At 59.6% G+C, this 57,671-nt stretch carries 46 protein-coding genes and 3 tRNA genes (2 of these 49 cut by a window edge); 9 read left to right on the top strand and 40 right to left on the bottom strand.

Features of this window, described 5'->3' with window-relative positions; all coding sequences use genetic code 11:
* Positions 1-876, top strand: partial view of a type III PLP-dependent enzyme gene (locus ABFB52_RS05230; protein ID WP_007953693.1) — the 3' portion only. The gene continues 288 nt to the left of window position 1, outside the view; 876 of the gene's 1,164 nt are visible here — the last part of the coding sequence; its start codon lies off the left edge, out of view; the stop codon is at positions 874-876.
* 60 nt (positions 877-936) lie between these two features.
* On the opposite strand, the gene ABFB52_RS05225 is transcribed toward ABFB52_RS05230, so the two are convergent.
* Both ABFB52_RS05225 and ABFB52_RS05220 read right to left on the bottom strand, forming a co-directional pair.
* Entirely contained in the window at positions 937-1,695 is a 759-nt protein-coding gene (locus ABFB52_RS05225) for a tetratricopeptide repeat protein (protein WP_256578380.1), read from the bottom strand.
* On the bottom strand, positions 1,696-2,376 hold the full coding sequence (locus tag ABFB52_RS05220; protein WP_085746897.1) for a Fe2+-dependent dioxygenase: 681 nt from the start codon (positions 2,374-2,376) through the stop codon (positions 1,696-1,698).
* A 207-nt stretch (positions 2,377-2,583) separates the two neighbouring features.
* Between ABFB52_RS05220 and ABFB52_RS05215 the strand changes: the two genes are divergently transcribed.
* Together ABFB52_RS05215 and ABFB52_RS05210 are read left to right on the top strand one after the other, a co-directional pair.
* A complete protein-coding gene (locus tag ABFB52_RS05215; RefSeq protein WP_129972360.1) occupies positions 2,584-4,905 on the top strand; it encodes a TonB-dependent siderophore receptor in 2,322 nt (773 codons plus the stop codon).
* Between the two features lie 132 nt (positions 4,906-5,037).
* Positions 5,038-7,566, top strand: coding sequence for a sulfite reductase flavoprotein subunit alpha (locus ABFB52_RS05210; RefSeq protein WP_085746895.1), 2,529 nt, complete (start codon positions 5,038-5,040; stop codon positions 7,564-7,566).
* Between the two features lie 58 nt (positions 7,567-7,624).
* Here ABFB52_RS05210 and ABFB52_RS05205 read toward each other — a convergent pair whose 3' ends face one another.
* The 8 genes from ABFB52_RS05205 to ptsP form a co-directional block, all read right to left on the bottom strand.
* Positions 7,625-9,166 (bottom strand): alkaline phosphatase D family protein, encoded by a 1,542-nt coding sequence (locus ABFB52_RS05205; RefSeq protein ID WP_129972361.1) that lies wholly within the window; start codon positions 9,164-9,166, stop codon positions 7,625-7,627.
* A 223-nt stretch (positions 9,167-9,389) separates the two neighbouring features.
* Entirely contained in the window at positions 9,390-10,061 is a 672-nt protein-coding gene (locus ABFB52_RS05200) for a uracil-DNA glycosylase (protein ID WP_129972362.1), read from the bottom strand.
* Positions 10,058-11,272: a nucleoside triphosphate pyrophosphohydrolase family protein gene (locus ABFB52_RS05195; protein WP_129972363.1), complete on the bottom strand. Its 1,215-nt coding sequence runs from the start codon at positions 11,270-11,272 to the stop codon at positions 10,058-10,060. The genes ABFB52_RS05200 and ABFB52_RS05195 overlap by 4 nt, the downstream gene beginning before the upstream one ends.
* Before the next feature lie 751 nt (positions 11,273-12,023).
* The gene (locus tag ABFB52_RS05190) at positions 12,024-12,470 is read right to left on the bottom strand and encodes a hypothetical protein (RefSeq protein ID WP_129972364.1); all 447 of its coding nucleotides are present in this window, start codon (positions 12,468-12,470) and stop codon (positions 12,024-12,026) included.
* Positions 12,471-12,614: 144 nt separating this feature from the next.
* The gene (locus ABFB52_RS05185) at positions 12,615-12,860 is read right to left on the bottom strand and encodes a hypothetical protein (RefSeq protein ID WP_129972365.1); all 246 of its coding nucleotides are present in this window, start codon (positions 12,858-12,860) and stop codon (positions 12,615-12,617) included.
* A 526-nt stretch (positions 12,861-13,386) separates the two neighbouring features.
* Positions 13,387-15,120, bottom strand: a complete 1,734-nt coding sequence (locus ABFB52_RS05180; RefSeq protein ID WP_129972366.1) for a PTS fructose-like transporter subunit IIB — start codon at positions 15,118-15,120, stop codon at positions 13,387-13,389.
* 11 nt (positions 15,121-15,131) lie between these two features.
* Positions 15,132-16,073 carry a 1-phosphofructokinase gene (gene pfkB / locus ABFB52_RS05175; RefSeq protein ID WP_129972367.1) on the bottom strand — a complete coding sequence of 314 codons (942 nt, stop codon included), beginning with the start codon at positions 16,071-16,073 and terminating at the stop codon, positions 15,132-15,134.
* On the bottom strand, positions 16,073-18,934 hold the full coding sequence (gene ptsP / locus ABFB52_RS05170; RefSeq protein ID WP_102687352.1) for a phosphoenolpyruvate--protein phosphotransferase: 2,862 nt from the start codon (positions 18,932-18,934) through the stop codon (positions 16,073-16,075). The genes pfkB and ptsP overlap by 1 nt, the downstream gene beginning before the upstream one ends.
* Before the next feature lie 306 nt (positions 18,935-19,240).
* On the opposite strand from ptsP, the gene cra reads away from it, so the two are divergent.
* Positions 19,241-20,236 (top strand): catabolite repressor/activator, encoded by a 996-nt coding sequence (cra, locus tag ABFB52_RS05165; protein WP_085746890.1) that lies wholly within the window; start codon positions 19,241-19,243, stop codon positions 20,234-20,236.
* 3 nt (positions 20,237-20,239) lie between these two features.
* On the top strand, positions 20,240-21,016 hold the full coding sequence (locus tag ABFB52_RS05160; protein WP_129972368.1) for a TatD family hydrolase: 777 nt from the start codon (positions 20,240-20,242) through the stop codon (positions 21,014-21,016).
* Positions 21,017-21,033: 17 nt separating this feature from the next.
* On the opposite strand, the gene ABFB52_RS05155 is transcribed toward ABFB52_RS05160, so the two are convergent.
* From ABFB52_RS05155 to ABFB52_RS05140, 4 genes are all read right to left on the bottom strand, one after another.
* Entirely contained in the window at positions 21,034-23,064 is a 2,031-nt protein-coding gene (locus ABFB52_RS05155; protein ID WP_129972369.1) for a methyl-accepting chemotaxis protein, read from the bottom strand.
* 157 nt (positions 23,065-23,221) lie between these two features.
* Positions 23,222-24,055: a regulatory signaling modulator protein AmpE gene (gene ampE / locus ABFB52_RS05150; RefSeq protein ID WP_085746887.1), complete on the bottom strand. Its 834-nt coding sequence runs from the start codon at positions 24,053-24,055 to the stop codon at positions 23,222-23,224.
* Complete coding sequence (ampD, locus tag ABFB52_RS05145) at positions 24,052-24,612, bottom strand: 1,6-anhydro-N-acetylmuramyl-L-alanine amidase AmpD (protein WP_011332414.1); 561 nt, start codon at positions 24,610-24,612, stop codon at positions 24,052-24,054. Before ampD ends, ampE begins: the two co-directional genes overlap by 4 nt.
* A 64-nt stretch (positions 24,613-24,676) precedes the next feature.
* Complete coding sequence (locus tag ABFB52_RS05140; protein ID WP_129972370.1) at positions 24,677-26,866, bottom strand: DUF1631 domain-containing protein; 2,190 nt, start codon at positions 26,864-26,866, stop codon at positions 24,677-24,679.
* A gap of 255 nt (positions 26,867-27,121) precedes the next feature.
* Here ABFB52_RS05140 and nadC point away from each other — a divergent pair, with 255 nt between their 5' ends.
* Complete coding sequence (gene nadC / locus ABFB52_RS05135; RefSeq protein WP_007953729.1) at positions 27,122-27,970, top strand: carboxylating nicotinate-nucleotide diphosphorylase; 849 nt, start codon at positions 27,122-27,124, stop codon at positions 27,968-27,970.
* Between the two features lie 88 nt (positions 27,971-28,058).
* On the opposite strand, the gene ABFB52_RS05130 is transcribed toward nadC, so the two are convergent.
* From ABFB52_RS05130 to rlmE, 17 genes are all read right to left on the bottom strand, one after another.
* Positions 28,059-28,358, bottom strand: coding sequence for a DUF6388 family protein (locus ABFB52_RS05130; protein ID WP_039769697.1), 300 nt, complete (start codon positions 28,356-28,358; stop codon positions 28,059-28,061).
* A 234-nt stretch (positions 28,359-28,592) separates the two neighbouring features.
* A tRNA-Thr gene (locus tag ABFB52_RS05125) sits at positions 28,593-28,668 on the bottom strand.
* Positions 28,669-28,798: 130 nt separating this feature from the next.
* A complete protein-coding gene (gene pnp, locus ABFB52_RS05120; protein WP_011332410.1) occupies positions 28,799-30,904 on the bottom strand; it encodes a polyribonucleotide nucleotidyltransferase in 2,106 nt (701 codons plus the stop codon).
* Positions 30,905-31,098: 194 nt separating this feature from the next.
* Positions 31,099-31,368, bottom strand: coding sequence for a 30S ribosomal protein S15 (rpsO, locus tag ABFB52_RS05115; RefSeq protein WP_011332409.1), 270 nt, complete (start codon positions 31,366-31,368; stop codon positions 31,099-31,101).
* 141 nt (positions 31,369-31,509) lie between these two features.
* A complete protein-coding gene (gene truB / locus ABFB52_RS05110) occupies positions 31,510-32,427 on the bottom strand; it encodes a tRNA pseudouridine(55) synthase TruB (protein ID WP_129972371.1) in 918 nt (305 codons plus the stop codon).
* 4 nt (positions 32,428-32,431) lie between these two features.
* Entirely contained in the window at positions 32,432-32,833 is a 402-nt protein-coding gene (gene rbfA / locus ABFB52_RS05105; RefSeq protein WP_007953741.1) for a 30S ribosome-binding factor RbfA, read from the bottom strand.
* Between the two features lie 159 nt (positions 32,834-32,992).
* Positions 32,993-35,509 (bottom strand): translation initiation factor IF-2, encoded by a 2,517-nt coding sequence (gene infB / locus ABFB52_RS05100; protein ID WP_007953742.1) that lies wholly within the window; start codon positions 35,507-35,509, stop codon positions 32,993-32,995.
* Between the two features lie 27 nt (positions 35,510-35,536).
* Positions 35,537-37,018, bottom strand: coding sequence for a transcription termination factor NusA (gene nusA, locus ABFB52_RS05095; RefSeq protein WP_003221546.1), 1,482 nt, complete (start codon positions 37,016-37,018; stop codon positions 35,537-35,539).
* Between the two features lie 47 nt (positions 37,019-37,065).
* Positions 37,066-37,524, bottom strand: a complete 459-nt coding sequence (gene rimP / locus ABFB52_RS05090) for a ribosome maturation factor RimP (RefSeq protein WP_039769696.1) — start codon at positions 37,522-37,524, stop codon at positions 37,066-37,068.
* 138 nt (positions 37,525-37,662) lie between these two features.
* A tRNA-Met gene (locus ABFB52_RS05085) sits at positions 37,663-37,739 on the bottom strand.
* A 97-nt stretch (positions 37,740-37,836) separates the two neighbouring features.
* Positions 37,837-37,922, bottom strand: a tRNA-Leu gene (locus ABFB52_RS05080).
* 22 nt (positions 37,923-37,944) lie between these two features.
* Entirely contained in the window at positions 37,945-38,328 is a 384-nt protein-coding gene (gene secG / locus ABFB52_RS05075) for a preprotein translocase subunit SecG (protein WP_011332406.1), read from the bottom strand.
* 4 nt (positions 38,329-38,332) lie between these two features.
* Positions 38,333-39,088 (bottom strand): triose-phosphate isomerase, encoded by a 756-nt coding sequence (tpiA, locus tag ABFB52_RS05070; RefSeq protein WP_007953744.1) that lies wholly within the window; start codon positions 39,086-39,088, stop codon positions 38,333-38,335.
* 65 nt (positions 39,089-39,153) lie between these two features.
* Positions 39,154-40,491, bottom strand: a complete 1,338-nt coding sequence (gene glmM / locus ABFB52_RS05065; protein WP_085746884.1) for a phosphoglucosamine mutase — start codon at positions 40,489-40,491, stop codon at positions 39,154-39,156.
* Between the two features lie 16 nt (positions 40,492-40,507).
* A complete protein-coding gene (gene folP / locus ABFB52_RS05060) occupies positions 40,508-41,359 on the bottom strand; it encodes a dihydropteroate synthase (RefSeq protein ID WP_085746883.1) in 852 nt (283 codons plus the stop codon).
* An 8-nt stretch (positions 41,360-41,367) separates the two neighbouring features.
* On the bottom strand, positions 41,368-43,275 hold the full coding sequence (ftsH, locus tag ABFB52_RS05055; protein WP_129972372.1) for an ATP-dependent zinc metalloprotease FtsH: 1,908 nt from the start codon (positions 43,273-43,275) through the stop codon (positions 41,368-41,370).
* 202 nt (positions 43,276-43,477) lie between these two features.
* Positions 43,478-44,107 carry a 23S rRNA (uridine(2552)-2'-O)-methyltransferase RlmE gene (gene rlmE, locus ABFB52_RS05050; protein ID WP_007953751.1) on the bottom strand — a complete coding sequence of 210 codons (630 nt, stop codon included), beginning with the start codon at positions 44,105-44,107 and terminating at the stop codon, positions 43,478-43,480.
* Positions 44,108-44,208: 101 nt separating this feature from the next.
* Between rlmE and ABFB52_RS05045 the strand changes: the two genes are divergently transcribed.
* The gene (locus ABFB52_RS05045; RefSeq protein WP_007953753.1) at positions 44,209-44,517 is read left to right on the top strand and encodes a YhbY family RNA-binding protein; all 309 of its coding nucleotides are present in this window, start codon (positions 44,209-44,211) and stop codon (positions 44,515-44,517) included.
* A 9-nt stretch (positions 44,518-44,526) separates the two neighbouring features.
* Here ABFB52_RS05045 and ABFB52_RS05040 read toward each other — a convergent pair whose 3' ends face one another.
* The 8 genes from ABFB52_RS05040 to grpE form a co-directional block, all read right to left on the bottom strand.
* On the bottom strand, positions 44,527-44,931 hold the full coding sequence (locus tag ABFB52_RS05040) for an MFS transporter (RefSeq protein ID WP_085746882.1): 405 nt from the start codon (positions 44,929-44,931) through the stop codon (positions 44,527-44,529).
* 28 nt (positions 44,932-44,959) lie between these two features.
* Positions 44,960-45,436 (bottom strand): transcription elongation factor GreA, encoded by a 477-nt coding sequence (gene greA / locus ABFB52_RS05035; RefSeq protein ID WP_007953757.1) that lies wholly within the window; start codon positions 45,434-45,436, stop codon positions 44,960-44,962.
* The gene (gene carB, locus ABFB52_RS05030) at positions 45,433-48,654 is read right to left on the bottom strand and encodes a carbamoyl-phosphate synthase large subunit (RefSeq protein WP_039769162.1); all 3,222 of its coding nucleotides are present in this window, start codon (positions 48,652-48,654) and stop codon (positions 45,433-45,435) included. Before carB ends, greA begins: the two co-directional genes overlap by 4 nt.
* Before the next feature lie 126 nt (positions 48,655-48,780).
* Positions 48,781-49,917 (bottom strand): glutamine-hydrolyzing carbamoyl-phosphate synthase small subunit, encoded by a 1,137-nt coding sequence (gene carA / locus ABFB52_RS05025; RefSeq protein WP_007953761.1) that lies wholly within the window; start codon positions 49,915-49,917, stop codon positions 48,781-48,783.
* Between the two features lie 256 nt (positions 49,918-50,173).
* Positions 50,174-50,980, bottom strand: a complete 807-nt coding sequence (dapB, locus tag ABFB52_RS05020) for a 4-hydroxy-tetrahydrodipicolinate reductase (protein ID WP_085746881.1) — start codon at positions 50,978-50,980, stop codon at positions 50,174-50,176.
* Between the two features lie 9 nt (positions 50,981-50,989).
* The gene (gene dnaJ, locus ABFB52_RS05015; protein ID WP_007953765.1) at positions 50,990-52,114 is read right to left on the bottom strand and encodes a molecular chaperone DnaJ; all 1,125 of its coding nucleotides are present in this window, start codon (positions 52,112-52,114) and stop codon (positions 50,990-50,992) included.
* A 297-nt stretch (positions 52,115-52,411) separates the two neighbouring features.
* The gene (gene dnaK / locus ABFB52_RS05010) at positions 52,412-54,328 is read right to left on the bottom strand and encodes a molecular chaperone DnaK (RefSeq protein WP_129972373.1); all 1,917 of its coding nucleotides are present in this window, start codon (positions 54,326-54,328) and stop codon (positions 52,412-52,414) included.
* Positions 54,329-54,430: 102 nt separating this feature from the next.
* Complete coding sequence (grpE, locus tag ABFB52_RS05005; protein WP_085746879.1) at positions 54,431-55,000, bottom strand: nucleotide exchange factor GrpE; 570 nt, start codon at positions 54,998-55,000, stop codon at positions 54,431-54,433.
* A gap of 239 nt (positions 55,001-55,239) precedes the next feature.
* Here grpE and recN point away from each other — a divergent pair, with 239 nt between their 5' ends.
* Positions 55,240-56,913: a DNA repair protein RecN gene (gene recN, locus ABFB52_RS05000; protein WP_085608031.1), complete on the top strand. Its 1,674-nt coding sequence runs from the start codon at positions 55,240-55,242 to the stop codon at positions 56,911-56,913.
* A 75-nt stretch (positions 56,914-56,988) separates the two neighbouring features.
* Here recN and fur read toward each other — a convergent pair whose 3' ends face one another.
* The gene (fur, locus tag ABFB52_RS04995; protein WP_039769149.1) at positions 56,989-57,393 is read right to left on the bottom strand and encodes a ferric iron uptake transcriptional regulator; all 405 of its coding nucleotides are present in this window, start codon (positions 57,391-57,393) and stop codon (positions 56,989-56,991) included.
* A 97-nt stretch (positions 57,394-57,490) separates the two neighbouring features.
* Here fur and ABFB52_RS04990 point away from each other — a divergent pair, with 97 nt between their 5' ends.
* On the top strand, positions 57,491-57,671 hold the 5' portion of the coding sequence (locus ABFB52_RS04990) for an outer membrane protein assembly factor BamE (protein ID WP_085746878.1). 347 nt of this gene lie beyond the right edge of the window; the window shows 181 of its 528 coding nt (coding positions 1-181); the start codon lies at positions 57,491-57,493; its stop codon lies off the right edge, out of view.

Below are 57,671 nucleotides of genomic sequence, written 5' to 3'. Positions count from 1 at the left end.
AGCTACGGCAACACCATCAAGAAATCCAAGGACATTCGCTACTTCTATGAGAAGGGCGTGCGTCTGTTCGCCACCGACTCGGAAGCCGACCTGCGCAACATCGCCAAGGCCGCACCGGGCGCCAAAGTTTACGTGCGCATCCTGACCGAAGGCTCGACCACGGCCGACTGGCCACTGTCGCGCAAGTTCGGCTGCCAGACCGACATGGCCATGGATCTGCTGATCCTCGCCCGCGACCTGGGTCTGGTGCCATACGGCATCTCGTTCCACGTCGGTTCGCAACAGCGTGACATCAGCGTCTGGGACGCGGCGATCGCCAAGGTCAAAGTGATCTTCGAGCGCCTGAAAGAAGAAGACGGCATCCACCTGAAGCTGATCAACATGGGCGGTGGCTTCCCGGCCAACTACATCACCCGCACCAACAGCCTGGAAACCTACGCCGAAGAAATCATCCGCTTCCTGAAGGAAGACTTCGGTGATGACCTGCCGGAAATCATCCTGGAGCCAGGTCGTTCGCTGATTGCCAACGCCGGCATCCTGGTCAGTGAAGTGGTGCTGGTCGCGCGTAAATCCCGCACCGCCGTCGAGCGTTGGGTTTATACCGATGTGGGCAAATTCTCCGGCCTGATCGAAACCATGGACGAAGCAATCAAGTTCCCGATCTGGACCGAGAAGAAAGGCGAGATGGAAGAAGTCGTGATCGCCGGCCCGACCTGCGACAGCGCCGACATCATGTACGAAAACTACAAGTACGGCCTGCCGCTGAACCTGGCGATCGGTGATCGCCTGTACTGGCTGTCGACCGGTGCGTACACCACCAGTTACAGCGCGGTAGAGTTCAACGGCTTCCCGCCGCTGAAATCGTTCTACGTGTAAGCGATGCTGGCGTAATGCAAAAAGCCCATGACGTGTCATGGGCTTTTTTATGGATGCGATTCAGGCGTTCTGTAACTCGGTGCAACGGTGAGCGTAGGCCTGCGCAAGCGCCTGGATTCGCGGATCGGTTGCGCTCGCCAGCGTCTGGCTGGCCACGCGCAGGAAATTCAGGTTGCCGCCAGTCAGCGCTTTCTCCAGCCAGATGAGCGCATCATCGATCCGCCCCTCATCTGCCAGCACCGCTGCATAGCTGAATTGCCCGCGAAAGTCCCCGCCCTCGGCCGAACGTCGATACCAGTCACGAGCCGCTGCGGGATCCGCCGCACACACCTGCCCTTCCTCCAGATAACGCCCGAGCAGGTTCATCGACTTGGCATGCCCGACCTCGGCCGCGCTTTGATACAGCGCGATGGCCTGAAGATGATCGACCGCAACACCGCGCCCGGTTGCCAGCAGGTTGGCCAGGTTATACATCGCCCAATCCAGCCCGGCATCCGCTGCAACGCGATATTGCTGGGCGGCAATCGCTGCGTCGGCCACACAACCCCATCCGTGCTCATGGCAGCGACCGAGCATGTTGCGCGCCATCAGATGACCTTGCCCGGCGGCAATCTCAAACCAGCGCAAGGCCAGCGGCTGGTCCTGAGCGATCCCGTGACCATCGAGCAGGATCTGCCCGAGCAGCGCCTGCGCTTCCAGCACGCCCTCACCCGCCGCCAGCAGAATTGCCTGCGCTGCGCGGGCAGGACTCTCTTCGAGCATGGCGGTGAGGCGTTCGCCGTCGAGGACTTCTTCGCGACGTAACCGAAAATCCGCCACTTACACCTCGACCCAGCGACGCAGCAGGTTGTGGTAAGTGCCGGTGAGGCGGATCAGCGAAGGGTGATCGGGCATGTCCTGGGTCAGTTGCTGGATCGCCCCGTCCATCTCGAACAGCAAGGCTCGCTGGCTGTCTTCGCGCACCAGACTTTGGGTCCAGAAGAACGAGGCATAACGCGCGCCGCGAGTGACTGCGTTGACCTTGTGCAGGCTGGTGCCGGGATACAAGACCATGTCGCCGGCGGGAAGCTTCACTCGCTGGGTGCCGAAGGTGTCCTGGATCTCCAGCTCGCCGCCGTCGTAATCCTCTGGCTCGCTGAAGAACAGCGTGGCCGACAGATCGGTGCGCACGCGCTCGATGCTGCCCTTGGGCTGACGCACCGCGTTGTCGATGTGGAAATCGAAACTGCCGCCCGCCGAGTAGCAGTTGAGTAACGGCGGGAATACTTTGTGCGGCAGCGCGGCCGACATGAACAGCGGGTTTTTCCACAGGCGTTCAAGCATCGCGGCGCCGATTTCCTTGGCCAGCGGATGGCCTTCCGGCAGTTGCAGATTGTGCTTGGCCTTGGCCGATTGATAGCCGGCGGTGATCTTGCCATCGGCCCAGTCGGCCTGTTCCAGCGCCTCGCGAATACGCTGCACTTCGTCTTTCGCGAACAGCCCGGGGATGTGCAGCAGCATGGCAATGTCACCTGATGGCAAAGAGGCGGCAATGGTATTGATTCTTATTGACTGTGTAAAACCCGCTAGACGAATGAACTGGTAAAAACCGTAAGGTTAAATTGTAAAGAATGTAAATTTGTCGCGAATAGTAATGTTTCGCAATTGATACGAATACCTGTTTACCCTATATTCCGCCGCCTCAAATCCTTGGGGAGGGGAATAAAAATGGCACGTCAACCAGCACAAGTACCGGTCAGTTCACCACGTCTTCTCGCTTCCGCCATCGGCGTGGCGATCACCGCCGGCTCCGCAGGCCACATGGTGTTCGCCGCCGAAAAAACCGACAGCAAAGCCACCGGCAATGCCATCGCCCTGGACGCCACCGCCATCACCGGCGAAGCCCAGGACTCGACGTCCTACCAGGTCGAGAAAGCCTCCTCGCCCAAGTACACCGCGCCGCTGGTTGATACCCCGCGCTCGGTCACCGTTATCCCGCAACAAGTCCTGAAAGACACCGGCGCCCTGAACATGCAGGACGCGCTGCGCACCGTGCCGGGCATCACCTTCGGTGCCGGTGAAGGCGGTAACCCGCAGGGCGACCGTCCGTTCATCCGCGGTTTCGACGCCCAGGGCGACACCTACCTCGACGGCGTGCGCGACACCGGTTCCCAGAGCCGCGAAATCTTCGCCGTGGAAAACATCGAAGTCAGCAAGGGCCCGAACTCCGCCATCGGCGGTCGCGGCGCGGCGGGCGGCAGCATCAACCTGGTGAGCAAGAAAGCGCACCTGGGCAACTCGTTCGACGGTGGTTTCACCTGGGGCTCCGACCAGACCCAACGCTACACGATGGATGGCAACTACCAGTTCAGCGACACCGCTGCCGGCCGTCTGAACCTGATGAGCCACGAGAGCAACGTCGCCGGTCGCGACAAAGTCGACTACGACCGTTGGGGCATCGCGCCGTCCCTTGCCTTCGGCCTGGGCACCGACACCCGCGTCAACCTCGACTACTACCATCTCGAAAGCAACGACACCCCGGACTCGGGCATCCCTTACACGATTCCGGCCGGTGGCTCGGCGGCGCGCACCAAGTCCAACCCGGACAAGCCGTACGCCGGCGGCGATCACAGCAACTTCTACGGTCTGGATCGCGACTTCCGCAAGGGCCGCACCGACACCGCGACCTTCGCCATCGAGCATGACCTGAGCGACTCGCTGACGATCAAGAACACCCTGCGTCACGGCACCAGCATGCAGGATTACATCCTGACCCAGCCCGACGACAGCAAAGGCAACGTGAACAACGGCAGCGTCTGGCGTCGCGCGAACACTCGCGTGAGCAACACCGAGACCACCACCAACCAGACCGACCTGTTCGGCAACTTCTACCTCGCCGGCTTCAAGAACAGCTTCTCCACCGGTGTCGAATACACCCGTGAGGAAAGCAGCAAATCCTCGTACAACGTCAACACCGACACCACGCCGCGCACCTCGGCCGTGACCACCAACTGCAACCCGGGCCTGATCGGTGCTGCCAGCGGCTACAATTGCACCTCGCTGTCGAACCCGAACCCGAACGATCCGTGGAACGGCGCAATCTCGCGCAACTACGCCGGCACCGACACCCAGTCCGATACCTACGCGCTGTATGCGTTCGACACCCTGGAGCTGTCCGAGCAATGGCTGGTGAACATGGGCCTGCGTTACGACCACTTCGAAACCGGCTACAAGACCTACACCGCCGCCGGCAACACCACCTCCAAAGGTTCTGACACCAGCGAGTTCGTCACCGGTCAGCTCGGCATCGTCTACAAGCCGGCAGAGAACGGCAGCATCTACGCGTCCTACGCCACCTCGGCCACTCCGCCGGGCAACACCCTGGGTGAAGGTCAGGAAGGCAACCCGCTGGGCGGCACGCCGGATCGCAACGGCAACCTGCTCAAGAGCGACATGGAGCCGGAAACCACCAAGAACTACGAAATCGGTACCAAGTGGGATCTGCTGAACGATCGCCTGTCGCTGACCGCCGACATCTTCCGCACCGAGAAAGAAAACGCGCGTGTCCAGGTGGATACCACCTCGTACGAAAACGCCGGCAAGACCCGCGTTCAAGGTATCGAGCTGTCCGCCAGCGGCAAGATCACCGACAAGTGGCAAGTGTTCGCCGGTTACGCCTACATGGACAGCGAACAGATTGACGGTGGCGACCTGCCGGCCAACAAGGCCAACAACGGTAACGAGCTGCCTAACACGCCGAAAAACAGCGCCAGCCTGTGGACCACTTACCAGGTCACGCCGAAGCTGACTATCGGTGGCGGTGCGTTCTACGTGGATGAGGTGTTCGGCAGCGTGGCCAACACCACCATGGTCGATTCCTACGTTCGCTACGACGCGATGGCTGCGTACAAGCTGAGCAAGAACGTCGACCTGCAACTGAACGTGCAGAACCTGACCAACGAAACCTACTACGACAAGGCCTTCTCGACTCACTTCGCCAACCAGGCGGCGGGCCGTACGGCATTGCTGAGCACCAACTTCCACTTCTGATCGAAGAGGGAAGTACCGGGCCCCGTTCATTCATTTGAGCGGGGCTTTTGTGCGTAATAAAGAACGTTTCTCGATAGGCCACGGCATAATGCACGCCGTGAACACAATTTCCGAACGGACAAGGCAAGCGACGTGTTGAAGAAAACCCTGTTCCAGTTGCACTGGTTTTTTGGCATCACTGCCGGGCTGGTGCTGGCCCTGATGGGCATCACCGGTGCTGCCTATTCGTTTCAGGACGAAATCCTCAAAGCCCTCAACCCTTCCGTGTTGCAGGTCGAGAAGCAGGTCGCTGGCGTCCTGCCGCCCGCCGACCTGGTGGCGCAGATCGAAGCGGCCTCGGGCAAGAAAGTCTCGATGCTCTCGGTCGAGACCGAAAGCGGCAGCGCCGGCCGCGTCTGGTTCACCCCGCCCAAAGGCGAGCGCCGGGGCGAGATGCGCTACTTCGATCCCTACACCGCCGAGTTCAAGGGCGACGCCACCGGCCAGGACTTCTTCGGCCTGATGCTGCGACTGCACCGGTTCCTCGCCATGGGCGATACCGGCCGCAACATCACCGGCGCCTGCACCCTGATGCTGCTGTTCTTCTGCCTGTCTGGCCTGTACCTGCGCTGGCCGCGCCAGTGGAACAGCTGGCGCGTGTGGCTGACCCTCGACTGGAAGAAAAAGGGCCGCAGCTTCAACTGGGATCTGCACTCGGTGTTCGGCACCTGGTGCATGCTGGTTTACCTGCTGCTGGCGCTGACCGGACTGTCCTGGTCCTATGAGTGGTACAACAAGGGCCTGACCAAATTGCTCTCCGATGCGCCGCAAAACGAGCGCGTGCGCGGCGGTCGTGGCCCGGCCCCCGAAGGCCCGGCGCCGACTGCCGATTACGCCGCGATGTGGGTCAGCATCTACAGTTCCGCAGGTCCGGGCCTCGCCTCCTACAACATCCGCATGCCGCCGGTGGCCGGCCAACCGGCGACCGTGTTCTATCTGCTCGACAGCTCGCCCCATGACCGCGCGCTGAACCAGATCACCCTCGACCCGGCCACCGGCGTGGTCAAGCGCGTCGACCGCTACGCCGACAAAAGCTTCAAGGCGCAATTGCTGACCAGCATTTACGCGCTGCATGTCGGCAGCTATTTCGGATTGGTCGGACGGATCATCGTCACAGTCGCGGCGGTGTTGATGCCACTGTTCTTCATCACCGGCTGGTTGCTGTATCTGGATCGCCGCCGCAAGAAAAAGCAGATCAAGGATGCCCGCAAAGGTCTCGACCAACCGGCCGGCGATACACCGGCGTGGCTGATCGGTTTCGCCAGCCAGAGCGGTTTTGCCGAGCAACTGGCGTGGCAGACCGCCGGCCAGTTACAGGCGGCCGGATTGCCGGTGAAGGTGCAGCCGCTGGCGAATGTCAGCGAGCAGGATCTGCGCGAATCGAACAACGCGCTGTTCGTGGTCAGCACCTTCGGCGACGGCGAAGCGCCGGACAGCGCTCGCGGTTTCGAGCGCGAAGTGCTGAAGAACGCCTCGACCCTCGACAGCCTCAATTACGCGGTGCTCGGCCTCGGCGACCGTCAGTATCAGCACTTCTGCGGTTTCGCCCGACGCCTGCATCAATGGCTGGGCGAACACGGCGGCAAGACCCTGTTCGCCCCGGTGGAAGTCGACAGCGGCGATCCTTACGCCCTGCGTCACTGGCAGACCCAGCTCGGCCTGATCACCGGGCAAGCACCGGTCGATACCTGGCAGGCACCGAGCTACGAGAACTGGACGCTGGTGCGCCGCGACCTGATGAACCCGGACAGCAGCGGATCCCCCGTCTTCCTGCTCGGCCTGACCGCGCCGACCTCCCGCAGCTGGCTGGCCGGCGATCTGGTGGAAGTACTGCCACGCAACTGCCCGTGGGCGATCGAGCATTTCCTCGACGGCCTCGGCATCCGTGGTGAAACCAGCGTCAAGGTCAACGGCCTGGAAGAGTCGCTGGAGGTCGCCCTCGCCACCCGCCAGCTGCCCGAGCACCGCGCGCATCTGGTGGGCCTGCACGCTCAGGCGCTGGTCGATGCGATGGTGCCGCTGGCGATGCGCGAGTACTCGATCGCCTCGATTGCCGCCGACGGCGTGCTGGAGCTGATCGTGCGTCAGGAACAACACGCCGACGGCAGCCTCGGCATCGGTTCCGGCTGGCTGACCGAGCATGCTCCGGTCGGCGGCAGCATCAGCCTGCGGGTCCGCCGCAACAGCGGTTTCCATCTGCCGAACGCTCCGGTGCCAATGATCCTGCTGGGCAACGGCACTGGCCTCGCCGGGCTGCGCAGCTTGCTCAAGGCGCGGATCGCCGACAATCAGCAGCGTCATTGGCTGCTGTTTGGCGAGCGCAATCGCGAGCACGATTTCCTCTGCCGTGCGGAGCTGGAAGAGTGGTTGATCAATGGCGATCTGGAACGCCTGGATCTGGCGTTCTCGCGGGATCAGGCCGAGAAGATTTACGTGCAGGATCGTCTGCGCGAATCGGCCGGCGAGTTGAAGAAATGGCTGGCGGACGGTGCAGTGATCTACATCTGCGGCAGCCTTCAAGGCATGGCGTCGGGCGTGGATCAGGTGCTCAATGAAGTGCTGGGCGCCGCTGAAGTCGAACGCCTGATCGAACAGGGTCGCTATCGCCGCGACGTTTACTGATTCACCTTGGGTCACTGTGGGAGCAACCTTGCTCCCACAGTGACCCAAGGTGCTGCATTCAGACCGGCTGCAGCTTCTGCTCGAACACCGCAACACCCTCCAGATCCCGCAACACCACGCTCATCTCCCCGCTCTGGCCGTCAATGTTCACCTCACCGAAAAACTGAAACCCGGCAAACGGCGAGGCGTTCTGTACCGCCGGCGCCTTCTCGAATACCACTTGCGGGCCAAAGGTCTTGTCCAGCGGATTGGGTCCGAAACTGCCGGCGTTCAACGGTCCTGCGACAAACTCCCAGAACGGTTCGAAATCCTGGAACGCCGCGCGATCCGGGTGATAGTGATGCGCCGCGCAGTAATGCACGTCCGCCGTCAGGAACACGAAATTGCGCACCTGCTGCGCGCGCAAAAAGCCCAGCAGTTCGGCGATTTCCAGCTCACGTCCCTGCGCCGGACCTGGGTCGCCGTTGGCCACCGCTTCCCAGCGCGCAACACCGGGACTGACCTCGCCATCCGGCACGCCAAGACCAATCGGCATGTCGGCGGCGATGACCTTCCACTGGGCTTTCGACGCCTTCAGTCCGTGCTTGAGCCAGTTCAATTGCTCGCGCCCGAGGAACGGTTTTTCCGCCCCGAGATTGTCATCGTTGGCCCCGCGATAACTGCGCATGTCGAGCACGAACACATCGAGCATCGGCCCGTAGCTCAGCTTGCGATAGATGCGCCCGCCGCCATCGGCAGCCTGCAAACGCATCGGCGAATATTCGAGCCAGGCCTGGCGCGCACGGCCGACCAGGGTATGGATATTTTTTTCCTGATAACGTTCGTCGAGCTGTTTGCCCGGCGACCAGTTGTTGACCACTTCATGGTCGTCCCACTGCCAGATCTGCGGCACTTCGGCATTGAAGCGGCGGACGTTTTCGTCCATCAGGTTGTAGCGGTAATTGCCGCGATAATCGTCGAGGGTCTGGGCGACCTTGCTCTTGGCTTCCGTGGTGAGGTTGCGCCAGATCCGGCCACCCTCCGTGGTCAGTTGCGCCGGCACCGGGCCGTCGGCATAGATGGTGTCGCCGCTGTGGATAAAGAAGTCCGGCAGGCGCATGCGCATGGCTTCATAGATGCGCATGCCGCCGATATCGGGGTTGATGCCGAAGCCCTGGCCGACGGTGTCGCCGCTCCACACGAAGCGGATATTGCGCCGCGCGGTCGGTGCACTGCGCAAGTGACCGAGCCACGGTTCGCTGGCGACGCCGGTGCGGGCGTCCTTGAAATACACGCGGTAGAAAATCGCCTGATCGGCGGGTAACCCGGTGAGTTCGACGCGAGCGGTGAAATCGCTGCGCGCATCGGCCAGTGCCGAGACGACCCGGCGCGGATGGCGGAACTGGCTGCGGGTGTCCCACTCCACCACCATCTGCGCGGGGCGGTCGGCGCGGCTCCAGATCATCGCCCGGTCGCCCTGCAAGTCGCCGGATTGCACGCCGTCAGTGAGTTGCGGTCGATCCTTGACCGACGCGATCACGGCCGGCGCCAGCCCCGGCATCAGCAGTCCGGCACCGACGGCTTGCATCACGCGCCGGCGACCGGAATTGAAATCGCTCATGGTGTTCTCCCTGAAAAAGGAAAACTTAAGCACGTTCACATGACCCGGAAATGACACCTAAAGACGGTGAGAGCCAGCCTTGAATTGGAGAATTAAGAAAATCGCAGACGAGATAAATGTGAACCTTCATCGGTTCATCGGTTCATCGATATCGCCCTTACGCGTGCATTCGCGTTACAACTCGGCGCGTCGCTTCTGTTCTAAAAGAAATTTCAGATTATCTTCAGAACAGTGAGCCTTGGCGCTTTGGATTGAGCTCGTCTAATGGGATGTCGTAGAGAGCGCTCATTCCATTACGAAAGTCCTTGATTCCACCGTAACTAGGATGACGGATCGCGACCACCTCGACGCCAAACCGGCTGGCGTAGTTGAACGCATCCTGCCCAATCGCGACCACTCGACGAACCTTCAGCCACTTGATAAGCGTCTCGTTGAGAATATCTACTTGTTGGAGTTCCCGGGCTGTGAACTTACGATTAGTAAACGGATTTCCAGGCTCATGCGGATGAAATGGAAATACATTCCATAGCAAAGGAGGAAGCTCAACCGCACGCAACACCGACCAGATTTCAGAAGCTGTACGTTCCGCCAGCGCTGGACCAATAGTGGCTTGTTTGAAACTTGAGCCGGGATATCGCTGAGTCATCTCAGAAAGATGATACTCATCGGTAAGCGCCAAACCTGTCCGACGACCGCCACGGTAACCTAGGTCCCGCCCCATCCAAATCGTGTCTACGCCAATCTCGGCTGCCACTTTGAGATAGCCACGCAGGTTGCGTCGGCGCGCGGAGACGGCATCCGAGCGGTCGTGGACAGGGCATTTGTCAGCGTAAGGGTTGAATACATTATCGAGTTTCAACTCAGACAAGGCATTCACGAAGGCTGTAGGGGTCATTGCTGCTCGTTCTTTACAGGGGGTTCAAAACGCATAGTGTGTGCATGCACGTCGACAATCACCTTACCGCCGCGGTGCGTTTGCAACTCTCGGAAGATCTGAAAACCGGTCAGTATGGCTTTTTCCCACTGCCACAGTTTGCATCTCTCAACCTCGTAGCCCTCGACCATGCTCTTAATCTGTTTCAAAACCCCATAATCAAGGGCTCCAGGCTTGGCACCAACATAGAAGTTATGGCCTTTGGCGTGGTTGAAAATCCACGTCGCAATGCCTTCCTCGATGATCATCGCACGAGCTCCGTCCTCGTTCTCATCCTTCTTCGCATCGTATTTGCGCTTACGTTTGAGGAGAGCACGGAGCACAGGAGACCATCCAAGGAAGGCAACGTACGCTAAGTGGAACACATCGTGAAAACGATAGTCATCTGGTTCATTGCTGTTATCCGTCAGACGGTCACCGATGAAAACTCCTCGTAGGCTCTGGACGACATACCCGTTGTCCGGGGTTCCACGCTCAATAAACTCCATTGCCAGGTCGGACGGAAACTGCTCGTGCTCCGGTGCATCACTATCAAAAGCTGCGGAATAGACAGTGTCATCTTCTGGCCATCGGCTATGGATTTTTTCTAGATTCGCGCGGGCGATATCTTCCAACCTCAGATTGAAGCTTGCACATGCGATCGAAAGCTCTGCGAGGTGCATGCCCAGATTGTCACATCGACTGAGCGGAGGCATGGTCATGTAGTTTTCATAACTCATCTCAGCCATTAAGCCGGCGTGGTTGGCCAAGTTTCCCAGTTGCACGGATCGGTTGATAGATCCGGGGCTCCGGCGAATCTCCATCAAACTGTCGATGTGGCGGAATGTGACAGGGATGACGGGGTCTTGCTCATTTTCACCGTAGCGAGAGCGCAAAATTGCAATGCAGCGCTCCCCAATCTGATTATGTTCTACGTCCACCAATGCCGCGATATTTATAAGATACCAAAGAGCATCTCCTAGTTCTTCAGCTGCCAACTCAGTAACTGTCGTTGCTAGATTGTCACGCCGTACTTTTTTCACTGCTGAGAGTAAGCCGCCAACCTCACCAAAATAGCCAAACTTTAGTTGTTGGAAGCCTTCAGCGTCTTTATCGAACTGGTTTGTCCCTGAGGCTTTCAGCCTATACTCAGAGATACATAGAGGCACAAGCTGCGGCATAGGCTTAGTCATGTAAAATCCCTTTCTTATCATTCCCGCGACGATAAAATCTCTTTAACTCAGCTGAAATATTGAGAATCTCATAGTCGACCCTCAGCAACTGAATTCAAGCCGAATTGATACTAATCTGGCGCAATAGCCTGCCAGTTCTCGATTCAACGCCATGAGGCCGGTCGGTTCTGGTATCCACGTGTAGGAAGTGACTCGAACCAAGCAACCACTTCTGCCCGGAAGTTTTCCGAATACTTGCTCCGGCAGCCCCGGGGCGGTGGGTAAAGATCTTGTCCCTCAAAGTTACGTAGGTATGCGGGTATGGCTGCCGAATTGCCTCCCCAATACACGAAATCGTCTCCTACAAGGACATTATCTGAACTGGTATCCCTTTCAAGATTAGCTCTGTTAGTTCGGCCGTCTACGTGACTGTGATGGGAGTCTTCCTGCACCCATGCACCGTCGACAATGTGATAAATATTGTCTCCGTAAGCCATGCTGTTGCTAGAGTAGTGATCCGGCTGCTTTATCCTGAATCTCTCGTCATCCCAATATTGCTGAAACGAAAGCTTCTCGGAGACTCTCATAGCAAAAATCAATTTTTCCGGACGTTTAAGGCCAACACTTCCACAGCCGACGACAATATCGCCCACCCGGGCCGCTTTCCTGATTTGCGGCTTGCAAGTTCCCAACGTACAAACGCCGTGAAATGGATTTGGCGCGAAACCATAATCCCGTACGAGCCTATATGAGAATACTCTTGGAACTCGACTCATTGGCATTCAATCCGTTTGATAACACGCTTAGGGGGCGAACTACCATCAATGCGCTCCCAGACGTCTTGCCCCTGGATGACGTCTTTCAATTTTGGACTGTCTACCCTGAGCACGGAACTGGCAAGGTCATCAAATATTTGAGGTAGGGATTCAACATTCTCCGCAACAGCGACAATTCTTTTACCTGACGCCCCAGCGTGCCCTACCGCGCCGGTCAAGCATTCATGGTCTTCTTCAGGAATCAGGAATATGCAGATGACAGCATTGTCGATGCAGTTTTTGATTTCTTCAGGTACAGCTCCTGCTTGCGCCGCTTCTACGGTTTCCTGGTCAGCTTCCGCGATGCAAACGTCAAAACCTTCTTCTGCAAGGTGGGCAGACACCGAGGTTGCCTCGGCGTCCATACCAGATGTGAACACGATGCACGCTTTTTTATTGCTCATGGTTTGAAATCTCCTTTAACTGCCTGTTATCGGTTTTTATTTAAGATTCAGACTGAGCGCGAATAGGGTCGCTGACGATTCGATCAGTCCATGATCAGAAATTGAGATGTCGGAATGTCGATGAATTCGCAGTTTCGACGTGCTTCATTCTTCATCACTTTCGCTAAAGCTGTTCGTATGGTTATCGAAGCCAACGGTGCCCCCCCCATTCAAAGAGAGGGAGAGGTGCAGAAAGCCACGAAGCTTATCAATCGACTTAGGGACCTTTTGATTAGTGCTTAGGCCCATCGGCCAAGCGTCGTCTACTTCGGAAGGAAGCAATACGAATTGCTCGGGTGGGAGAAGGGCATCGTGGGGATTGCCCGATTGAGAATACGATTTAGCTTCCATGCGGTCCTCCGGCCAAAGTTTTTGCGCAAAGGGACTACCGCATTAGAAATGTCCATTTGCCACTATCATCATGGAATATCTATCCCGAGTTGCACAACCCCCGCTGATCGCTAAGGACATGTTCATCTATGGAATTCATTTTGATCGATCCCATCGACGCGACAAGCTGTTGCGGCAGCGGAGCATTTTGCTTGGCCGTTTGCGAATTACGCCCAAAGTGCGCCGGGCATAATGCTCAATTAGATGGAGTCGTAAGCACCTAAAGCATTGAAATCTAAGGTAGCTTAGATATTTATCGCGCTGAATTTTGGGCGCAAGGCATGATTCACGTGGGTAAATCTGACTAGCGCACGTCTGTAACGGCCTGGAGGGAAGCAGTCACACTCGCGATAACTTAATTCTCCAGCGACAGTTTCATTACTAAAAACCAGCCTGCTGGCGATAGCGATGGATTGGGCGACATTGATGTCACAGACAGATTGCTATCGCTAGTAGGGCTAGCTCCTAGATGGGTTGGCGGTGGCTGCTAAGCTTTGGCAGGTTCCATTGCGAGCTCGACAGCCTCGGGGCGTTTGACCGTCGCATAGACGATGGCGGTTAGCAGACTGCCCGCGACAATCGCCAGCAGGTACAACAGCGCATGGTTGATCGCGTTCGGAATCGCCAGCACGAACAGCCCACCGTGAGGCGCCATCAGCTTGCAGCCGAAATACATCGACAGCGCACCGGTCAACGCACCGCCGGCAATGCTTGCCGGGATCACCCGCAACGGGTCTTTCGCCGCAAACGGAATCGCCCCTTCAGAGATGAAGCACAACCCGAGCACCAGCGCCGCTTTACCGGCTTCGCGTTCAGTCTGGGCGAACTTGCGTCGGGCGATAAAAGTGGCGATGCCGAGACCAATCGGCGGCACCATGCCGGCGGCCATGGTCGCGGCCATCGGTGCATAACTCTGCGAGGCCAGCAGCCCCACCGAGAATGCATAGGCAGCCTTGTTGATCGGCCCGCCGAGGTCGACGCACATCATGCCGCCCAGCAGCACACCGAGCAGAATCGCGTTGGTGGTGCCCATGCTGTCGAGGAAATGCGTGAGCGCCGCGAGCATCCCGGCCACCGGTTTGCCGACCACGTAAATCATCACCAGCCCGGTGAACAGACTGGCGAACAACGGGATGATCAGAATCGGTTTCAGCGCTTCAAGGCTTTGCGGCAGCGCCACATAGCGACTGATTGCTTTGGCGGCATAGCCTGCGATAAAACCGGCGACGATCCCGCCAATGAAGCCGGCGCCCAGGGTACTCGCCAGCAAACCGCCGATCATGCCCGGCGCGAGTCCGGGACGGTCGGCAATCGACCAGGCGATGTAACCGGCCAGCAAAGGCACCATCAACTTGAACGCGGTCTCGCCACCGATCTGCATCAGCGCCGCCGCCAGCGTGCCTTCTTCCTTGAACGCGGTGATGCCGAACACGAACGACAAGGCGATCATCAGACCGCCCGCCACTACCATCGGCAGCATGAACGACACACCGGTCAGCAGGTGTTTGTAGACGCCGCTTTTCTCTTGTTTGGCCGGGGCCTTGCCGTCGCCGGCAGCGCTTTCCACGACACCTTCGGCCAGGGCTTTTTTCAGCGTGGCTTCGGACTGTTTCAACGCAATCCCGGTGCCGCAGCGGTAGATTTTCTTGCCGGCGAAACGCTCGGTGGCGACTTCAATGTCAGCCGCCAGCAGCACCACGTCAGCCTCGGCAATCGCGGCTGCGCTCAGCGGATTGCGCGCGCCGACCGAGCCCTGGGTTTCGACTTGCAGGTCGTAGCCCAGACGCTTGGCAGCCTGCTGCAAGGCTTCGGCGGCCATGAAGGTGTGGGCGACGCCGGTCGGGCACGCAGTGACAGCGACCAGACGTGGTGCTTGAGCACTGGCAACCACGGGCGGCGTTTCGGCAGCGACGTAAATTTCGGCCTCGACCGCGCCACGCCGCAGCACGTCTTCCACATCCTGCAGGGCTTGCGCCGGCGCGATCCGAAAGACTTTCTTGCCGATGAACCGGGTCATGTCCACAGTTCCCGTGGCCACCAGCAACACCCACTCGGCGGCCTCGATGGTGGCCGCCGACAACTCGCGTTCCGGGTGCGCCGCATCCACCACTTCGACGCTGGTGCTCCAGCCCTGACGCTGGGCCGCGGCATCCAGCAGCCGGGCGCACAGCACACTGGTGACCATGCCGTTCGGGCAGGCCGTGACAATGGCTAACTTCATGACAAACCCTCTTATTGTTCTGTCAGGGGGCGCACGCGCACGCCCTGTTCGAGCTGCGCCAGTTGCGCGGCATCGTGAATACCGAAACCGATCTGGGTCACCGCCTGCGCCGCAATCGCGGTGGCCGTGCGCAGGGTTTGCTCCGGCGTGTCGGAGCTGAGCAGACCGTGGAGCATGCCGGCCAGCAACGAATCGCCGGCACCGACCGTGCTGGCGACGCTGACTTTCGGCGGCGTCGCATGCAGCGCCGAGCCGACGCTGAACCAGTTCACACCGTCGGCGCCGTGGGAAATCACCACATGCTCGATGCCCTGGGCGTGCAACCGATTGGCCGCTTCAGCCTGAGACGCGTGGGACACCACTTCACAACCCAGCGCATCGGCCAGTTCTTCGGTGTTCGGCTTGATCAGCCACGGACCGGCCTTGAGCGCCGCACGCAAGGCATCGCCGCTGGTGTCCAGGGCGACTTTCAGGCCCAACGCCTTCAAACGCTCGACCAACTCGCGCAGCCACTGTGCAGTCACGCCGCGCGGCAAACTGCCGGCCACCACCACCGCGTCATGCCCCGGCGCGATCTGCACCAGACGCTCCAGCAACGCCTGTTGCGCCACCACGCCCACAACCGGGCCCGGGCCATTGATGTCGGTGATGCGTCCGTCCTGTTCCGCCACCTTGATGTTGCTGCGGGTCTCGCCGGGCACCCGGATAAACGCATCGGTGAAACCGCGTTTGGCGAACAGGGTTTCGAAGGCTTGCAGATTGTCTTCGCCGAGAAAGCCGCTGACCGTCAGTTCATGACCGAGGTCGGCCAGCACTTGTGCGACGTTGACGCCCTTGCCGGCGGCGTGGGTATGCATCTCGTCGCTGCGATTGACCTGACCGGCCTCCAGACGTGGCAACTGCACCGTAAGGTCCAGCGCCGGGTTGAGGGTCAGGGTGAGAATCTTGGCCATTACAGGGCCTCCACTAATGCGCGCACTTCGTTGGCGCTGCCCACGGCCAGGGCTTGTTGAGCAAGGGTTTGCGATTGCGTCAGGCTGAGTTCGCGGATGCGCGCCTTGACCTCGGCGATGCTGCGCCCGGAGACGCTCAGTTCATCCACACCGAGGCCGACCAGCACCGGCACCGCCAGCGGATCCGCCGCCAGCTCGCCGCACACACCGACCCATTTGCCATGGGCATGGGCCGCGCGCACGGTGATGTCGATCAGTTGCAGCACCGCCGGGTGCAGACCGTCAGCCTGGGCGGACAGGGTCGGATGACCGCGGTCGATCGCCAGCGTGTACTGGGTCAGGTCGTTGGTGCCGACGCTGAAGAAGTCCACCTCTTTGGCCAGCACCGGCGCCAGCAACGCGGCAGACGGCACCTCGATCATGATCCCCAGTTGCAGGTCGGCAACCGGTATTTCCAGACGCAAGCGTTCGGTCATGTCGCGGGCCTGACGCCACTCTTCGACGCTGCCGACCATAGGGAACATGATCCGCAACGGACGGTTGTCCGCAGAACGCAGCAAGGCGCGCAACTGCGCTTCCATGATCTGCGGACGCTGCAAGGTCAGGCGAATGCCGCGTACGCCGAGGAACGGGTTTTCTTCCTTGGCGATCGGCCAATACGGCAGCGGTTTGTCGCCGCCGACATCGAGGGTGCGCACCACCAGCGGCCGACCGGCGAGGCCGTCGAGGACGCGGCGGTATTCGGCTTCCTGAGTCGCCTCGTCCGGCGCTTGCGGGTGGGCCATGAAAATCAGTTCGGTGCGCAGCAGGCCGATGCCTTCGGCGCCCTGCTCCACCGCGCTGATCACACCGGCGCTCTCACCGATGTTGGCAAACACTTCCACGGCGTGGCCGTCGGTGGTGTGCGCCGGTTGATGACGTTGTTCGGCGGCGGCTTTCAGGCGTTGTTCGCGGGTGTCGCGTTCTTCGCTGGCGCGTTGCAGGGTCGCGGCATCCGCGTCCACATGCAGGCGACCGCGCTGGCCGTCGAGCAGCAGCGGCGTGCCCGGTTTCAGCAGCAATACCGCAGCGCCCGCGCCGACCAGCGCCGGAATCCCCAACGCGCGAGCCACGATGGCACTGTGCGCGGTGGCGCCGCCACGGGCGGTGAGAATCCCCGCGACCCGCGCCGGATCCAGACGCGCTACGTCGGACGGGCCGACTTCGTCCATCACCAGAATGTACGGTTGCTCTGGCTCGGCGGGCGTCTGCACGCCACACAGTTGCGCCAGCACCCGGCGACCGATGTCACGCAGATCGGCGGCACGTTCAGCGAGCAACGCGTCCTGCAACGCTTCCTGTTGTTTCGCGGCGGCCTCGATCACGGCCATCCAGGCTGCTTCGGCGCTTTCGCCCTGCTTGAGGCGAGTGTCGACTTCGTCGGTGAGTTCCGGGTCGTCGAGCATTTCCTGGTGGGTGATGAAAATCTCGCGGATTGCCTTGGCCTTGCTGCGTTCGATCAGGCCCTGAATGTCCTGACGCACGTCGGCCAGCGCTTGCTTGAGACGCTCGCGCTCGATGGCAGCGGACTCGCCGCGCAACGGGTAATCGATGGTTTGCTGGACCTGAATGTGCGCCGGGCCGATGGCGATGCCGGGGGCGGCAGGGATCGCTTGCAGCAGACTGCCGGAGGCCGGGGCAGTCAGCACTTCTGCAATGTCCGTAATCACTTCACGCTGTTGACTGACTGCGGGCAACGGTTCGACTTCTTCGCCGAGGCCTTCTTCGATGGCGGCCAGCAACGCCGGCAATGCGTCAGCGGCGATGCTCGGTTCGGCGATAATTTCCAGCACCTGCCCGCGACGGGCGCCGAGGCTCAGCAGTTTGCTCAGGCTTTTCACCGATACCGCGCTGTCCTGACCGTCGACGATGCGCACACGGATTTCGCCGTCAAAACTCTTCGCCAGTTGCGCGAGGATCTTCGCCGGCCGCGCGTGCAGACCATGGGCGTTGGCCAATGCGATACGCGCACTCGGCCAGTCGGCCGGCAACTCACCGCCGAGCACCTCGAGGACTTTGCGGCTGCTGGTGGCGCGGCCCAGTTCATGGCCGCGACCTTCGATCAGCAACGCGCACAACCGCTCAAGCAACGCCTGATGCGCTTCACCCAGACTGGCCAGACAGAACAGACCGCTGAGCGGCTGGCCGAGGTAGCGCATCGGTTTGTCCGGCGTGACGAACGCCAGCCCCGGACGCTTCACGGTCTGTTCGCTGTGCAGCCACCACAGGCCATCGCCCAGCGGCAGCGCTTCAACTTGCTGCAACACCCCTGCGAAACCGTTGCTCACGCAATCGGCCTGGCGCAGCAGACGTGCCCCGCGCCAGACCAATTCTTCGAAATCGTCGGCGGAAACCCCGAGGCCAATCATCTGCGCATCCAGCGCCAGCTCTTGCGGCGCGCCTTGCAGCAGTTTCAGCAGCGCTTCGGGCGAACTCGCGCGGCGCAGGGCCTGACCCAGATCGGTCTCGCCGAGGGCGCGGGTCAGCAGTTGCAGCAGGCGCAGGTGTTCGTCGGATTTGGCGGCGATGCCGATGGCCAGATAAACGATCTGGCCATCGCCCCAGTCCACGCCGTCGGGAAACTGCATCAGGCGCACGCCGGTGGCGAACACCTGATCGCGGGTTTCGGGCGTGCCGTGGGGGATCGCAATGCCTTGGCCGAGGAAGGTCGAACCCTGAGCCTCCCGGGCCTGCAGGCCGGCGAGGTATCCGTCGGCGACCAGACCATCGGCGACCAGATGACTGGCCAGCAATTGCAAAGCGGCGGGTTTATCCACAGCCGACTGGCCCATGGATATCTGCTCTACAGTGAGCTCGAGCATGCGATCTCCTTTTTGGCGCGGTGGTGCGCCAGGTATTGTTTTGAATGGTTGCAGCTTAGGCGCTGTAGGCCATCCTTTTCAGGAGGCAGTTTTGGCGGTTTCACGGCAGAACCGGCCAAAGGCGTCTAAAACGTAGAAAATACGCTTGCTGAAACGTTTAATCTAGATTGATCGGCACGTTACTCGATAATGTCCCATCCTTGAAGTCCAACTTGTCGGATGCGCTGCGACAATGGTCGCCTGCCTGAATCGGGTAGGATTGGCGAAAATGTCGCGGCAAGCTCGAAAAAACAAGGAAATCCCGGGTTGAAACTCAGTGATATCGCGCGGTTGGCCGGAGTGTCCGTGACCACCGCCAGCTACGTCATCAACGGCAAGGCCGAACAGCAACGCATCAGCACCGCCACCGTCGAGCGGGTGCGGGCGGTGGTCGATCTGCACGGCTTTACCCCCAATCCACAGGCGGCCGGGCTGCGCAGTCGGCACACCCGGACCCTGGGTTTTATCCTGCCGGATCTGGAAAACCCCAGTTACGCGCGGATCGCCAAACTGCTGGAGCAAGGCGCCCGTGCGCGGGGCTATCAGCTGCTGATCGCCAGCTCCGACGATGCACCGGACAGCGAGCGGCAACTGCTGCAACTGTTCCGCGCCCGACGCTGCGATGCGTTGATCGTCGCCAGTTGTCTGCCGGCCGGTGACGACAGTTATCGCCAGTTGCAGGCCAAGGGTCTGCCGATCATTGCCATCGACCGGGTGATGGATGCCGAGCATTTCTGTTCGGTGGTCAGCGATGACCGCGAAGCCAGCCTGCACCTGACCGAAAGCCTGCTCGACCCGCAGCCGAAACAGATCGTGCTGCTGGGCGCCCGCCCGGAACTGAGCATCAGCCAGGAACGTGAAGCCGGGTTCAAGCAAGCCCTGGCCGGGTTCAAGGGCGAAGTGCTGATCGAACACGCCGAGTCCTTCAGCCGCGAGTGCGGCAAGCAGTTGATGGAAGAACTCCTGCAACGCCTCGGGCATTTGCCGGATGCGCTGGTGACCACGTCCTACGTACTGTTGCAGGGCGTGTTCGACGCGCTGCATGACTTCCCGTTAAAAAACCGTCCGCTGCGCCTCGGCACATTCGGCGACACCCAGTTGCTCGACTTCCTGCCGCTGCCGGTCAACGCCATGGCCCAGCAGCACCAGTTGATCGCCGACAAGGCGCTGGAACTGGCACTCGCAGCGGTCGAGCAATCGGACTATCAGTCTGGCGTGCAAGCCATTGCCCGTACCTTCAAGCAGCGTATTCACCGGGATTGAGCCGTGGAGCTGATCGACAGCCACACCCATCTGGACTTCCCCGACTTCGACGCCGACCGCGCGGCGCTGCTCACCGAAAGCCGCGCCCTCGGGGTGCGGCGAATGGTGGTGCTCGGGGTCTACGAGGGGAACTGGCAGCGGGTGTGGGATCTGGTGCAAAGCGATAGCGATCTGTACGCGGCCTTCGGATTGCACCCCGTCTATCTCGATCAGCATCGGCCTGAAGACCTGCATGCACTGGGCGATTGGCTGACACGGCTGAAGGGTCATCGGCAGCTGTGTGCGGTCGGCGAAATCGGCCTGGACTACTTCATCGAAACCCTCGACCGCGAACGCCAGCAAGCGCTTTTCGAGGCACAACTACAATTGGCGGCAGATTTTGAACTGCCGGCATTGATCCATGTGCGGCGCAGCCATGCGGCGGTGATCGCCACGCTCAAGCGCTTCAAGCTCAAACGCGCCGGCATCATTCACGCCTTCGCAGGCAGCCGTGAAGAAGCGCGGGAATACATCAAGCTCGGTTTCAAACTCGGCCTCGGAGGTGCACCGACCTGGCCGCAGGCGTTGCGCATGCATAGGGTGCTGGCCGACTTGCCGCTGGATTCGGTGGTATTGGAAACCGACTCACCGGACATGGCACCCGCCATGTTCCCCGGCGTGCGCAATACGCCGGCGCATTTGCCGGCGATCTGCACGTCACTCGCCGCTTTGATGAACATCGATCCGGAACAACTGGCCGCCGCCAGTACGGCTAACGCTTGCCAACTGTTTCACTGGTAAACAGTCGGCAGGACACGTCAAACCCGGAACGCGCTGATCAACTGCTTCAACTCGACCACCTGCGCCGACAACGCGCGGCTGGCATCTTCGGTCTGATGCGCACCTTCTGCGGTGCGCTCGCCGGCACGGTTGATCTCGACGATGTTCTGGTCAATGTCGTGGGCCACGGCGGTCTGCTGCTCGACGGCGGCGGCGATTTGCTGATTCTGGTCGACGATCATGCCGACAGCGCCGAGGATGTTTTCCAGCGCCTGCTGGACCTTTTCTGACTGCCCCACCGTGCCGTTGGCCATCTGATGGCTGACGCCCATGGCCTTCACCGCCGCACCGACGCCACCGTGAAGCTTGGCGATCATCTGCTCGATTTCTTCGGTCGATTGCTGAGTGCGTTTGGCCAGCGTCCGGACTTCGTCAGCGACCACGGCAAAACCGCGCCCCTGTTCGCCCGCCCGCGCAGCCTCGATCGCGGCATTGAGCGCCAGCAGATTGGTCTGTTCGGCGATGCTCTTGATCACTTCCAGAACGCGGCTGATCGACTGACTGTCGCTGGCCAACTGGTTGATCACCAGCACCGACTGATCGATTTCGCTCGCCAGTGCCGCGATGCTGCCCTGCTGCGATTCCACCAGTCTGCGACCGCTAATGGTTTCGTCGTTCACGCTGTGGGCGCTGCTGACCGCGGCCGCCGCACTGCGTGCCACCTCCAGCGACGTTGCCGACATCTGGTTCATCGCGGTGGCCACTTGCTCGATCTGCGTGCGTTGCCCGGCGACCGCCTGATTGCTTTGCGCCGAGACGTTTTCCACTTGCCCCGCCTGTCGCTCGACCTCGCCAACGGTGTGGCCGACCCGTTCGATCAGGTCATGGATCTTCCTCACCGTACCGTTGAACACTTCGCCCAACTCGCCGAGTTCATCGCGGCTGTTGGCGCGGAAATTCACTGTCATGTCGCCTGCCGCGACTTTATCCATCATGGCGCCGAGGTTTTTCAGGGTGGCGCGAGTCGAGGCGTAGAACCCGCCGTAGAGATAGAAAATCAACACGAACACCACCGACAACGCCACGGCTTGCAGCACCATGTGCGTACGGTTTTGCCCCAGGCGCTGTTGCAATTGGGTGTCGAGGAATTTCAGGGTGGCGTCGTTGAGCTGATAGGTCTGGTCCATCAGCCCGGTGACCTGGTCATAAAACCCCTGCCATGGAGCGTCGAGGGTTTCGGCCATCACCACTTGTTCTTCGATCAGTGTGCCGGCCTGTTTCAGCGATGCCTTGCTGGCATCGGCCGGTGCACTCAGGGAATCACGGGCGGCTTTGCTGGAGCCCAGCGCGTCCTGCAATTTCAGGCCATATTCGGCCTGAAGTTTTTCGATCTGCACCAGCAACTCGTCGAAGCGGGTGCTCGACGAACTGTTGAGAAAGCCCTGGCCCAATGAATACGAGCCCATCGCCCGACCTTCGCCCAAGGCCTGGGTGACGGCCGGCGTGGTCGCGGTGATCAGCTCGCTGAGCTGGCGAATGTCGCCCTGATTGTCGCGACTCAATCCGGCCTGACTGGCCACGATCTGGCTGAAAATCTGCGCATTGCCCAGCAGTTTGCCGATCAGCGCACTTTTGCTTTGCAGGGAGTTTTCCGCTTGCTGGGCCTTGAAGGCGGCGATCATTTCATCGCGCTTGGTCTCGAAGAACTTGATCTGCTCCGTATCCTCCGTCATGGGAGTCAGCCCTTGCAGGCGCGCCAGGACGTTTTGCTCAAGGCTGGTGATCTGCGCCTCGACATTGCCGGCCTTGCCGGACTGGCCGAGGGTGACATTGATCTGCACCAGATTGTTGAGGGTTTCCAGATCCCGGCGCAGGGTCAGGCTGCTGCCCAGCAGATCGAGGCTCTGCAGCTCCACCCGGGTGCCCTGGAATTCACGGTAGGAATCGCGCACCAGATAGAAATTGGTCACCAGCATCGGCACCAGGAACAGCACGCTGATCAGGCTGAACTTCATGCCGAAGCTCAAGCGGTTCATCAGCGAGACGGCGGGATAGAGCAAGCTCTTCACTGGAAGTCTCCCTTGGTTTTTTCTTGTTTTTATTGGCAGGCGCGGGGCGACAGCAGATAGCCACTATCGGGCGCCATCTCTGTATAGCTCAAATCGAAGGGAGGTTTTGTAACTTAAGGTTAACGAGGGGGATTGCCCCCCTCGTCACAGGAACGGCCTACGCCAGCACCGTCCACAGGGCAAATCCGGCATACCACAGCACCGCCGCCCGCAGCAGCAGTTCCCACAGGCAGTCGAGGGTGTTGATGCCTTCGGGACCGACAGCGGCCGGCGGGATTTCCCCGGCAGCCAGCCCGACCTTGTTGATCAGTTGGGCGGCGCTGATGTTCCAGTTCAGCAGTTCGTGCAGCATCACCCGGCTGACCGCGACGAAGTTGCCGACCAGAGCAAGACTCGCCGCCAGCAGGCGTACCGGCACCCAGTCGAAGGCGTGGCGCAGTTGCCCTGCCCGTTCCGCCACCGCCGGGTTCTGGGCGTTTTCTTCCGCCAGCGCCAGCAAGCGATAGCTCAGCGCCGCGACCGGGCCGAGCAGGAAGTACCAGAAAATCACCGCAAAGAAACTCTGGTAGGCCTGCCACAACAGATGCCGTTGCACTTGCTCCAGCAATTGCTCGCCGCTTTCGGCGCAGATGTTCAGATCACGCTTGGCCACATGGGCGGCGGCCTGCAGATCCTCACGGCGCCAGGCGTCGCGAAATGGCCCTAGTTCGCCGAGCAGATCGCCGCGCCCCAGGCTGTAAATCACCACCAGCAAATGCACCGGCAACGCCAGCAGACCATAGGCCACCGGCTCCAGTACCAACAGCAGCAAGCCCAGCAACGCCACCGGCAGCAGCACCAGAACAATCAGCACCAGCCACGGCTGTTTCGCCAGCCCACCGGTTTCAAGCTTGTGCAGTTCGCGGATCCATCCGCCATCGCCTTGAACCCGTTGGCGCAGGGCCGAGAACTTCTCGATCCATACCGCCAGCAGTAACACCAGAAAACTCATTGTCCTTCCTCTTGTGCCAGGGCGGCGCGGTAGCGTGCCCAGTCGAATGCGGGTCCGGGATCGGTCTTGCGTCCCGGGGCGATGTCGCTGTGCCCGCAGATGCGCTCGACGGTGATCGCCGGGAACGCCGCCTGTATCTGCCGGGTCAGCACGGTCAACGCCTGGTACTGCGCATCGGTGAACGGCAGATCATCGGTGCCTTCCAGCTCGATGCCTACGGAAAAATCGTTACAGGTTTCCCGTCCCTCGAACACCGAAACGCCGGCATGCCAGGCACGCTCAAGACAGGAGACAAACTGGGTGACCTTGCCGTCACGTTCGATCAGAAAATGCGCAGACACGCGCAGGTCGGCGATCCCGGCAAAGTAGGGATGTTCCGTGACATCCAGACGATTCTGGAAAAATTCCTGCACCTTGCCGGTGGCGAACTGCGCCGGTGGCAGGCTGATGTTGTGGATGACCAACAGGGAGACTTCGCCCGCCGGGCGTTCATTGAAGTTGGGCGAAGGGCAGACCTGCACCCCGTGACACCACCCGCTTGCGGGATCCAACTGCATACCGATTCCTTCAACGCCGACTGTGTTGGCGACCAGTATGCCGTGATCGGCCCCCGGCGCGCGATCACTTGCCGCGATTGAGCCGCCGCAGATTGCCGAGCACCGACTCCAGTGCCCGGTCGAACAGCAAGGTGTCGTCCAGCGCCCGCACCGCGCCGCGACGAAACGCCAGGGCCAGTTCAGTGCGCTCGCGCTCCAGCACTTTCATCCCGGTGCGGTCGACGAACACGTACTTGTTGGTGGCCTCGATGATCGCCGCCAGCTTGCAGCGCAGGGTGTGTTCTTCGTCTTCTTCGAACGCCACCCAACTGCCCAGGCGCAACTGATCGACCTGACGCAAACCTGCGTCGTCGGCCGGCAAACGCGCCGGCGTGCGTGGCTGAAGGCCATCGTCGGCCATCTGCAAGACAATCGCCTGCGACACTTCAATCATTTCCGGCAATGCGGTTTGATCCGGCTCGCTGGACGGTTCGAGCAGGCGCACATGCAGCGCTTCCAGTTCACTGAAGAAGCCGCTGGTGGCAAACGGATCGAAGGCCGAACTGCTCAGGCCGTCGCGCAATGACTTGAGCAACCCCGGCACCAGTGCCAGCAGACGCAGACCGGCTTCGGCGTCGTCGTGGCGCTGCACGCTCCAGATCAATTGCTCCATGGTCTGCACGTCGGCCTGCCACTCGGCAGACTGATCGCCGTGCTTGAGGCAGGTCAGCAGCAATACCTTGCTCCAGGCCTCCTGCACGAACGTCACCACCGACGGTGGCAAGACTTTGCCCAGCAACGCCTGATTCAGCGCCTGCTCGACACGCTGGCGGGCCAGTTCGGTTTTCGCCCGGCCCTCTTCGGCATCGCGTAAACGCTGTTCAAGCAATTCGCTGCGACGGCGTTCGTCACTGGTGAACGCGAGGAAGTCCGCCAGCAACTCGGAAAAAATCGCCGGGTCATCGTCGAAATCCGTCAGCAGGCGCTGCACCACTTGCTCGATGCGCAGGTACAGGCTGTCGCGCGCATTGCCGTCACACTCGCCCCAGCCCATCGCCGCTTCGGCGATTTCATTGAGCAGGCGACGCGCCGGGTGGCTGCTGCGGCTGAAGAAGCTTTTGTCGATCACCGCGACCTTCAACATCGGGATCTGCAACCGGGCGATCAGCGCCTTGAGCGAGTCCGGCAGGTTGCGATCATCGAGGATGCAGTCGAAGACCATCGCCACCAGATTGATCACGTCCTCGTCCGCCCCGCCGACGATTCGTGATTTGCCGCTGCGCACGCTGACCCGGGTCAGCAACTGTTCAAGCTGATGGCGCAGATCGAAATCGTCCTGCACTGCCAGCGCCGGTACGTATTGCTGCAGGTGCGAGAGCAGGCGCAGCAGGTCGCGGGTGGAAATCGGCTGGGCGGGAGCGCTGGGCTCCAGGGTCGGCGCAACGGTGCCGCGCACGTGCAGCAGCAACTCCTGCAACGCGGCGAAGACCTCCTGCACGCCCGCATCGGTCTGGGTTTTGTCGACGCCCTCGAATTCGCTCTGCACGCTGGCCACGGCCTGATCGATGGCGCGACGGGCCGGCGCCGGCTTGAGCTCGGGCAACACGCCCGTGGCGATCAGCAGTTGATTGGCTTCGGCGTAGAGTTGATCGGTATCGGCCAGCACATAGCGTTCGAACAGTTTGAGCAGGATCAGTTTGACCTTGATCTCCACCCCCAGATTGCGCCCGGCCTGCAAGAAGTATTCGCAAAGCATCGCCGGGCCCAGCGGGTTGTATTGATCGTCCAGGGTCTTGCCCAACAGCGCATTGAATCGCGCGGTCAGTTGGTCGAGGGCGAACCCGTCGCGATTCAGCACGCGGCCGACCATGGTTTCGACCGCGACGTTGCGCTCCATGTCGTCGGTGCGCGCGGTAGTGTCCTCATTCTGCAAGGCATGAGAGAGGACGGTGGGGACGGGATCGAATTGAGTGAGGCCGACAAAGGCTTCGAAAAATTGCTCGAGAAAGCCGCGCTCGATGTTCTTGCGCTTGAGGCGCAGGTCGCGCATGGCTTCGAAGAAAATGTTCTGTTCGACGTCGTTGCGTGCCCGGTCGGCCATTTCGAACAGGGTGTCGTCGGCGTTATCGAACAGTTCCTGCAAACCGTTGCGCAGGCGCTGGGCAGCCTTGTCGCGAACCTGAAGCAGAATCACAGGCAGGCGGGCGAGCGGCGAGTGAGTCGCCTGATCGGTAGTGGCCTTGTGCAGAGGCACTACATTCCCGTCGTTGTGCATCCAAGCCTCCTGAAACGGTGATTCGCCGACGTCAAAGTCATGGCGTCAAATGCAAGGCGGATTATCTTGCAAAAGATGTCCCCGGCGCCAGAGCCGTCAGGGTTTCCCCTATACGCCGACACCTTGCAGTGACCACGACAGAAACGGGTTTGCTCAAAGAAAATCGACCGGATGCAGCGCTGCGTGGCTGTTCTCGCCTTGGGTTGGCCGACGCCATGCCCCTATAATCGGGCCACTTAGTTTGTGGAGCCCGTTATGCCGAATCTACGTCTCGCCGATTTGACCGCCGAAATCGAAGCCAACGTGCGCCGTGCGTTGCTCGAAGACATCGGCAGCGGCGACATCACCGCGCAACTGATCCCGGCCGAACGTCTGGCCAAAGCCACCATCATCACCCGCGACGCCGCCGTCATCAGTGGTACGGCCTGGGTTGATGCCGTGTTCCGCCAGCTCGATCCACGGGTGGCGGTGCACTGGCAGGTGCGCGATGGCGAACGGGTTTCGCCGAATCAGCCGCTGTTTCATCTGGAAGGCCCTGCCCGTTCGCTGCTGACCGGTGAGCGCAGCGCCCTGAACTTCCTGCAATTGCTGTCGGGCGTAGCGACCCGCGCGCAGTACCTTGCGGACTTCGTTGCCGAGACTTCGGTGAAACTGCTCGACACCCGCAAGACCCTGCCGGGCCTGCGTCTGGCGCAGAAATATGCGGTCACCTGCGGCGGCTGCCATAACCACCGCATTGGCCTGTACGACGCGTTCCTGATCAAGGAAAACCACATCGCCGCCAGCGGTGGCATCCCGCAGGCCATTGCCGCTGCACACAAGATCGCCCCGGGCAAACCGGTGGAAATCGAAGTGGAAAGTCTGGAGGAGCTGAAGGAGGCGCTGGCCGCCGGTGCCGATATCATCATGCTCGACGAACTGAGCCTCGATGACATGCGCGAAGCCGTGCGCCTGAACGGCGGCAAGGCAAAACTGGAAGCCAGTGGCGGCATCAACGAAAGCACGCTGCTGCCGATCGCTCAGACCGGGGTGGACTACATCTCGATCGGCGCGATGACCAAGGATGTGAAGGCCGTGGACCTGTCGATGCGCCTGAGCATTTAAGGGCAGCGGCAAGATGCGAGCTACAAGCTGCAAGCCAAAGCGGTTGTGCTTTTACTTGTAGCTTGCGGCTTGTAGCTGGCAGCTCTCGTCAAACGACGAGATTGTTCATCTCGCAGTACTCTTCCCACTCGACACCCAGCACTTCAGCCGCTTCCTTGTGCAGTTCCAGGCGCTTGGCCTCGAACTCCTCAGGCGTGCTGGTGTACTTGAGGGTCAATTCCCATGGCTGCAGACCCTGGGCTTCGGCTTCGTCTTCGAACGCCCACTGGATCTGGTCTTTCTGATCATCGGGACTCAGGTCCTTGATCTCTTCCTTCAGATCCGGAACATCCAGGATGTATTTTCTAAGCGCTTCTTCGTGACGTTGCTCTTGAGTTAATTCGGTCATGGCGTTCTCGCTGATCATGGGAATGGAGGATGGATCTGGATCATCAAGGATCTCTCTGACGCGGACTGTCCGGCCTTCGGAACCATTCGGGATCATCTGAAAACTGCTAAGCGATGCTCATGCAGGCACCGAATATAGGACGATTGCATGACGAATTACACGGCTCTTTACATCTCTCCCACAAAAAGTTGACCTGTGGAACATAAATGCCGGTTCAAAAGGATTAGGGAGAGGTGGTGCCCGAGACAGGAATCGAACCTGCGACCTTCGCGTTACGAGTGCGCTGCTCTACCGGCTGAGCTACACGGGCGGTGGGCTAAACCTAGCACTGGTCTTGCAGGTCGGCAACTTCGTCGAATGGCTCGATATTTCACGGACAAAAAAATGCCCCGCCGTTTTCACGGCGGGGCATTTTCATTGCGCTAGGACTGCGGGGGTGATTAAACGCCCGAAGCCTTGGCAGCTGCCACGTCTTTGATGGACAGCTTGATACGGCCGCGGTTGTCCACGTCCAGTACCAGCACTTCCACTTCCTGGCCCTCTTTCAGGATGTCGGTCACTTTCTCTACGCGAGCGTCGCTCAGCATCGAGATGTGAACCAGACCGTCCTTGCCCGGCAGGATGTTGACGAATGCGCCGAAGTCGACGATGCGCTCAACCTTGCCGACGTAGATCTTGCCGATCTCGGCCTCTGCGGTGATACCCAGAACGCGCTGACGTGCTGCTTCAGCCGCTTCCTTGGTTTCGCCGAAGATCTTGATCGAGCCGTCGTCTTCGATGTCGATCGAAGCCTTGGTCTCTTCGCAGATCGCACGGATGGTCGCGCCACCTTTACCGATAACGTCACGGATCTTGTCGGTGTCGATCTTCATCGCGATCATGGTCGGAGCGTTGGCCGACAGTTCGGTACGCGACTGGCCGATGATCTGGTTCATCTGACCGAGGATGTTCAGGCGCGCTTCCAGGGCTTGGCCCAGAGCGATTTCCATGATCTCTTCGGTGATGCCCTTGATCTTGATGTCCATCTGCAGCGCGGTCACACCTTTGGCGGTACCGGCAACTTTGAAGTCCATGTCGCCCAGGTGGTCTTCGTCACCCAGGATGTCGGTCAGAACAGCGAATTTCTCGCCTTCTTTAACCAGACCCATGGCGATACCGGCAACCGGTGCCTTCATCGGAACACCAGCGTCCATCAGGGCCAGGGAAGCGCCGCAAACGGAAGCCATCGAGCTCGAACCGTTGGACTCGGTGATTTCCGATACCACACGGATGGTGTACGGGAACACGTCAGCGGCTGGCAGCATGGCCGAAACCGAACGACGGGCCAGACGGCCGTGACCGATTTCACGACGACCGGCGCCACCCATGCGACCACACTCGCCCACCGAGAACGGAGGGAAGTTGTAGTGCAGCATGAACGGGTCTTTTTTCTCGCCTTCCAGGGTGTCCAGCAGTTGTGCGTCACGGGCGGTGCCCAGCGTCGCGACTACCAGAGCCTGGGTTTCGCCACGGGTGAACAGTGCCGAACCGTGGGTCTTCGGCAGAACGCCGACTTCGATGTTCAGCGGACGTACGGTGCGGGTGTCGCGACCGTCGATACGTGGCTTGCCGTTAACGATGTTTTCGCGAACGGTGCGGTATTCGATTTCGCCGAAAGCGGCTTTGACGTCGGCAGCCGAAGGTTGGCCTTCTTCACCGGACAGCTTGGCAACAACCTGGTCACGCAGCTCGCCCAGACGCGCATAACGGTCGGCCTTGATGGTGATAGTGTAAGCCTGGGAGATCGCTTCGCCGAACTCGGAACGGATAGCAGCCAGCAGCTCGGTGGCTTCTGGAGCAGGTGCCCAGGTCCAGGTTGGCTTGGCAGCTTCGGCAGCCAGTTCTTTAACCGCGTTGATTACGACCTGGAACTCGTCGTGAGCAAACAGTACCGCGCCCAGCATCTGGTCTTCGGTCAGCTCTTTGGCTTCCGATTCAACCATCAGCACGGCGTCCGAAGTACCGGCAACAACCATGTCCAGGCTCGAGGCAGCTTGCTGCTCGTAGGTCGGGTTCAGCAGGTAGCCGGTGCTTTCGTGGAAAGCCACGCGAGCGGCGCCGATCGGGCCGTCGAACGGAATACCGGAGATCGCCAGGGCTGCCGAGGTACCGATCATCGCAGCGATGTCCGGATCGGTCTTTTTGCTGGTGGAAACGACGGTGCAGACAACCTGCACTTCGTTCATGAAACCTTCCGGGAACAGCGGACGGATCGGACGATCGATCAGTCGGGAAGTCAGGGTTTCCTTCTCGGAAGGACGGCCTTCACGCTTGAAGAAACCGCCAGGGATCTTACCGGCAGCGTAAGTCTTTTCCTGGTAGTGAACGGACAGAGGGAAGAAGCCCTTGCCCGGATCGGCTTGCTTGGCACCGACTACGGTCACCAATACGCTGACGTCGTCGTCAACGGTGACCAATACTGCGCCGGAGGCCTGACGGGCGATACGGCCAGTCTCGAGGGTAACGGTCGACTGACCGAACTGGAATTTTTTGATTACCGGGTTCACGGTGTCCTACCTTCTTTGTGGCTCTTGGGGGAACTGGTTTCTTGCGAAATTCTTGGGCAATGCCGGGAATCGGCCCGACGCCTGTCCAGGGTAAAACGTGTATCCAGATAAAACTTGAGGCTGGGAGCCTGCCGGACGCCGGCGGAAACCCGCTGACATCTGACAGACAACCAACCTCATAGCGCAATCGCTGATTAGCGACGCAGACCCAGGCGAGCGATCAGAGCGCTGTAACGGCTCACGTCCTTGCCTTTCAGGTAGTCCAGCAGCTTGCGACGCTGGTTAACCATGCGGATCAGACCACGACGGGAGTGGTGGTCTTTACCGTTGGCCTTGAAGTGACCTTGCAGTTTGTTGATGTTGGCGGTCAGCAGTGCAACTTGCACTTCTGGCGAACCAGTGTCACCAACAGCTTGCTGGTAGTCGGCAACGATTTGAGCTTTTTCTTGAACGTCGAGAGCCATGAGGCAATCCTTTTATCAGGAAACCGTTTCAAAAACAGTTTCAACAGGCCAGGGACAAATCCCTGTATCTATAAATGAGTAGTGACCGTGCCTGTTGACAGCCACACTCGCCGGCCTGCTGTTACACAGACCGGTTTCCGGTCATTCTGACCGAATCAGTCGACGCGGCGCGATGCGCCCGTCTTCGCTCACTTCACCGATACCGATGAAGCGACCGTTGTGATCCTGTACCCGCACCATGCCGAACTTCGGAGCATCCGGGGCACGCACCGGCTGGCCGTTGAGCCAGTAGAACGCGCTCGCTTCCGAGAACTGCAGCAACGGCCAATCCTGCAGGCCGCTGTCCGATGGCATCAGGAAGCGGTCGACCGCTTCGTTGCCGCCTTCGGCATGTACCGCTTCCAGCTCTTCGAGGGTCACGGTCTGCGCCAGGGTGAAAGGCCCGGCCTGGGTACGACGCAGTTCAGCGACGTACGCACCACAACCGAGTTGCTCACCGATATCCTCCACCAGGGTGCGAATATAGGTGCCCTTGCTGCAATCCACCGCAAGACGCGCAGTATCGCCTTCGAAGGCCAGCAATTCCAAGCGCGCAATAGTAACAGAACGCGGTTCGCGCTCCACTACTTCGCCTGCACGGGCCAACTTGTACAGCGGCTGGCCATCACGCTTGAGAGCGGAGTACATCGGCGGTATCTGACTGATTTGCCCACGAAATTTCGGCAGAACCGCTTCAACTTCGGCCTGACCAACGGTCACCGGACGCTCCTGCAAAACCTCACCTTCGGCGTCCGCCGTGGTGGTGGTCTTGCCCAGTTGCGCCAGGGTTTCGTAACCCTTGTCGGAATCGAGCAGATACTGCGAGAACTTGGTCGCCTCGCCAAAGCACAGCGGCAGAACGCCGGTGGCCAGGGGATCGAGACTGCCGGTGTGACCGGCCTTCTCGGCGTTGAGCAACCAGCGGACCTTCTGCAACGCGGCGTTGGAGGTGAACCCCAGCGGCTTGTCGAGCAGGATGATGCCGCTGACGTTACGACGGATACGTTTGACCTGAGCCACCGAGTTACTCCTTGGTGTCTTCGGGTTCTGCCGCAGCCACGTGCTGATTGTCCTCAGCCACGGCGCGCTCGATCAGGGCCGACAGGTGCGCACCCCGCACGACGCTTTCGTCGTAGTGGAAGTGCAATTGCGGCACGCTGCGCAGCTTCATTTCGCGGGCCAGCTGCATGCGCAGGAAACCGGCGGCAGCGTTGAGCACCTTGATGCTTTGCGCGATGTCTTCAGCGTTGTCCTGCCCCATCACGGTGATGAAGATCTTCGCGTGACCGACGTCACGGCTGACTTCCACAGCGGTAATGGTGACCAGACCGACGCGCGGGTCTTTGACTTCACGACGGATCAGTTGGGCCAGCTCACGCTGCATCTGATCGCCGATACGTTGGGTACGGCTGTATTCTTTTGCCATGATTTGTTACCTGTTACTGCCCCGCGGTGAAACCCGCAAGGTCTGAAAGCGGCAAACGCCCGGCCTGACAAAAGCCAGACCGGGCGTTGCGTTTAGAGTCCTGACGCCGTGCCGCGCACTTGCATGCGGCGGCCCGACGTGGCCCTTGAAGTGCGCGAGTCAGAGGCTGCGAGCAACCTGAACCTTCTCGAAGACTTCGATCTTGTCGCCGACTTTGACGTCGTTGTAGCTCTTCACGCCGATACCGCACTCCATGCCGGCACGTACTTCGGAAGCGTCATCCTTGAAGCGGCGCAGGGATTCCAGCTCGCCTTCGAAGATAACGATGTCTTCACGCAGTACACGGATCGGACGGTTACGGTGAACAGTACCCTCGATCACCATGCAGCCGGCGATGGCGCCGAACTTAGGCGAACGGAACACGTCACGGACTTCGGCCACACCGAGGATGTTCTCGCGAACGTCGCTGCCAAGCATGCCGGTCAGGGCTTTCTTGACGTCTTCGATGATGTCGTAGATCACGTTGTAGTAACGCATGTCCAGACCTTCCTGCTCGACGATCTTCCGTGCGCCGGCATCGGCACGCACGTTGAAGCCGAACAGTACAGCGTTGGAAGCCAGTGCCAGGTTGGCATCGGATTCGGTGATACCACCGACGCCGCCACCGACCACGCGCACTTGCACTTCGTCGTTGCCCAGGCCGTTCAGAGCGCCCTGCAAGGCTTCCAGCGAACCACGGACGTCGGATTTGAGGACGATGTTGAGCGTCTTCTTCTCTTCCTGACCCATGCTTTCGAAGATGTTTTCCAGCTTGCCGGCGTGAGCGCGAGCCAGTTTGACTTCGCGGAACTTGCCTTGACGGAACAGAGCCACTTCACGGGCTTTCTTCTCGTCGGCAACCACGCTCATCTCGTCGCCAGCGTCAGGCGTACCGTCCAGGCCGAGGATCTCGACCGGAATGGCCGGGCCCGCTTCCTTGATCGGCTTGCCGTTCTCGTCGAGCATGGCGCGCACGCGGCCATAGTTCGAGCCGACCAGCACCATGTCGCCTTGACGCAGCGTACCGTCCTGAACCAGAACAGTCGCCACCGGGCCACGGCCCTTGTCCAGACGCGATTCAACCACGACACCACGGCCAGGAGCCGATGGAGTGGCAGTCAGTTCGAGGACTTCGGCTTGCAGCAATACAGCTTCAAGCAGTTCGTCGACGCCGGTACCCATCTTCGCGGAAACCGGAACGAATGGAGTGTCGCCACCCCAGTCTTCGGAGGTCACGCCGTGGGCCGACAGTTCGCTACGGATGCGATCGAGATCTGCACCCGGCTTGTCGATCTTGTTCACCGCAACTACCAGCGGAACGCCAGCAGCAACAGCGTGCTGAACAGCTTCGATGGTTTGTGGCATCACGCCGTCGTCCGCCGCAACCACCAGGATCACGATGTCCGTCGCCTTGGCACCACGGGCACGCATGGCGGTAAACGCGGCGTGACCAGGGGTGTCGAGGAAAGTGACCATGCCGCGTTCGGTTTCAACGTGGTATGCACCGATGTGCTGGGTGATACCGCCGGCTTCGCCAGCAGCTACCTTGGCACGACGGATGTAGTCGAGCAGCGAGGTCTTACCGTGGTCAACGTGACCCATTACGGTCACAACCGGCGCACGAGGAACTGCTTCACCTTCGAACTTCAGGGACTCGGCCAGGGAATCTTCCAGAGCGGTGTCGCTGACCAGGGTCACTTTGTGGCCCAGTTCTTCTGCGACCAGCTGGGCAGTTTCCTGATCCAGTACCTGGTTGATGGTGGCCGGGGTGCCCAGCTTGAACATGAACTTAATGATTTCGGCAGCCTTGACCGACATCTGCTGGGCGAGATCGCCAACAGTGATGGTTTCGCCGATCTTCACTTCACGCACGACAGGGCCGGTCGGGCTCTGGAAACCGTGGGCGTTGCGTTTCTTCAGCTTGGCCTTGCCGCGACCGCCGCGACGGAAGCCATCGCTTTCTTCATCGGTAGTGCGTGGCGCCACACGTGGAGCCGGAGCCTTTTCCTTGACCGATGCGCGATGCGGAGCGTTTTTGCGCTCGCCATCACCACCGCCACGACGGTTGTTGTCGTCGGCACGTGGTTTGTCCGGACGGCGCTGTTCGTCACGCTTGCGAGTGTCGGCAGCTGGGGCAGCAGCCACAACCGGCGCGGCTTCGCGCACTGGTTCGGCCACTGGCGCAGGTGCAGCGACGGCTTCGGCAGGAGCGGACGGCGCAGCAGGCTGGCGACGCGCTTCTTCTTCGGCGCGAACGCGGGCTTCTTCTTCAGCCTTCTGACGGGCAGCATTTTCTACTGCGCGACGTTCATCCAGTTCACGCTTGCGCTCGGCTTCGATTTCTTCCGGGCTACGCTGTACGAAAACTTTCTTCTTGCGGACTTCAACGCTGATGCTTTTGCTGCCAGCCACACGCAGGGTGCTGGTGGTTTTACGCTGCAGCGTGATCTTGCGTGGTTCTTCCACTTTCGCCTTGTGGCTGCTTTTCAAGTGGGTCAGCAGGGATTGCTTCTCACTGTCAGTCACATTTTCTTCGGCGGCGGTGTGCGGCAGACCTGCCTCACGCATCTGCTGCAACAGGCGCTCTACCGGTGTTTTGACCTCATCGGCCAGTTGTTTCACCGTGACTTGCGTCATGCACTTCTCTCCTCAGGCCGCGCCTAATTACTCGAACCAGTGGGCTCGGGCGGCCATGATCAACTTGCCGGCACGATCATCGTCAATGCCGTCGATGTCGAGCAGGTCGTCAATAGACTGCTCGGCCAGGTCTTCGCGGGTAATTACGCCGCGCACCGCCAGTTCCATCGCCAAATCCTTGTCCATACCCTCAAGCGAGAGCAGGTCTTCGGCCGGATGGGCGTCTGCCAGCTTTTCCTCAGTAGCGATGGCTTTGGTCAACAAGCGATCCTTGGCACGAGCGCGAAGCTCGTTGACGATGTCTTCGTCAAAGCCGTCGATGTTGAGCATTTCTTCCAACGGTACGTAGGCAATCTCTTCCAGGCTGGTGAAGCCTTCGTCTACCAGCACCTGAGCCAGCTCTTCGTCGACTTCCAGCTCGTCGATGAAGTTGCGCAGGATGTCGCCGGTTTCCGCTTGTTGCTTAGCCTGGATGTCCGATTCGGTCATCACGTTCAGGGTCCAGCCAGTCAGCTGGCTCGCCAGACGCACGTTCTGACCACCACGACCGATGGCCTGAGCCAGATTGTCTGCGCCAACGGCGATGTCCATGGCATGGGCATCTTCGTCAACGATGATGGCCGCCACTTCTGCCGGCGACATGGCATTGATCACGAACTGAGCCGGGTTGTCGTCCCACAGGACGATATCGACACGCTCGCCACCCAACTCGCCCGACACGGCCTGGACGCGCGAACCGCGCATACCGATGCACGCGCCTTGCGGGTCGATGCGTTTGTCCTTGGAGCGGACAGCGATCTTGGCACGCGAACCCGGATCACGGGATGCGGCCATGACTTCGATCAGGCCTTCAGCGATTTCCGGCACTTCGATACGGAACAGCTCGATCAGCATTTCCGGCGCGGTACGCGACAGGATCAGCTGAGGGCCGCGGTTCTCGGTGCGGATTTCCTTGAGCAGCGCACGCAGACGCACGCCAACACGGAAGGTTTCGCGAGAGATGATGTCTTCACGGGCCAGCAACGCTTCAGCGTTATTACCCAGGTCGACGATCACGTTGTCGCGGGTCACTTTCTTCACGGTGCCGGAGATGATTTCTCCCAGGCGCTCGCGATAAGCGTCAACCACTTGAGCGCGCTCGGCTTCGCGCACTTTCTGCACGATGACCTGCTTGGCGGTCTGCGCAGCGATGCGGCCGAACTCGATGGACTCGATCTTTTCTTCAACGACGTCGCCAACCTTGGCGCCAGGGTGCGTTTCAGCAACCTTGCTCGGCCAGGTTTCGATGGCCGGATCATCGAGATCATTCTCTTCGACGACCGTCCAGCGACGGAAAGTTTCGTAAGAACCGGTGTGGCGGTTGATTTCCACACGCAGATCAACTTCGTCTTCAAAACGCTTTTTGGTAGCAGTGGCCAGAGCCAGCTCCAGCGCTTCAAAAATTACGCTTGCCGGTACACCCTTTTCATTGGATACCGACTCAACAACCAGCAGTACTTCTTTGCTCATCGTACGCCTCGCCTTTCGCAAGCCATTGGATCCGCGGGATCCGCGTCTCAGTCAAAACTGGGAATAATGTTGGCCTTGTCGATCATATCGATCGGCAACAGGAACTCATGGTCATCTACCTGCACCACGACGTCCTGCTCTTCTACACCGCGCAGAAGGCCCTGAAAGTTGCGTCGACCTTCGAAAGGCGAGCGCAGCTTGATCTTCACTTGTTCACCGACATATTTGGCAAACTGCTCAAGAGTGAACAGTGGGCGTTCCATGCCTGGCGAGGAAACTTCAAGGGTGTATTCAACGGAGATCGGATCTTCAACATCCAGCACACCGCTGATCTGACGGCTGACGATGGCGCAATCGTCCACCAATACGCCGCCTTCCTTATCGATATAAACGCGCAACATTGAGTGGCGACCTTGAGCCGAAAACTCAATACCCCAGCATTCATAGCCTAGGGCCACGACCACCGGGGCCAGCAAGGCCTGCAACTCTTCTAGCTTGCTCGACACCTGAACCCCCTCGTGCATGTATGTGCATGCTATGCAAAATAAAAAAATGGGCGAAACGCCCATCCTTGAAACGCCGTCGAACAGCGGCGTCGAAAGTGTCCAGCTAACAAAAAGCCCCTTAAAAGGGGCTCCTTAAACTGGTTGCGGGGGCCGGATTTGAACCGACGACCTTCGGGTTATGAGCCCGACGAGCTACCAGACTGCTCCACCCCGCGACAAAGCTGGGGCGGAAGTATACGACCGATCCCTTATAGGGTCAATGTAACCTTCCACCTGCAAGAAAGCCCGCAACAGCGGGCTCTCCTGACTAATTGGTACCGAGAAGGGGACTCGAACCCCTACACCCTATGGGCACAACCACCTCAAGGTTGCGTGTCTACCAATTCCACCACCTCGGCAATACTACGTTTGAAACTCTTCTTACTTCTGCTCTTGAGCTGGAGGTACGTCAGTCGCTGGAGTAGCCGACTTTTGCTCTTGAAGCACCGGGACATCATCAGAAGCCGGTTGTTGCTTTGGAACTTCCAACACTGCCGGGTTTGGCAAACCTGCTTGAGTCAGCTGATGAGCCTTCTCTTTAGCAAAGTATCCTAACCCCAAGCTGGTTATGAAGAAACCGGCGGCAAGTATAGCAGTAAACTTACTAAGAAAGGTAGAGGAACCTTGGCTTCCGAACACAGTATTTGAAGCACCTGCTCCGAAAGACGCGCCAGCATCCGCACCTTTACCCTGCTGCAGCAAAACCAGAGCAACTACGCCCAATGCACCCAGCAGATGAAAAACGACTACGACTGTTTCCAGCATTTTTTCAGTTTCCCGCGGCGCGACAAATCGCACCGAACTCATCTGCATTCAGGGAAGCTCCACCAATGAGCCCCCCATCGATATCCGGCATGCCGAACAGTTCGACCGCATTGGCCGCCTTCACGCTGCCGCCGTATAGAAGCCGCACACCTCGTGCCACTTCAGAATTCTCTGCCGCCAACTGCTCGCGAATGGCTTTATGCACATCCTGAGCCTGTTGCGGCGTTGCAGTCAGTCCAGTACCAATCGCCCAGACCGGCTCGTAAGCGATCACTGCGTTGGCAAAAGCACCGACACCCAGCTCCTCGATGATACTGCCCAGCTGACGCCCGACAACCTCAAGAGTTTTTCCGGCTTCACGCTGCTCCAGGGTCTCCCCTACGCACAACACCGGAATCAAGCCACATGCCTGTGCCGCTGCGAACTTGCGATTCAGCATTCCGTCTCGCTCGCCCATGATCTGACGGCGTTCGGAGTGCCCGACAAGCACCAGGGAACAACCTGCATCCACCAACTGACTCGGCGCAATCTCGCCCGTCAACGCACCTTGCATGGATTCCACCGCAGAGTTCTGCGCACCGACCGAAATCGATTTGCCTTTCAAGCCATCAATCACTTGATTGATATACAAGCAAGGCGGGAATACCGCGACATCAACACCGCTTGGCAAGGCCAGATGACGAAGGCCGTTGATCAGCTCAGCGACGCTGGCGCGGGTACCGTGCATCTTCCAGTTACCAGCTACCATAGGGCGACGCATGCTGTACCTCGTCGGTCAAAGTGGGCGCAGATGTTACCCAACACAATCAAGGCTGGCAAGCCGAATCAGGCAGAAACTTCAGTTACCAGTTTTGCCAGTTCTTCGGCATAGCCACGAACCTGGGTTTCGTCCTCACCTTCGACCATCACACGCACCAGAGGCTCTGTCCCGGACTTGCGCAAAAGCACACGGCCACGACCCGCCATCGCCTCGGTCACACGCTTGCTGGCTTCCTTGACAGCCGGATGATCAAGCGGGCTGTCGCCACCGCCGAAACGTACATTGATCAGCACCTGAGGACACTTGCGCAGGGCCTGGCGCGTTTGCGCCAAACCTTCGTTACGGGCTTTCAACGCCATCAACACCTGCAACGCCGCGATGATCGCATCGCCAGTCGTCGTGTGATTGAAGCAGACGACATGTCCGGAGTTCTCGCCCCCGACCAGCCAATCACGCTCCAGCAATTCGGCAATCACATAGCGGTCGCCGACATTTGCACGCACAAAAGGAATACCCAGATCCGCCAGAGCCAGCTCCAGACCCAGATTGCTCATCAGCGTACCGACCACCCCCCCCTGCAACTTGCCTCGCTCATGCAGATCGCGCGCAATAATGAAGATCAGCTCATCGCCATCAACAATCGCACCCGTGTGATCAACCATCAACACCCGGTCGCCATCGCCGTCGAATGCGATCCCCAGGTCAGCGTGCTCCGACAGCACCGCCGCCTGCAACTGCCCCATGTGAGTGGAGCCACAGTTGTCGTTGATATTCAGACCATTGGGCTGCGCGGACAGCACCACGACTTCGGCACCCAGCTCACGGAAAACGCTCGGTGCGACCTTGTAGGTTGCTCCGTGTGCGCAGTCGATGACAATTTTCAGGCCAGAAAAACTGGTACCCGTCGGTACAGAACTCTTGCAGAACTCGATATAGCGACCGGACGCATCATTGATTCGCGAAACCTTGCCGATCTTGCTCGACTCAACGACCGTCATCGGCGTATCGAGCAGCTCTTCGATCATCAGCTCCAGCTCATCAGGCAGTTTGGTACCTCTGCCGGAGAAAAACTTGATGCCGTTGTCGTCATGCGGATTGTGCGATGCGCTGATCACGATTCCGGCCTCGGCCTGGAATGTACGCGACAAATAGGCGATGGCCGGAGTCGGCATCGGACCGAGCAGCATCACATCAGCACCTGCGGAAGTCAGGCCGGCCTCAAGGGCCGACTCGAACATGTAGCCGGAAATCCGCGTGTCCTTGCCGACCAGCACCTTGCAGGCGCCCATCTTGCGAAAGGCCATGCCGGCAGCCCAGCCGAGCTTGAGCATGAAGTCAGGAGTAATCGGATATTCCCCGACACGACCACGAATGCCGTCAGTACCAAAATATTTCTTGCTCATAAGTGCTCCATCATTCTTATTCGGCTGATTCCACGGCTGCGAGCATTCGCACCACGTCCACCGTTTCCGCCACATCATGGACGCGCAATATACGCGCACCCTTCACCGACGCCAGTGCAGCCAGTGCCAAACCACCGTATAGACGCTCGCCCACCGGGCGATTCAATGCGTGACCGATCATGCTTTTGCGCGAAACGCCCACCAACAGTGGCCGCCCCAGCGCATGCAGGGCTTCCATATGCTTGAACAAGCTTAGATTGTGCTGCAGGGTTTTGGCGAAGCCGAAGCCCGGATCAAGAATGATCCGCTCGGCCGGAATACCTGCCACCTCACACTGAGCCATGCGCTCGGCGAGAAATTCGCCCACTTCCCGGGTGACATCCTGATAACGCGGATCATCCTGCATGTCGCCAGGCTCGCCGAGCATATGCATGAGACATACAGGCAACCCGGTGGCAGCAGCAGCATCCAACGCGCCATCCCGCCGTAGCGAACGAACGTCGTTGATCAAACCGGCACCCAACCGCGCTGTTTCGCGCATGACCGCCGGAGTGGACGTATCGACCGATATGACCACATCCAGCTCGCGGTTGATCAGCTCAACGACAGGAGCGACACGTTCCAGCTCCTCCAATGGAGAAACCGCCCGCGCGCCGGGCCGGGTTGACTCCCCACCCACATCGATCAGCGTTGCACCCGCCGCAACCATGGTTTCGGCATGACGCAAGGCCGCATCGAGCTGGCTGTATCGGCCACCGTCGGAAAATGAATCGGGAGTGACATTGAGAATGCCCATGACATGCGTCCGGGCCAAATCAAGAACCCGGTTGCCGCAAGGCAACCGGGTCAGGGACTGTACAGAAGTCATTTCAAACCTTAAACGTCGGCAGCCGGACCGCCAATCGGTGTTTCCGGACGCTCGCCCTGAATGACAGGAGGCGTACCAGTACCGGTACCGTCCGACCAGTCGCGAGGCTCGCGAGGTGTACGACCGGCCATGATGTCGTCGATCTGTTCGGCATCGATCGTCTCGTACTTCATCAGGGCATCCGCCATGGCATCGAGCTTGTCGCGATTGTCCGTAAGGATCTGCTTGGCGGTGCCATAGCACTGATCGATGATGCTGCGCACTTCGGAGTCGATCAGCTTGGCTGTCTCACCGGAGAAGCTCGCATTCTGACCGCCACCGCCGCGACCGAGGAATACTTCACCCTCTTCTTCGGCGTACATCAACGGACCGAGTTTTTCCGACAGACCCCACTTGGTCACCATGTTCCGCGCAATCTGACTCGCGCGCATGATGTCGTTGGATGCACCTGTGGTCACACCGTCGAAGCCCAAAGTCATCTCTTCAGCAATACGGCCGCCGTACAGCGAGCAGATCTGACTGATCAGCGCACGCTTGGACAGACTGTAGCGATCCTCTTCCGGCAGGAACATGGTCACACCCAGCGCACGACCGCGCGGGATGATCGACACCTTGTAGACCGGATCATGCTCGGGCACGACGCGACCAACAATGGCGTGGCCTGCTTCGTGATAAGCGGTGTTCTGCTTTTCCTTCTCGGACATGACCATGGATTTGCGCTCGGCGCCCATCATGATCTTGTCTTTGGCCAGTTCGAACTCTTTCATTTCGACGATGCGCTTGCCGGCACGGGCGGCGAACAGCGAAGCCTCGTTGACCAGGTTCGCCAGATCGGCACCGGAGAACCCCGGAGTACCACGTGCGATAACGGCCGGAGCAACGTCGTCACCCATTGGCACTTTACGCATGTGAACCTTGAGGATCTGCTCACGACCACGGATGTCCGGCAAACCAACCACCACCTGACGGTCGAAACGACCAGGTCGCAGCAACGCAGGGTCCAGCACGTCAGGACGGTTGGTCGCAGCGATGACGATGATGCCGTCATTCATTTCGAAACCGTCCATCTCGACCAGCAACTGGTTGAGCGTCTGTTCGCGCTCGTCGTGACCGCCACCCATGCCCGCACCACGATGGCGACCAACGGCGTCGATCTCGTCGATGAAGATAATGCACGGAGCGTGTTTCTTGGCCTGTTCGAACATGTCACGAACGCGGCTGGCACCGACACCTACGAACATTTCGACGAAGTCGGAACCGGAAATGGTGAAGAACGGCACTTTGGCTTCGCCGGCAATCGCCTTGGCCAGCAAGGTTTTACCGGTACCCGGAGGGCCGACCATCAGCACGCCGCGAGGAATGCGGCCGCCCAGGCGCTGGAACTTGCCCGGATCACGGAGGAACTCGACCAGTTCGCCCACTTCTTCCTTGGCTTCGTCGCAACCGGCAACGTCAGCCAGGGTGGTTTTCACCTGATCTTCGGACAGCAGACGCGCCTTGCTCTTGCCAAAGCTCATCGGCCCGCCCTTGCCGCCCGCACCGCCCTGCATCTGGCGCATGAAGAACATGAACACCGCGATGATCACCAGGATCGGGAAGCTGGCCACCAGAAGCTGGGTCCAGATGCTTTGCTGCTCAGGCTGCTTGCCTTCGACTACAACGTGGTTGTCGACAAGATCGCCGATCAGGCCATTGTCCTGGATTGCCGGACGAATGGTCTTGAAGCTGTCGCCATCGTTGCGCTTGCCGGTAATCACGTAGCCGTCGACGGCCACGCGCTCGACCTTGCCATCCTTGACCTGCTGGATGAAGTCGGAATAGTTGAGGGTCTGCGGCTCGTTAGGGCTGGAGAAGTTGTTCATCACCGTCACCAGGACAGCCGCGATGATCAACCACAGGATCAGATTCTTTGCCATATCGTTCAATTAACTACCCTCTGAAGCAAGCTCCGCTACTGGCGCGCGCTTCGCATGATATTCACCGGCCTAACTTACTACATTACCTACAGCTCTGGCAGGCGCCGTCTGTAACCCTTTGTGAAACACTTTCTACACAATATTCGCTTATGCGCGCGGGGCGAAATACGAAAAACCTATCACCCCGCCAAAAAACCTCGTTTTACTCGCTACGACCGCGATAGCCCCAAGCCAGCATGTACTGCTCGCGAGAGCTGCCACGAGAGGAGTCCGGCTTGATCATCTGGATCTTGTCGAACTTCTTTCGAGCATCCTTCAGGTAAACATCGAACCCTTCGCCCTGAAAAATCTTGATCACGAAATTGCCACCCGGCTTGAGAATCCGCTCCGCCAGATCAAGCGCCAGCTCGCAAAGGAACATGGCTTTTGGCATATCCACTTCAGGCGTACCACTCATATTGGGGGCCATATCGGAAATCACAAGGTCCACCTGCGAATTACCCACAGCCTCAAGGATCTGAGCGAGCACTGCATCCTCGGTGAAGTCACCCTGAATGAAAGTCACGTCCGGAATGCTGTCCATTTCCAGGATGTCCGAGGCGATCAATCGCCCCTGACCACCGATCAGCCGGCTGGTGACCTGCGACCAGCCGCCAGGCGCCGCGCCGAGGTCGACGACGTTCATGCCCGGACGGATCAGTTTGTATTTCTCCTGGATCTCCAGAAGCTTGTAACTCGCACGCGAGCGGTAGCCATCCTTCTGCGCTTGCTTCACATAGGGATCATTGACATGTCTTTTCAGCCAACCAAGGCTTGTCTTGGAACGCGCCATTGGGCACCTCGTTGATTAGGGTCGTGATTAATTGGGCGGATCCACGAGCCCTCGGGTAAAATGGCCGCCATTTTACAGAATCCAGACGAAAGGGTCAGATTATGCCGCTCACTCCAGAGCAGAAGAAACAGTACAAATCCATTGGCCACCACCTGAAACCAGTTCTGACTGTGGCTGACAACGGTTTGACTGAGGGTGTTCTAGCCGAACTCGAACGCGCATTGGCAGATCACGAGCTGATCAAGATCAAGCTCAACATCCTCGATCGCGAGGCGCGCCTGGCGTCCGTTGCAGAGCTGTGCAAGACCGGCAAGGCCGATCTGGTGCAAGTCATCGGCAAGATGGCACTGATTTACCGCAAGAACTTCAGCGTCAACAAGCAGCTGTCGAACGTCCATCGCTTCAAGTGATGGCGAGGGTCAAGGGTGTGCTTCGCGCACCCTGCCACTCCATCCCGGCACCGGCTGCAATACCAGCACCAACCCGGAAAAACCCAACACAAGAAAGCTGAACACCTGCCAGCGCTGCGCATCCGGCCAGCCGACACGCACTGCGACAAACATCGCACACGCATACAACGCCATCAGCAACACCTGCCCGCGAAAATCCCGCCATAGACTGGCAAGGCCCTCGGCCTGTACCAGCACCAAAGCCTGAAATATCACACACGCGACGGCAAAACCCACTACCGCCACTTCAAACGTACTTGCAACTTCGTCGATCAGCAGCGGAGCCAGGCCAATCCGACCCAGCACCGGCCGCAGACCGAGATGTACCAACCACAGGCCACCGACCCACAACATCTGGGCCAGTTGCCAGAGCATCGCGCCCGCATGCAGCGGGCGCCCACCCTCAGATGTGACGGACTTCGACAATCTCGTACTCGATATCGCCACCTGGCGTTTTCACGACGACCGTATCGCCCTCTTCCTTGGCAATCAAGGCGCGAGCGATCGGCGAGCCGACCGAAATCTTGCCGAGTTTGATGTCCGCCTCATCCTCACCCACGATCTGGTAAGTCACGCTTTCATCAGTCTCGACGTTGGCGATTTCGACGGTAGTGCCGAAAATCACTTTGCCGGTGTGCGGAATGGTCGTCACGTCAATGATCACCGCGTTCTGCAGGCGACCTTCGATGTCACGGATCCGCGCCTCGACCATGCCTTGCTGTTCGCGCGCAGCATGGTATTCAGCGTTTTCTTTCAAATCACCCAACTCGCGGGCCGTACCGATGTCCTGGCTGAGCTTCGGACGAACGACCTTGGTCAGGTGAGCATGCTCTTCTTCCAGGGCCTTGGAGCCCTGGACGGTCATTGGGTATTTATTCATGCCTTCAATCCTGCGTGTAGATCCTGCAAGCGGCGTACGGTCTTCTCGGGACCGAACTTCAGCGCTTCGCAGATAGCTTCGCCAGCAGCAATGGTGGTGGTGCAGTAAATCTTGTGCTGCAAGGCGTTACGGCGAATGGAATAGGAATCGGCGATCGACTGGCGACCTTCGGTGGTGTTGATGATCAGGGTGACTTCGTCATTCTTGATCATGTCGACCACGTGCGGACGACCCTCGGTCACCTTGTTCACGCGACGCACTTTCAGACCTGCGGCTTCGATCAGCTTGGCAGTGCCGGCAGTGGCGACGACTTCGAAGCCCAAGTTGATCAGATCACGGGCCACGCCTGCAACCAGTGGCTTGTCATCGTCGCGCACGCTGATGAATGCGGTACCGCCGGTCGGCAGCACTTCGCTGGCGCCCATCTGGGCTTTGGCAAAGGCTTCGCCGAAGGTGTCGCCGACGCCCATCACTTCACCGGTGGACTTCATCTCTGGGCCGAGGATCGGGTCAACACCTGGGAACTTGGCGAACGGGAACACCGCCTCTTTCACGCTGTAGAAGTTCGGAATGATTTCCTTGGTGAAGCCGATTTCCTTCAGGGTTTTACCGGCCATCACGCGAGCCGCGACCATTGCCAGGGAAATACCGATGCACTTCGACACGAACGGTACGGTACGGGAAGCACGCGGGTTGACTTCGATGACGTAGATGTCTTCGCCTTGCAGCGCCAACTGAACGTTCATCAGGCCGACCACGCCCAGCTCCAGGGCCATTTTCTTGACCTGTTCGCGCATCTCGTCCTGGATGTGCGCCGGCAGCGAGTACGGCGGCAGCGAGCACGCGGAGTCACCGGAGTGAACGCCCGCCTGTTCGATGTGCTGCATGATCGCGCCGATCACTACGTCCTTGCCGTCGCAGACCGCATCCACGTCCATCTCGATGGCGCAGTTGAGGAAGTGGTCGAGCAGCACCGGGCTGTCGTTCGACACTTGCACCGCGTCACGCAGGTAACGCTTGAGTTCTTCTTCCTTGTAAACGATTTCCATCGCCCGGCCGCCCAGTACATAGGACGGACGCACCACCAGCGGGTAACCGATCTTCGCGGCAGCGCGAACGGCTTCGTCTTCGCTGCGCACGGTGGCGTTTGGTGGCTGACGCAGGTTCAGGCGCTCGACCATTTGCTGGAAGCGCTCACGGTCTTCCGCACGGTCGATGGCGTCAGGGCTGGTGCCGATGATCGGCACGCCGGCCGCTTCCAGAGCACGAGCCAGCTTCAGAGGCGTCTGGCCGCCGTACTGGACGATCACGCCTTTCGGCTTCTCGACGCGGCAGATTTCCAGCACGTCTTCCAGGGTCACTGGTTCGAAGTACAGACGATCGGAAGTGTCGTAGTCAGTGGAAACGGTTTCCGGGTTGCAGTTGACCATGATGGTCTCGTAACCGTCATCGCGCAGCGCCAGTGCCGCGTGAACGCAGCAGTAGTCGAACTCGATGCCCTGACCGATACGGTTCGGGCCACCGCCGAGGATGATGATTTTGTCGCGACCGGACGGCGCAGCTTCGCACTCTTCCTCGTAGGTCGAGTACAGATAGGCGGTGTCGGTGGCGAACTCGGCCGCGCAGGTGTCCACGCGCTTGTAGACCGGGAACACTTCCAGCTTGTGGCGGTGAGTGCGCAGGTTTTTCTCGGTGACGCCCAGCAGCTTGGCCAGACGCTGGTCGGAGAAACCTTTGCGCTTGAGCTTGTACATCAGATCGCGGTCGATAGCGGACAAACCGAGGGTCTTGACCTTCTCTTCGTCCTTGATCAGGTCTTCGATCTGCACCAGGAACCACGGATCGATCATGTTCATGCCGAAGATTTCTTCGACGGTCATGCCGGCGCGGAAGGCGTCCGCCACGTACCAGATACGCTCGGCGCCCGGCACGGTCAGTTCGCGCTTGAGCACGCTCATGCTTTCCGGGTTGCTCAGGTCGACTTTCTCGTCCAGACCGCAAACGCCCACTTCCAGACCGCGCAGGGCTTTCTGCAGGGATTCCTGGAAGGTACGGCCGATGGCCATGACTTCACCGACCGACTTCATCTGGGTGGTCAGGCGCGCGTCAGCGTTGGCGAACTTCTCGAAGGCGAAGCGCGGCAGCTTGGTCACGACGTAGTCGATGGACGGCTCGAAGGACGCCGGGGTACGGCCGCCGGTGATGTCGTTCTGCAGTTCGTCGAGGGTGTAACCGACGGCCAGCTTGGCCGCGATCTTGGCGATCGGGAAACCGGTGGCTTTCGAGGCCAGAGCCGACGAGCGGGATACACGCGGGTTCATCTCGATCACGACCATGCGGCCGGTGTCCGGGCAGATACCGAACTGCACGTTGGAACCGCCGGTCTCGACGCCGATCTCGCGCAGTACCGCCAGCGAGGCGTTACGCAGGATCTGGTATTCCTTGTCAGTCAGGGTCTGAGCCGGGGCAACGGTGATCGAGTCACCGGTGTGCACGCCCATCGGGTCGAAGTTTTCGATCGAGCAGACGATGATGCAGTTGTCCTTTTTGTCGCGGACAACTTCCATTTCATATTCTTTCCAGCCGATCAGCGATTCGTCGATCAGCAGTTCCTTGGTTGGCGACAGGTCCAGACCACGGGCGCAGATTTCTTCGAACTCTTCACGGTTGTAAGCGATACCGCCACCGGTGCCGCCCATGGTGAAGGACGGACGAATGATGCACGGGAAGCCCAGGCGCTCGAGCACCGCGTTGGCTTCTTCCATGCTGTGGGCGATACCGGAACGCGGGCATTCCAGGCCAATGGCCTTCATCGCCTTGTCGAAACGCGAACGGTCTTCAGCCTTGTCGATGGTGTCGGCGTTGGCACCGATCATCTCTACGCCGAACTTCTCCAGAACGCCTTCGCGCTCCAGGTCCAGGGCGCAGTTCAGAGCAGTCTGGCCGCCCATGGTTGGCAGCACGGCATCCGGACGCTCTTTTTCGATGATCTTGGCAACGGTCTGCCACTTGATCGGCTCGATATAGGTGGCGTCGGCCATGTCCGGGTCGGTCATGATGGTGGCCGGGTTGGAGTTCACCAGGATGACGCGGTAACCCTCTTCGCGCAGGGCTTTACAGGCCTGGGCGCCGGAGTAGTCGAATTCGCAGGCCTGGCCGATAACGATCGGGCCAGCGCCGAGAATCAGGATGCTTTTAATGTCTGTACGTTTTGGCATGGGTTTGTCACTCAAATCCGCAGGTCAGTCGGCAAGCCGTCTTGATCGATTTCTGAAGTCCCGAGGGGGCCGCCGGTTCCGGGGCCGCCCTCGAGGGGCTTCTCGCTACAGTCTCAAGGCGAGCGCTTAGCGTCGCTTGGCCATCTCGTTGATGAAGCGGTCAAACAGAGGGGCCACATCGTTCGGGCCCGGGCTCGCTTCAGGGTGACCCTGGAAGCTGAACGCGCTCTTGTCGGTGCGCTCGATACCTTGCAGGGTGCCGTCGAACAGCGATTTGTGGATCGCGCGGACGTTGGCTGGCAGGGTTTCTTCGTCAACCGCGAAGCCGTGGTTCTGGCTGGTGATCATCACGACGCCCGTGTCCAGATCCTGCACCGGGTGGTTGGCACCGTGGTGGCCGTGGCCCATTTTCAGGGTCTTGGCACCGGAGGCCAGAGCCAGCAGCTGGTGGCCGAGGCAGATGCCGAAGACCGGAATTTCGGTTTCCAGTACTTCCTTGATCGCCTTGATCGCGTAGTCGCAAGGCTCCGGATCACCAGGGCCGTTGGACAGGAACACGCCGTCCGGTTTCAGAGCCAGTACGTCGGCAGCCGGAGTTTGCGCTGGAACAACAGTGACGCGGCAGCCGCGCTCGACCAGCATGCGCAGGATGTTGACCTTGACGCCGTAGTCATAGGCAACCACGTGGTAAGGCAGCTCGGAGGCTTCGATGGTCGCGTGGCTGTCGGTTTTCAGATCCCAGACAGTGGAGCGCCATTCGTATTGGGTCTTGGTGCTGACGACTTTCGCCAGGTCCATGCCCTTCAGGCCCGGGAAGCCTTGCGCCGCGGCGATGGCCGCTTCTTCGGAGATGTTGTCGCCGGCCATGATGCAGCCGTTCTGTGCGCCTTTTTCACGCAGGATGCGGGTCAGGCGGCGGGTGTCGATACCGGCGATCGCCACAACGTTGTTGGCTTTCAGGTAATCGGACAGGGACATCGTGTTACGCCAGTTGCTCGCTACCAGCGGCAGGTCACGGATGACCAGGCCAGCGGACCAGACGCGATCGGACTCGGCATCTTCCGGCGTGGTGCCGGTGTTGCCGATGTGCGGGTAAGTCAGGGTAACGATCTGTTGGGCGTAGGAAGGATCGGTAAGGATTTCCTGATAGCCGGTCATTGCGGTGTTGAACACCACCTCACCAACGGTCTGACCGTCGGCTCCAATGGCTTCGCCGCGAAAAATGCTGCCATCAGCAAGGGCGAGTATGGCTGGCTTAGTCAAGAAGACCTCCCGTAAATAACGCATGAAAGGGCAATCGCAGGTTGTAAAAAAGCGGAGTGACGTATGGACACGTCACCCCGCTTCTTCACTGAATTATTCTGCGCGCTTTTAGTGGACACACTAAAGCTGTAGCTTACAGAAAAAGGGTTTTTTGGTCTACCGCCAATGAGGCCGAAAGGCCGGAGAATGCGACAGGGCGTCGCTCGGCGGAGTAAAACCGGCGCAAACAGGGCGTTTGCGCCGGCTTCAGAACATCTCAATGCAGGTCGAGCACGTCCTGCATGTCGTACAAACCAGGCTCACGAGCATCCAGCCACAACGCCGCACGCACCGCGCCCTTGGCGAACGTCATGCGACTCGAAGCCTTGTGCGTGATCTCCAGTCGCTCGCCCTCGCAGGCGAACAACACCGTGTGATCACCCACCACATCACCACCGCGAACAGTGGCGAAACCGATGGTTTCGCGCTCACGAGCACCGGTGTGGCCTTCACGACCATAGACTGCGACTTTCTGCAGATCACGATCCAGCGCATTGGCGATCACTTCACCCATGCGCAGGGCCGTACCCGACGGCGCATCAATCTTGTGCCGGTGATGGGCTTCGATGATTTCGATGTCCGCATCATCCGCCAACACCCGTGCCGCCATGTCGAGCAGCTTCAGCGACAGATTGACGCCGACACTGAAGTTGGCGGCGAAGACGATCGGGATATCCTTGCCCGCGTCGGCCAGCAATTGCTTCTGCGCAGCATCCAGCCCGGTCGTGCCGATCACCATCGCCTTGCCGGCCTTGCGGCAGAAGGCCAGGTTTTTCAGCATCACTTCCGGCAGGGTGAAGTCGATCAACACATCGAACTCTTCCGCCACTGATTCCAGATTCCCGGACAGCGGCACGCCGATTCGACCGAGCGAAGCCAGCTCTCCGGCATCCACACCGATCAGCGTACTGCCAGGACGGACAATCGCAGCCGTCAGACCGGTCAGCGGCGCGCGCTGCTGCACCGCCTCGACCAGAATCTTGCCCATGCGCCCGGCAGCGCCCATCACAGCTATACGTCGCATGCCGACTCCTTACAGATCGCCGAAGAAGCGCTTCACACCGTCGAACCAACCGGTGGTTTTCGGGGAATGGCTGTTGTCGTCCGCCAGGGAGCTGCGGAACTCTTCCAGCAGCTCACGCTGACGACGGTTCAGATTGACCGGGGTCTCAACGGCCACACGACACATCAGGTCGCCTGCACCACCACCACGCACCGGCGCAACGCCCTTGCCGCGTACGCGGAACTGCTTGCCGGTCTGCGTCCCTTCCGGAATCTTCAGTTTTACGCGACCGTCGAGGGTCGGAATTTCCAGCTCGCCGCCCAGGGCTGCGTCGACGAAGCTGATCGGCACTTCGCAGAACAGGTGCTTGCCGTCGCGCTGGAAGATGTCGTGTTCGCGGACGTTGATCACCACGTACAGGTCGCCGGTCGGCCCACCCTGAGTGCCCGCCTCGCCTTCGCCGGACAGACGAATGCGGTCGCCAGTGTCGACACCGGCCGGCACTTTGACGGAGAGGGTTTTGTACTCTTCAACGCGACCGTCACCGTGGCAGGAGTCGCATGGATCGGAAATGATCTTGCCCTGGCCATGGCAGCGCGGGCAGGTCTGCTGCACCGAGAAGAAGCCTTGCTGCATGCGCACCTGACCGATGCCGCCGCAAGTCGGGCAAGTCGAAGGCGACGAGCCTTTCTTCGCGCCCGAACCATCGCAAGGCTTGCAGTTGACCAGTGTCGGAACGCGGATATTCACGGTGGTACCGCGCACCGCCTCTTCCAGGTTCAGCTCCAGGGTGTAGCGCAAATCGCTGCCACGCTGGGCGCCGCCACGGGAACCGCCGCGACCGCCACCGAAGAAGTCACTAAAGACATCACCGAAGATGTCGGAGAAGTTCTGACCGCCGAAGCCTGCACCGCCGCCACCCATGCTCGGGTCGACGCCGGCATGACCGTACTGGTCGTACGCTGCACGCTTGCTGGAATCGGACAGCACTTCGTAGGCTTCGTTGGCCTCTTTGAACAGTTCTTCCGACGCTTTGTCATCGGGATTACGGTCCGGGTGATGCTTCATCGCCAGACGGCGATAGGCCTTTTTCAGGTCTGCTTCGCTTGAGCCGCGCTCAACACCCAACACTTCGTAATAGTCACGCTTAGCCATAAGTTCTTCATACTCTTGAGGACGTTCGGCAAACCCCTCCTGAGCTTCGCCAAACTCGTTGAGCCCCAATACAGGCCCGGACCCAACTCACGTCAATTCAACGATCCTGGTCTTTGGTTCATGCGGTATTTGCGGCGCGAAAAGCAGGAGCATTCCCGGCCATACCGCCAGCACCCGAACCTTGTCGCATGCTGTAAAAATTCGCGTATTCCAGATACGCCAACGCGGGAGCAAGCTCCCGCGCGGCGACATCCTACCAGTCACCGCCGCAAGGCAGTCAACCGGGCGACCAACAACTTACTTGTGGTCTTTGACTTCTTCGAACTCGGCATCGACAACATCGTCCGCCTTTTCAGCTTTCTCGTCGTGCGGTGCCGCGCCTTCAGCAGGCTGAGCCTGTTCGGCGTACATCTTCTGGGCAACCGGCGCAGAGACTTTCGACAACTCTTCAACTTTGGCGTCGATGGCAGCCTTGTCGTCGCCTTTGACGGCGGCTTCCAGGGCAACCACGGCCGCTTCGATTGCAGTCTTCTCTTCTGCGGTCACTTTGTCGCCAGCGTCAGCGATCATCTTGCGAGTCGAGTGAACCAGTGCATCACCCTGGTTACGGGCAGCGGCCAGCTCTTCGAACTTGCGGTCTTCCTCGGCGTTCAGCTCGGCGTCGCGCACCATCTTCTGGATTTCTTCATCCGACAGACCAGAGTTGGCCTTGATGGTGATCTTCTGCTCTTTGCCAGTCGCCTTGTCCTTCGCACCTACGTGCAGGATGCCGTTGGCGTCGATGTCGAAGGTCACTTCGATCTGCGGCACACCACGTGGAGCAGGTGGAATGTCGGCCAGGTCGAACTTGCCCAGGGACTTGTTCTGTGCGGCTTGCTTGCGCTCGCCTTGCAGGACGTGAATGGTCACGGCGCCCTGGTTGTCGTCGGCCGTCGAGAACACTTGCGATTTCTTGGTAGGAATCGTGGTGTTTTTCTCGATCAGCGCGGTCATCACGCCACCCATGGTTTCGATACCCAGGGTCAGCGGGCTGACGTCGAGCAGCAGAACGTCTTTCACGTCACCGGCCAGAACGGCGCCCTGGATCGCAGCACCCATGGCAACGGCTTCGTCCGGGTTCACGTCTTTACGTGCTTCTTTACCGAAGAAATCGGTAACTGCCTTCTGCACCAGTGGCATACGAGTCTGACCACCAACCAGAATCACGTCGTCAATTTTGCTGGCGTCGATACCGGCGTCTTTCAGAGCAATACGGCACGGCTCGATGGTACGGTTCACCAGGTCTTCGACCAGCGACTCGAGCTTGGCACGAGAGATCTTCACGTTCAGGTGCTTAGGACCAGTCGCATCTGCTGTGATGTACGGCAGGTTGACGTCGGTCGACTGCGAAGAAGACAGCTCGATCTTGGCTTTCTCAGCGGCTTCTTTCAGACGCTGCAGGGCCAGAGGATCGTTCTTCAGGTCCATGCCGGACTCTTTCTTGAACTCGTCGACGAGGTAGTCGATCAGGCGCATGTCAAAGTCTTCGCCGCCCAGGAAGGTGTCACCGTTGGTGGCCAATACTTCAAACTGGTGCTCGCCGTCAACTTCAGCGATTTCGATCACGGAAACGTCGAAGGTACCACCACCCAGGTCGTAAACGATCACGGTGTGATCGCCCTTGGCCTTGTCCATGCCGTAAGCCAGAGCAGCTGCGGTCGGTTCGTTGATGATACGTTTTACGTCCAGGCCGGCGATGCGACCAGCATCTTTAGTCGCCTGACGCTGACTGTCGTTGAAGTACGCCGGAACGGTGATCACCGCTTCGGTCACAGCCTCACCGAGATAGTCTTCGGCGGTCTTCTTCATCTTTTTCAGGACTTCGGCGCTGATTTGCGGCGGAGCCATCTGCTTGCCGGAAGCCTCGACCCAGGCGTCACCATTGTTAGCCTTGACGATCTTGTAAGGCACCAGCTTGATGTCTTTCTGTACAACTTCTTCTTCGAAGCGGCGACCGATCAGACGCTTCACCGCAAACAGTGTGTTGTGCGGGTTGGTCACAGCCTGACGCTTGGCCGACTGACCCACCAGAATTTCACCATCATTGGCGTAAGCAATGATCGACGGCGTGGTACGCGCGCCTTCGGCGTTCTCGATAACTTTGGCTACGCCGTTTTCCAGCACGGAGACGCAGGAGTTGGTAGTCCCCAGGTCGATACCGATAATTTTGCCCATGTTCACTCTCCCGAAACTTTGGATTTTTTTGCCGCAGCAGTGGTGGCTGACTGCGGTAATACTTAAACGCTTGACTTGTAAATGGGGGCCTTGCGGCTAATTTCAAGCCTTCTCGTCAATCGAAGGCGAAACTGGCGCCGGCGCCTTGCTGACCACGACCATCGCCGGACGCAGCAGGCGACCGTTGAGCTGGTAGCCCTTCTGGAACACCTTCAGAATGCTGTTCGGCTCCAGATCAGCACTTTCCTGCATGGCCATCGCCTGATGCTCCACGGCATTGAACGGTTCGCCTTCCTGCGGGCTTACAGCGACAAGCTGATAGCGCGTGAGGGTGTCGTGAAACATTTTCAGGGTCAGCTCGATGCCTTCGCGCATCGGACGGATGCTTTCGTCATCAGGGCTAGACAGCTCGAGACCACGCTCCAGGCTGTCGACGATCGGCAGCAGATCGCCGGCGAATTTTTCCAGCGCAAACTTGTGCGCCTTTTCGACATCCTGCTCGGCACGGCGGCGGACGTTCTGCAGATCGGCAGCTACGCGCAGCGATTGATCCTGCGCGGCGGCCAATTGCTCTTCGAGCACTTGTACACGGGTCGCCAGGTCATCACCCGAAGTCTCGGGCGCCTGATTGGCTTCTGGGTTTTGCGTATCTACTGTCTGTTCGTCAGCCATAGAATTCTCCTTTCAATATCGTCCGCGAGTTCGATTCGCGCTTCTGCCCAGGTATATGGGGCCGCAAAATCAGGCTTCAAGGGCTGACAACGATTAACCCTACAAAAAAGTGCTGCATTGCCATTTCCTGCGCGATAGGCATTTGATCGGATCATCCCCATCGACCTGAGCGAGGGCATTGTCAGCTCGAAACAAAACACTGTATAAATAACCAGACCTGAAGCCTGGGAGCGGCCTTTATGCTGGTGCACCTGTCCGTACACAACTACGCCATCGTTGAACATCTCGATCTCGAACTCGATCGCGGCATGAGCGTGATTACCGGGGAAACCGGCGCCGGCAAGTCGATCATGCTCGACGCCCTGGGCCTGACGCTCGGTGATCGCGCCGACAGCGGCGTGGTTCGACCGGGCGCCGACAAGGCCGATATCCTGGCGACCTTCGATCTGGCCGACATTCCCGAGGCCAGCGCCTGGCTCGCGGAACGCGACCTGGAAATCGACGGCCCGTGCATCCTGCGCCGGGTCATCACGTCCGAAGGTCGCTCACGCGGCTATATAAATGGCACGCCCTGCCCGCTCGGCGACCTTAAGGCTCTCGGTGAGCTGCTGATCGATATCCACAGCCAGCACGAACACCAATCCCTGCTCAAGACCGACACCCACCGGCGCCTGCTCGACGAATACGCCGGGGCCACCGATCTGGCGCGCCAGGTTCACCTGGCCGCCCAGCGCTGGCGCCAGACCCGTCAGGAGCTGGAGCGCCTTTCCAATTCCGGCGACGAACAGCGCGCGCGCCATCAGCTGCTCAGCTACCAGCTCGAAGAACTGGAAAACCTCGGCCTAGGCGAAAACGAGCTGGAAGAACTGGAGCAGGAACACAAGAACCTGACCAATGCCGAAACCCTGCTCGGCATCTGCCGACAAGTGGTCGAGCAATGCAGCGAAAGCGATTCCGGCAACGTGCTGAATGCCCTGACGGCCAGCCTCAATCGCCTGTCGAGCGTGAACAACTCGGTCGGCGCGCTGGGTGAGGCGAGCAGCCTGCTGACCAGTGCGCAGATCCAGGTCGAAGAAGCCGTCGGCGAACTCAATCGTTTTCTCGACAACTTCGATGCCGATCCAGCGCGCCTGCAATATCTGGAGGAACGTCTGGACTCCATTTACACGCTGGCACGCAAACACCGTATTCAGCCGACGGAGGTGGCAGAGATGCAGCAGAAGCTGCTCGATGAAATCGAAGCCCTCGACGCCAACGATGAATCCATCGAACGCCTTGCCGAGGAACTCGCATCCTATGCCCGCCACTATCAGGAAAAGGCCCGGGAACTGAGCGAGCTGCGTCATCAGGCGGCCGGCAGCCTGGCCAGCGCGGTGGAGCAGGAGATACAGCGCCTGGGCATGCCCGGCGGTCGCTTCACCATCGAATTGCGCGCCAACAACAGCAGCGAACTGCAACCCAATGGTCTGGAGCAAGTCGAGTTGCTGGTCAGCGCCAACCCTGGCCAACCCCTGAAGGCCCTGGCCAAAGTGGCCTCCGGCGGTGAGCTGTCACGGATCAGCCTGGCCATCCAGGTGATTACCGCCCAGACCTCTCGTGTTCCGACGCTGGTGTTCGACGAAGTGGACGTGGGCATTGGCGGTCCGACGGCCGAAATCGTCGGCCAGTTGCTGCGCCGCCTCGGGGATCGCGGACAGGTACTGACGGTCACACACTTACCGCAAGTCGCGGCCCAGGGACATCAGCACCTGTTCGTGCATAAAGTGCGCGGCGAGCAGGCGACTCACACAGCCGTTTCGAAGCTGAGCAAGAATGACCGTATAGAAGAAGTCGCGCGGATGCTTGGCGGCATCGATCTGACCAAAGAGTCTTTGGCGCACGCGAAAAAGATGGTCGTTACCGCAAAGGTTTAAGCACGCCAGAAAGCACGAAGGCGACCCTTGGGTCGCCTTCGCTCGTTTCGCGAACCTGAAATTCGCGCGACATGCTTACTTTTTGTTGCGTACGTACAGTACGAGATTGTGATCAACCATCTCGTAACCGTGCTTCTCGACGATCGCCTTCTGAAGTTTTTCGATTTCTTCGTCGAAGAATTCGATGACTTCGCCCGACTCCACGTTAACCATATGGTCGTGGTGGCCACCGTCGGCCAATTCGAATACCGCGTGGCCGCCGTCGAAGTTGTGACGGACCACGAGGCCAGCCGCTTCGAACTGGGTCAGAACACGGTAAACCGTGGCCAGACCGACATCCTCGCCAGCTTCCATCAACGCCTTGTAGACGTCCTCGGCACTCATGTGACGCTGCTCTGTAGAGTCGAGCATTTGCAGGATCTTGACCCGTGGCAGGGTCACTTTGAGGCCGGCTTTGCGTAGTTCGCTATTTTCAACCATGGTCAGCTTTCTCGCGATGCTGCTTCGCAGCTTCTCTTAATGCGGGTATGATCGGCGTTTACGTTGTCCCAGCCAAGATAGTGGAAGTCGCCCACCGATGCAAAACACCAAGCTCTTGCTAACCAGTTTCACCTTTGTGGGACTGCTCGCACTCGCCGGTTGTTCATTCCCCGGGGTTTACAAAATCGACATCCAGCAGGGCAATGTCGTCACGCAGGACATGATAGACCAGTTACGCCCGGGAATGACCCGGCCGCAAGTACGGTTTATCATGGGTA

The sequence above is a fragment of the Pseudomonas sp. 9.2(2024) genome (assembly GCF_039695385.1).
Lineage (GTDB): Bacteria > Pseudomonadota > Gammaproteobacteria > Pseudomonadales > Pseudomonadaceae > Aquipseudomonas > Aquipseudomonas paraglycinae.
Note: the sequence above shows the minus strand (reverse complement) of the source record. Positions and strands in the feature narration are given on the sequence as shown.

Coding starts and splice junctions, on each gene's coding strand:
- ABFB52_RS05220 (WP_085746897.1), bottom strand. CDS start 2,376: ATGCTGCTGCACATCCCCGGGCTGTTCGCGAAAGACGAAGTGCAGCGT.
- ABFB52_RS05215 (WP_129972360.1), top strand. CDS start 2,584: ATGGCACGTCAACCAGCACAAGTACCGGTCAGTTCACCACGTCTTCTC.
- ABFB52_RS05205 (WP_129972361.1), bottom strand. CDS start 9,166: ATGAGCGATTTCAATTCCGGTCGCCGGCGCGTGATGCAAGCCGTCGGT.
- ABFB52_RS05200 (WP_129972362.1), bottom strand. CDS start 10,061: ATGACCCCTACAGCCTTCGTGAATGCCTTGTCTGAGTTGAAACTCGAT.
- ABFB52_RS05195 (WP_129972363.1), bottom strand. CDS start 11,272: ATGACTAAGCCTATGCCGCAGCTTGTGCCTCTATGTATCTCTGAGTAT.
- ABFB52_RS05190 (WP_129972364.1), bottom strand. CDS start 12,470: ATGAGCAATAAAAAAGCGTGCATCGTGTTCACATCTGGTATGGACGCC.
- ABFB52_RS05185 (WP_129972365.1), bottom strand. CDS start 12,860: ATGGAAGCTAAATCGTATTCTCAATCGGGCAATCCCCACGATGCCCTT.
- ABFB52_RS05180 (WP_129972366.1), bottom strand. CDS start 15,120: ATGAAGTTAGCCATTGTCACGGCCTGCCCGAACGGCATGGTCACCAGT.
- pfkB (WP_129972367.1), bottom strand. CDS start 16,073: ATGGCCAAGATTCTCACCCTGACCCTCAACCCGGCGCTGGACCTTACG.
- ptsP (WP_102687352.1), bottom strand. CDS start 18,934: ATGCTCGAGCTCACTGTAGAGCAGATATCCATGGGCCAGTCGGCTGTG.
- ampE (WP_085746887.1), bottom strand. CDS start 24,055: ATGAGTTTTCTGGTGTTACTGCTGGCGGTATGGATCGAGAAGTTCTCG.
- ampD (WP_011332414.1), bottom strand. CDS start 24,612: ATGCAGTTGGATCCCGCAAGCGGGTGGTGTCACGGGGTGCAGGTCTGC.
- ABFB52_RS05140 (WP_129972370.1), bottom strand. CDS start 26,866: ATGCACAACGACGGGAATGTAGTGCCTCTGCACAAGGCCACTACCGAT.
- nadC (WP_007953729.1), top strand. CDS start 27,122: ATGCCGAATCTACGTCTCGCCGATTTGACCGCCGAAATCGAAGCCAAC.
- ABFB52_RS05130 (WP_039769697.1), bottom strand. CDS start 28,358: ATGACCGAATTAACTCAAGAGCAACGTCACGAAGAAGCGCTTAGAAAA.
- rpsO (WP_011332409.1), bottom strand. CDS start 31,368: ATGGCTCTCGACGTTCAAGAAAAAGCTCAAATCGTTGCCGACTACCAG.
- rbfA (WP_007953741.1), bottom strand. CDS start 32,833: ATGGCAAAAGAATACAGCCGTACCCAACGTATCGGCGATCAGATGCAG.
- infB (WP_007953742.1), bottom strand. CDS start 35,509: ATGACGCAAGTCACGGTGAAACAACTGGCCGATGAGGTCAAAACACCG.
- nusA (WP_003221546.1), bottom strand. CDS start 37,018: ATGAGCAAAGAAGTACTGCTGGTTGTTGAGTCGGTATCCAATGAAAAG.
- secG (WP_011332406.1), bottom strand. CDS start 38,328: ATGCTGGAAACAGTCGTAGTCGTTTTTCATCTGCTGGGTGCATTGGGC.
- tpiA (WP_007953744.1), bottom strand. CDS start 39,088: ATGCGTCGCCCTATGGTAGCTGGTAACTGGAAGATGCACGGTACCCGC.
- glmM (WP_085746884.1), bottom strand. CDS start 40,491: ATGAGCAAGAAATATTTTGGTACTGACGGCATTCGTGGTCGTGTCGGG.
- folP (WP_085746883.1), bottom strand. CDS start 41,359: ATGACTTCTGTACAGTCCCTGACCCGGTTGCCTTGCGGCAACCGGGTT.
- ftsH (WP_129972372.1), bottom strand. CDS start 43,275: ATGGCAAAGAATCTGATCCTGTGGTTGATCATCGCGGCTGTCCTGGTG.
- rlmE (WP_007953751.1), bottom strand. CDS start 44,107: ATGGCGCGTTCCAAGACAAGCCTTGGTTGGCTGAAAAGACATGTCAAT.
- ABFB52_RS05045 (WP_007953753.1), top strand. CDS start 44,209: ATGCCGCTCACTCCAGAGCAGAAGAAACAGTACAAATCCATTGGCCAC.
- ABFB52_RS05040 (WP_085746882.1), bottom strand. CDS start 44,931: ATGCTCTGGCAACTGGCCCAGATGTTGTGGGTCGGTGGCCTGTGGTTG.
- greA (WP_007953757.1), bottom strand. CDS start 45,436: ATGAATAAATACCCAATGACCGTCCAGGGCTCCAAGGCCCTGGAAGAA.
- carB (WP_039769162.1), bottom strand. CDS start 48,654: ATGCCAAAACGTACAGACATTAAAAGCATCCTGATTCTCGGCGCTGGC.
- dapB (WP_085746881.1), bottom strand. CDS start 50,980: ATGCGACGTATAGCTGTGATGGGCGCTGCCGGGCGCATGGGCAAGATT.
- dnaJ (WP_007953765.1), bottom strand. CDS start 52,114: ATGGCTAAGCGTGACTATTACGAAGTGTTGGGTGTTGAGCGCGGCTCA.
- dnaK (WP_129972373.1), bottom strand. CDS start 54,328: ATGGGCAAAATTATCGGTATCGACCTGGGGACTACCAACTCCTGCGTC.
- grpE (WP_085746879.1), bottom strand. CDS start 55,000: ATGGCTGACGAACAGACAGTAGATACGCAAAACCCAGAAGCCAATCAG.
- recN (WP_085608031.1), top strand. CDS start 55,240: ATGCTGGTGCACCTGTCCGTACACAACTACGCCATCGTTGAACATCTC.
- fur (WP_039769149.1), bottom strand. CDS start 57,393: ATGGTTGAAAATAGCGAACTACGCAAAGCCGGCCTCAAAGTGACCCTG.